A 49,727-nucleotide genomic window follows, 5' to 3' on the forward strand; every position below is an offset into this window, starting at 1 on the left:
TTCGCCGGCGACGCGCCAGGATACGCGCGCGCTGGTCTACGACGCCTCCGATCCCGCTCACCTGAAGCTGGCGCATGAATATGTCGTGCCGCTGCCGGTGTTCAAGGATGCCAAGGACAAGACCAAGGTTGCGGCGCAGAGCGAAATCGTCGCGCTGTCGGACAAGACCTTCCTGATGCTGGCGCGCGACAGCGGCAACGGCCAGGGCTTGAAGGGCGACGCCTCGCTCTATCGCAAGATCGACATCGTCGACCTCTCCGCCGCCACCGACATCGCCGGCGGCGCCTTCGACGCCGCCGACAAGCCGGTGGCGCCCAAGGGCGTGCTCGACCCGTCGGTGACGCCGGCCAAGCTGACGCCGTTCATCGACCTCAACGACAAGGCCGAGCTTGGCCGCTTCGGCCTGCACAATGGCAAGCCGAATGACAAGGATAACCTCTCGGAGAAATGGGAAGCTATGTCGCTGGTCAGCGTGCTCGACCCGAAACTGCCCGACGACTATTTCCTGTTCGTCGCCAACGATAACGACTTCATGACCCAGGACGGTTTCCAGGTCGGCGCGCCCTACAAGGCCGAGGACGGCGCCGATGTCGACACCATGTTCCTGGTCTATCAGGTCACGCTGCCCGGCCTTTCGGGAAACAGCCTCGCCGCGAACTAGCCCATTCGACCGGGTGTCCCTTGGCACCCGGCCCGGAAAGGGGTGCATGGGAATCAGGCCTGCGATATCATCGCGGGCCTGATTCAGTTGAGCCTTTTGCCGAGCTGCCCGCCATGGACGAGAAGATGCCCGCGCGCCGCCGCACCGGCGACCTGACCAGCGGCCCGATCCCACGCACGCTTCTGCTCTTCGCCCTGCCGGTGCTCGGCGCCAACGTGCTGCAATCGCTGAACGGATCGATCAATGCCGTCTGGGTCGGCCGCTTCCTCGGTGAATCGGCGCTGACGGCGACCTCCAACGCCAACCTCGTGCTGTTCCTCATCCTCGGCACGGTGTTCGGCATCGGCATGGCGGCCACCATCCTGGTCGCGCAATCGGTCGGCGCCCGCGACCTGCCGGAGGCCCGGCGCATCGTCGGCACCAGCGCCACCTTCTTCTTCGCCGTCTCGGTGCTGTTCGCGGTCTGCGGCTGGATCTGGGTCGACGTCATTCTCAATGCGCTCGGCACGCCGGCCGACGCGCTGCCGCTCGCCCGCTCCTATCTGCGCATCATCTTCGTCGCGGTGCCGATGATGAACCTGCTCTCCTTCGTCATGACGGTGCTGCGCGGCGCCGGCGATTCACGCACGCCGTTTTTCTTCATGGCGCTGGCCGTCGTGCTCGACATCGTCTTGAACCCGCTGCTCATCCGCGGCATCGGCCCGTTCCCCGAGCTCGGCATCGCCGGATCGGCCACCGCAACGCTGATCGGCCAGACGGTGAGCGTCATTGCCATCCTCGTCGTGCTCTATGCACGCAAGCACCCGCTGCGGCTGGCCGGCGCCAACCTCGCCCTGCTGCGGCCGGACCCGGCGCTGTTGCGCATCGTCGTCTTCAAGGGCGTGCCGATGGGCCTGCAGATGATCGTCATCTCGGTCGCTGCGCTGACGGTGATGGGCATGGTCAACTCCTATGGCTCGCAGGTCGCGGCTGCCTACGGCATCGCGGCCCAGCTCTGGACCTATATCCAGATGCCGGCGCTGGCGATCGGCGCAGCGGTCTCCTCGATGGCGGCGCAGAATGTCGGCGCCGGCCGCTGGGACCGGATCGGCCACATCGCCATGTCAGGCGTCGGCTTCAACCTGGTGCTGACCGGCGCGCTGGTCGCGCTGCTTTTCGTCTTCGACCGCCCAGTGCTCGGCCTGTTCCTCAGCAGCGACAGCGCGGCCATCGATATCGCCGCCCACATCAACAATGTCGCGTCCTGGTCCTTCATCCTGTTCGGCGTCACCATCGTGCTCTTCGCCACCGTGCGCGCCACCGGCGCGGTGATGCCGCCGCTGATCATCCTGGTGATTTCGGTGCTGATCGTGCGCACCGGCTTTGCCTACTTCGTCAGGAGCGTGATCGGCGAGGAAGCGCTGTGGTGGAGCTTTCCCGCCGGTTCGATCGCCTCGCTCCTGCTCGCCGCCGCCTATTATCGCTTCGGCCGCTGGCGCACCATGCACATGATCGAGGACAGGCCGGCGGCCGGCGAGCCGCCTGACACCGGCCTCGGCGTGCCGCGCCAGCGCGCGCATCTGTCGCCGGAAACGCCGAACGGGTGAAGAGGCTGGCTCACCGCGCGTATTTCGCGCCGAACCCCGCGCCACCAGGGAAAAGACCGTGATCATCACGGCAAAGGCCACCTGTCCAGCGGCAGCTAAATCGTGCCACTTCCACGCTCATGCTTGATGCCGCCGCTATTTCGCTCCACATCGGTCTAGATGAAGGACGAGACACGAGTGCGGCGTCGGAATTTATTGTGGGGCTTGCCCGCATCGCTGATCCTGCATGCGCTCATCGCAGCTCTCCTGGTCTATGGCCTGCCGACGCCTCCCCAACAGCCGCAGGAGCAGCAACCGATAAATGTCGCGCTCGTACCTCCGCCCGATCAGCCAAAGCCGAAACCTGCTGCCCCGAAGGCTCCCAAAGTCGAAAAACCGCCCGAGCAGAAGGTTGAAAAGCCGCCTGCGCCGGAAAAGCAGCCGCGCAAGCCGTCGCCAATCGAGATCCTGAAGCCTGTTTTTCAGTTCGGCGAGAAGGATACCGGCCCCAGGAAATCCCTGGATGGGAGCAGCCCTCAAGATAACTCGCCGTCGCCGGCCAAGGATGACGAACCGAAGGAGCAGGTTGATTCAGCCAAGGTCGGCGACAACCCGGCAATCGCAGCGAAGGACGCAGAGCCCGCACAGCAGAAGCAGGCACCATCAGCCCAGGACGTAGACAAACAGGAGGCAGACAGAGAAGATGTGGGAACGCACACCGACAAGCAAACAGCGGCGGCACCAACGCCGTTGGCTGCTGCCGGCAGCGACGGTGAGATCGAGCTTCCCACGTCAGCCGAAGCGCCCCGGCCCAGACCCGCGCCGAAACTCGGCTCGGCAAAGGTCGCGAAGCCCGGAAACGCGAGCCCCGGGAGGCCAAGCTCCACGAAAGCACGCAACTATGCGGGTCTTCCGGGCGTTCGCAGGCTCTACTCGCAAAAAGCTACCGGCGATGTGCTGGCTACGACCTCGATCGCCGGAATGCCTCGCGGCCAGCGAGCTGCCAGACTTTGCGCCAGCGCGTTGCAGCAACAATTACAGGAGGCCTCTTATTTTCCTGACCTGGTGCCACTTGTTCCGCTGAAGGTGGGCAATGTCCTCGATGTCCCGCAGGCTGCTTTCCACGCAGCTGCAACATGGTATCGTCTGAGCTTCCGGTGCGAGGTCGATACCGATGCGACGAGAGTCTTGTCCTTTACCTCCCGTGTCGGACCTACGATCCCGCCCGACGAATGGGCCGGACTTGGACTACCTGTTCGCTAGCCGCGCATCGCCTTCAGCTTCTCCGCCACGGAGGCCGCAAGATCGGCATAGCGCTCCTCCAACCGTTCGGCGGCCTTGATCACGGAGAAATCATGGCCGAATTTCTCCAGCGCCATGCGCAGCTTCTCGACGAATTCCGCTTGTTTTTCGAGTGCCGAAAACAGCGTCTTAACTTGCGCCTCGGTGATATCGGGATTGGCCAGCATCTGCGCCACTTCGCGGCCCATCTGGTCGCCGGTGGCGGTCTGCTCTTTCAGGATCTCGATCCAGTCGGTCAATCGGCAAATCTCCTCTTTCGCCGGCAACATGCGCAGCGCTTGCCGATGTGGTCAACCCGAAGACGCCAAGAGAAGCTTGCCTGAGCCGCATCCCACGCTAAGTTCGGCGCTACCTCGAACAAGGAAAGAGCCATGACCACCGACGCCGAAATCCAGACCGCCTTGCCCGCTCTCGCTTCCGGCAATGTCGCCGTCATCACCGGCGGCGCCAGCGGCATCGGCCTTGCCGCGGCCAGGCGGCTGGCGTCGCTGGGCATGAAGATCGTATTGGCCGATATCGGCGGCGCGCGTCTCGACGAAGCCGGTCGCGCCGTCGCCGCGATCAGTGGCGATGACGCCGTGCTTGCAGTCCCGACCGACGTCTCCAAGGCGGATGACGTCGACCGGCTGGCGCAAAAGGCGTTCGGCGCCTTCGGTGATGTGGCGCTGCTGATGAACAATGCCGGCGTCGGCAACAATCCCGGCAAACCCTGGGAGAACCGCGATGCCTGGAAGCGGTTGCTGGACATCAATTTCTGGGGCGTCGTCCATGGCGTCGAGGCCTTCGCGCCGCGCATGCTGGCGACCGGCAGACCAGGCCTGATCGTCAACACCGGCTCCAAGCAAGGCATCACCACGCCGCCCGGGAACCTTGCCTACAACGTCTCCAAATCGGCCCTGAAGACCTTCACCGAAGGGCTGGCGCATGCGCTGCGCAACGAGCCGGGCGCGCATCTGTCTGCGCATCTGCTCATCCCGGGCTTCACCTACACGGGCCTGACCGAAGGCGCGACGCAAAAGCCGGCCGGCGCCTGGACCGGCGAGCAGGTCATCGACTTCATGCTGGCATCGCTGATGCGTGGCGATTTCTACATACTGTGCCCGGACAATGAGGCGACGCGGCCCATGGACGAAAAGCGCATGGCCTGGGCGATCGGCGACATCATCGAGAACCGCCCTGCTCTGTCGCGCTGGCATCCGGATCACAAGGACGCTTTCGCGGCGTTCATGAAGCGCTGAAATCAGGCAGCCTGCTTTTTCGCGCCGCGCTTTTGCGCCACGGTCTTCTTGGCCATCTCGGCGATCTCCCGATCATGCCGTTTTGCCGCGCGTTCGCATTTGTCGCGAATCTCCTCGACCTCGGTTTCGGTCAAATGCTCAATGCCGATGAAGTGATTGTGACCTTCGCTGACCCGGATCAGCTCGTCGAGCTTCGCCTGAATCGCCGCACCATCGCGGTTCTGGGTGTTCTGGATGAGGAACACCATCAGGAAGGTTATGATCGTGGTGCCGGTGTTGATGATGAGCTGCCAGGTGTCCGAAAAACCGAAAATCGGCCCGGTTACCGCCCAGACCACAACGATCAGGCAGCACATGGCAAATGTCAGCGGCATGCCGGAAAGATGGGCGACCTTGTTGGCGATCCTGGTGAAAAGCTTCTCGAACATCTGAACTCCCTCGATGGCAGGGAGAAACAACCGGCGGCGGGTCAGGGTTCCCAGCGAGAGGAGTATTTTGCGATCGCGACCGGGCACGCGCCTGAACGAGGTCAGGACGCGGCGTCTTCCCAGCGGTCGAGGAAGGTTTCGATCGGCAGCGCCTGCATGTCGGGGATTGCCCTGGCGAGTTTTTCGACTGGCCAGTCCCACCAGCCAAGATTTTCGATACGTGCGGCGATATCGCTGGTGAAACGCTGGCGCAGCGGGCCGGCCGGAACGCCGGCGACGATGGCATAGGGCGGCACGTCGCGCGTCACCACGGCATTGGCGCCGACGATCGCGCCATTGCCGATGGTCACATCAGGCAGGATGACCGCGCCGTGGCCGATCCAGACATCGTGGCCGATGCTGACGGACTTGGCTCGCCGCCGCTCCCGGAAAGTCGCATCGACGCCCAGCCAGCGGAAATATTCGTTCGGCCGGTAGCTGACCTTGTGCTGCGTCAGCCGCTCGATCGGATGCTCCAGCGCGTTGATGCGGCTGTTGGCGGCGATCGAACAGAACTTGCCGATCGTGGTGTAGATCGCCTCGGCATGGCGCTCGAAATAGGAGAAATCGCCGACCGTTACCTCGCGCAGGATAACGCGCTCGCCGATCGAGGCATAGCGCCCGAGCTTGCACGCCTTCAATTCCGCGGTCGGGTGGATGCGCGGCTCGGGATCTTTCGGGACAAGGTTTTCGGGACGATCCATCCGGCGGCTTTACGCCCGCGCAATTGCTCCTGCAAGGCGGGAGCAATTGTCGCGTCGCCTATTGGTCCCGCAAGCGGGACCAATCGTCCGTCAGCTGTTGCCTGAGTCCACTACGGCTTGCCCTTGGTCCACACCACGTTCTGGCCGTAGAGCGGCACCGTGGTGAGCGACATCTTCGCCGACCCGTCCTGCACCTGGCGCGAATGCGATAGATAGATCAGCGTCTCGTTGGCCTTGTCGTAGATGCGGTTCACCACCTGCTTCTTCCAGATCAGGCTGATGCCTTGCTTGAACACCTCCTCGCCGGCCTCGCTCATGTCGATGTCGCCGATGGTGATCGGCCCGGTCTGGCGGCAGGAGATCGAGGAATCGGAAGGATCCTCGAACCAGTTGCCCTTCTGCAGGCGGTCGATGACGCCGCGGTCGAAATACGAGACGTGGCAGGTCACGCCTTCTACCTTCGGATCCTTGATCGCCTCGATGATGATGTCATTGCCGAGCCAGTCGACGCCGACCTTGCCGACCTCCTGGGCGACGGCCGCGCCAGCGCCGATGACCAGACATACGGCCAAAGCGCCGCCAATCAGTTTTCGCCCAATCAATCCTGGCAACGGGAGCCTCCTGCGGTTCGAGTTTTGCCGGTCTCAAGTGGGGCGAAGGACGGCACTTTGCAAGCTGGATCGTGCGTGCGGACCGCCAGTTGCGGCAACGCGACATCTTTGCGTGCGCAGGATCAAACAGTTAAGAGTGTTCGCCAAATGGTGCCGATCCCGTGCGCCCGATGAAAATCACGACGGACATAACAGATGATGCGTTCAATTCTGGTCGGCATTCTCGTCCTGATGGCGGCAGGCATCGGCTGGCTGACCTTCGACTGGTACCGCGGCCACTATGGCGGCGAGCCCTATGGCGCACCCTTCGCGCTGGTCGACCAGAAGGGTGCTCCGATTACCGAGGCCGCGCTTCGCGGCCACCCCAGCGTCGTCTTCTTCGGCTTCACCCACTGCCCGGAGGTTTGCCCGACCACGCTTTTCGAGCTGGCCGGCTGGCTGAAGACGATGGGCGACAGCGGCAAGGATCTGCGTGCCTATTTCGTCTCCGTCGATCCCGAGCGCGATACGCCCGCGATCATGAACACCTATGTCAGCAATTTTTCCGACCGCATCACCGGCATTTCGGGCGATCCGGACAAGGTGCATGCCATGGCCAAGGCCTTCGGCATCTACTGGAAGAAGGTCGACACCGGCGACGGCGACTACACGATGGACCACACCGCCTCGGTGCTGCTGCTCAACGCCAAGGGGGAGTTTGCCGGCACCATCGCCTATGGCGAAAGCGCCGAGACCGCCATCGCCAAGCTCAAGCGCCTGGCTGCGGAAGGCTGAAATTCCTTATGACCCAGACGCGGCTTTACTTCACGGTCGGCAAGATCGAGGCCGATCGTATCTTCGCGGCCCTGGGAGCGGCCTTCGAGGATGACGGCCTGCCGATTGCCGTGCTGGAGGTCGACGAAGACCGTGACATCCACGAAGTGTCGCTCTATGCCGACGGCGATGTCGACGCGGCGGAAGCGCGGGTAAAGGGCATTCTGGCCGACCTTTCGCTATCGAGGCCGATCGTGCGCGAGGCGCTGCCCGATATCGACTGGGTGGCGCGCTCGCTGGAAGGGCTGAAGCCGGTGCGTGCCGGCCGTTTCTTCGTCCATGGCGCGCATGACCGCGAAAAACGCCGCAGCGGTGAACTCGCCATCGAGATCGAGGCGGGGCTGGCCTTCGGCACCGGCCATCACGGCACCACCGCCGGCTGCCTCGAAACGCTGGAACAGGTCGTGCGGCGCGAGCAGCCGCGCAATGCGCTCGACCTCGGCACCGGCAGCGCCGTGCTGGCCATTGCCGTGGCCAGGCTTGCGCATATCCCGGTGCTGGCCACCGACATCGACCCGGTCGCCGTCAAGGTGGCCGCCGCCAATGCCCGTCTCAACCACGTCAAGGCGTTGGTCGAAACGGTCACGGCGCCGGGTTTTCACCATCCGATCTTTGCCGCGCGCGCGCCCTTCGACCTCATCGTCGCCAACATATTGGCGCGGCCCCTGATGCGGCTGGCGCCCGAAATGGCCGGGCATATCGCGCTCGGCGGCTCGATCGTGCTGTCAGGCATCCTCGACCGGCAACGCGACGCGGTGATTGCGGCCTATGTCGGCCAGCAGTTCCGCCATGTCAGGACCGTGCACCGCGAGGGCTGGGTGACGATCCATCTCAAGCGGTGAGCGTCAACCCGCAAAATCGCTCAGACGTAGGGGGAGTTTGCGGCCTTCCTCAGGTCTTCGCGATCATAGCCGTGCGCCTTCAACGTTTCGTCGTCGAGGTAGAGCAGCACACCGCTCACATATCGGTTCGCTTCGCGCTGGCGGGCTTCTATCAGCGCGTTCATGGCGTTTCTGAAAAATCCGCGTCTGGCTGGAATCGTGGGCATGACAGTCTCCTTTGCGGGACAACAGGGACACATTCCTCCACAGTTGAAAGGTAAGCTTTGCTGACCTGTCTGGGAATCGCCTATTCCGCATAGCCTCCATGCGAAAAAGCGACCTCCCCCTGATTCCCGCCAAGCCGGTGGGCGACGCAATAAAGTCGATTCCGATTTTCGGAGCCATGCGCTAGGTTGCGGCAAGCATCCGAGGAGAGGCCACCATGTTCCAGACCTTTGATTCCGCTGGCGATCCCGCCGTCGGCAAGCCGCGTGTGGCTCTGCTGCGCCAATGGCTGGCGGCCAACGGGCTGGACGGTTTCATCGTGCCCCGCGCCGACGAGCATCAGGGCGAATATGTCGCCGACCGTTCGGCGCGGCTGAAATGGCTGACCGGTTTCAGCGGCTCGGCCGGAATCGCCATCGTGCTTGGCGAGCGCGCCTCCATGTTCGTCGATGGGCGCTACACGCTGCAGGTGCGCCAGGAGGTCGATCTCGACATCTTTGCGATCGAGAGCCTGGTCGATAACCCGCCTGCCATCTGGATCAAGGACAATCTCGGCAAGGGCCTGCGGCTCGGCTTCGATCCGTGGCTGCAGACGATCGGCGACGTCAAGGCGCTGAAAGCCTCGGCCGAGAAATCGGGCGTCGTATTGGTGCCGCTGGAGAAGAATCCGATCGACGCCATCTGGAAGGACCAGCCCGAACCGCCGCTGGCGCCGGTCGAAATTCATCCGATCGGCTTTGCCGGCGAACTGGGCCGGGACAAGCTGGTGCAACTGGCGTCGGCCATCGGCAAGGACGGCGCCACCCATGCGGTGCTGACCGACCCGTCGTCCATCGCCTGGGCATTCGACATCCGCGGCGGCGACGTGCCGCATACGCCGCTGGCGCTCGGCTTCGCCGTGCTTGCCGCCGACGGCAAGCATCAGCTGTTCATGGACCAGCGCAAATTCTCCCGGACGGTGGCCGCTTATCTGACCCAACTCGCCGATCTGCACGAACCCGGCGAATTCGAAGCGGCTGTCGCGGCGCTCGCCAAGGGCGGCGCCAGGATAGCGCTCGACCCGGTGCTGGCGGCCGAAAAACTCCGCATGCTGGTCGAAGACAATGGCGGCACCGTCATTGCAGCGCCCGACCCCGCCCGCATTCCACGCGCCACTAAGAACCAGGCCGAGATCAGCGGCGCGCGCGCCGCCCATCGCCGCGATGGCGCCGCCATTGCCAGGCTGCTCTGCTGGCTCGACCGCCAGAAGCCCGGAAAGCTCGACGAGATCGCTGTCGTCACCAAACTCGAGGAGTGGCGCCGCAGCACCGGCGAGGAAACGCAGATGCCGCTGCGCGACCTGTCCTTCGACACCATATCGGGCGCCGGTCCGAACGGCGCCATCATGCACTATCGCGTTTCGCGCGCCACCAACCGCAAACTCAAGTCCGGCGAACTGTTCCTGCTCGATTCCGGCGGGCAGTACCAGGACGGCACCACCGACATCACCCGCACCGTGCCGATCGGCCAGCCGACCGAGGAAATGCGCGAGCGCTTCACCCTGGTGCTCAAGGGCATGATCGGCATTTCCATGTTGCGCTTTCCCCCGGGCACGCGCGGCTCCGAAATCGACGCGGTGGCGCGGATGGCGCTATGGCGGCATGGCTGCGATTTCGCCCACGGCACCGGCCATGGCGTCGGCTCCTATCTGGCCGTGCATGAAGGCCCGCAACGCATCGCCAGGACCGGCACCGAAAAGCTGCTCGCCGGCATGATCCTGTCCAACGAGCCCGGCTATTACAAGGAAGGCGCCTACGGCATCCGCATCGAGAACCTCGTCCTGGTGACCCCGGCCGAGGCGATAGAGGGCGGCGACATCGCCATGCACGGTTTCGAGACGCTGACGCTGGCGCCCATCGACGTCAGGCTGGTGCGGTCAGATCTGTTGACGCGCGACGAGCTGCATTGGCTCGATCAATACCACGCGCGCGTGCTCGCCGAGATCGGACCGATGCTCGACGGCGAAACGCTGGCCTGGCTGGAAAAAGCAACCGCCCCGCTGCCGCATGACGCCAAGATCTGATTTTCGAAGAGGCACAAGGTGTGTTGAGATTCAGGTCAGGCCGAGTCGAAAACGGTGGGTTCCGAGAACCGGAGCGGAGCGTACTTTTGGTACGTGAGCACCGGAAGCGCAGGAACCCGCCGTTTGCAGGCCGGCATCACCTGAATATCAACATACCTTACCCGACGAACTGCCGCGCCAGGATCAGCACGGCGGCGCCGGCCAGGAACATCGCCATCAGCCCGCCGCGCAGCGACACCAGCGCGGTGACGATCAGCGCCGCCCATTCCGCCGGTCCGGCTGTGAGGGCGGCCGGTGCCACCAGCGTCGTCAGCACCGCCGCCGGCACGGCGTTCAGCCCGGCTTCGACCCGCGGATGGATGTTTTCGAAGCGCGAGATGACCAGGTACCCGCCAATGCGGGTGAGATAGGTCGCGACCGCGCCGGCGATGATGATCCACAAGGTCGTGCTCATGGCCGCGCCTCGACGCCGCTATGGTGGGGTGGCAGGATGACGGCAAGCAGCACGCCGGCAATCGCGCCGATGGAGACGTGCCATGGCGATCCGACCGTCTTGTAGGCGATGATGGAGGCGGCAGCACTTGCCATGACCACCGGCAGCCACAGCGGCCGCTTGCGAAAACCCATGACCAGGCCGAGGAAATAGATCGGCAGCAGGAAATCGATGCCCAGCGCATGGGTGTCCGGGATCAGCTTGCCGAACACCGCACCCAACGCGCTTTCGACCACCCAGAACACATAGACCGGCAACCCCAGGCCGAGATACCAGGCGAAGCCGACGGTTTCGCCGGCTTCCGCCTTGCGCTCGGCCACCGCGAACTGCGGATCGGTGAGGATGAAATAGCCGAGCGCCTGCTGGAACAGCGGCCAGTGCGCGATGCGCCGGCCGATGCCCGCGGAATAGAGTACGTGGCGGAAATTCACGGCGAAGATCGACAGCACGATCAGCCATGGCGCGACATGCTGGCCGAACAATTCGATGCCGACCATCTGGCTGGCGCCGCCGAAGACCAGGGCGCTCATCAGGAAGGCTTCAAGCACCGAAAAGCCGTTGTCGACGGCGATCGCACCGAACAGCAGCGCGAACGGCGCCGATGCCACCACGACAGGCATCGAAAGCCGCACGCCCTGCCAGAAATCGCTTCTGGCGCCGTTTTCGGAGATCGCTTGCGCTGACATCCACCGCTCCCTGATCAAAGAGCCTGATGTAGGGAGCGCCGCCGGCCTTGTCACACCAATTCGCTTGAGCCAAACGATCAGCCGAAATGATCGCCGCCGCCGCGCCAGGCACAGAGTGCCGGCAAGTTCGCTCGCTCAGCTGACGAAATAGCGCTGCCATTCGAAGTCGGTGATGTGCGACGCCTGCCAGGCGTCGAAGGCAGCCTGTTCGGCGCGCCGGCTCTCGGCGTAATTGTCGCGAAACACCTCGCCGAAGGCCTCGGCGCAGAAATCGGACGTTGCGAAAGCCTCGATCGAGGCATTGAGCGTGCGCGGCAATTTCGGCTTGTCGAGATTGGCGAGGTTCGATGTCACCGGTGCCTCGAGCGAAAGCTTCTTCTCGATCCCCTCGCAGCCGGCCGCCAGAATCGCCGCGATCGACAGATACGGGTTGATGTCGGCTCCAGGCGCGCGATGCTCCAGCCGGCAGGCATCATCATTGGGCGTGGTGATGGCGCGGATCGGCGCGGTGCGGTTCTCGAAACCCCAGGCAACGTCTTCCGGCGACCAAGCGCCACGATCGAAGCGGCGATAGGAATTGACCGTCGGCCGGAACAGCAGGTGCGTTTCCTGCATCCGGTTGAGCACGCCGGCGAGGAATTTCTCGGCGACCGGCGTCAGCCGACCCGGCCCGGCGGCGAAAGCCGGCTTGCCGTCGCGCCACAGGCTGACATGATGATGCGCGCCGCAGGCGCTTTCCTTGCCGGGCGGTTGGAACCGCGTCATGAAGGTCGCGACAAGCCCGCGTTCGGCGCAGAGTTCGCGCAGATGCAGCTTGGCGCGCATGGCGTCGTCGGCCGCCTGCAGCGCTGTTTTTGGGGTCAGCGCGTATTCATACATGCCAAAACCGTATTCGGTCACCAGCGAGGCCACACCGATGCCGATGCTCTTCATGCGAGTGATGAATTCGGCGGCGAAATCCTGGTACTCGCCGCTGCGCACCAGATCATAGTTGATCAACGAATGGCCCCAGGGCTTCAATTCGCGATAGCGGCCGGCGCGCATCAAATCATGGTCGGCGTGAAAAATGCCGAACTCATATTCGAGCGCGAAGCGCGCTTCGTAGCCAAGCGCATTGGCCCGCTCCTCGACCTTGGCCAGAACGCCGCGCGGATCGAACGGGCAGACCGCGCCGTCGAGCATGTAGGAGCGGGTGATGGCCGAGGCGAATTTCGGCTTCCAGCCATGCTGGACGACGGTCACCGGGTCGATGATGCCCTTGATGTTGGGAAAGCCGTTCTCTTCGTTGGCGCTTGCCGAGGCGAAGGCGACATCACCCATCGGCTGGCCGTCGCCATGGGTAACACAATAGAGGATGGCGTTGATCGACTCGCCATGGCTCGACAATTTGAGCGGCGCGATCTTCGAGCGGAAGGCGCCTGACGTGTCGACCGTATGGATCTCGATGAATTCGACGCCGTCGGCTGCCAGCTTGCTCTGCAACGCCTTAAGCTCGGGCGCATACGCCGCGACCCTGTCCTCAAATTCCACTTTCAAACCTCCACCAAGAAACACCAGGCTTCGCTATTTTGCGCGCCTGAAAAATCGCGACAGCAACTCGTCCAGTTCGTAGCGGCCGCTGATGCCGCTTGGCCGGAAGGCCATGCAAAGCACGATAACCACGCCAAGCGCCACGCCCGACAGGCCGAGCAATTGCGGCAACTGGATGCCGGCGATCGTGACGCCCGATTCGATGCTGCGGATGAATTCGAGCCCGACCGAAAGCACGATGACGCCGGTCACCGCGCCCGTGACCGTCGCCATGCCGCCGAGGATCAGCATCGCCAACGTGTTGAAGATCATCTGGAAGTAGAACAGCTTCGGACTGATCGTGCCGGCGAAATAGGCATAGAGAATGCCAGCCAGGCCGCAGATCAGCGCCGACAGCACCCATGACACGAGACGCAGCCGTCGGGCATCGATGCCGAGCGCGGCGGCGGCTTGCGGGCTCTGGGCGCTCGCCCTCAGCTGCAGGCCCCAGTGGCTGTCCTTGAACAGCCGTGCCAGCACGATCACCACGACCGACATCGCCATCATCCAGGGCAGGCCGACGACCTTCGGGATGCCGAAGAAGGCCTGGTTGCCCTTGAACAGATCGGTCCAATTGAGAAAGACCGAATGGACGATGATCAGCAGCGCCAGGCTGACGATCGTTGCGGCGACGCCCGAGAGGCGGCTGATGACCTTGCCGCTGACCAGGGCCAGAATGCCGACGGCAAGCAGCGCAAGCAGCGCCGACGAGACGGGGTCGAGCTCAAGCGTCGCGAACCCGAACGGGGCATTGGGGATAGAAAGCTTCTTCATTGCCAGCGGCGTCGACAGTATGGCCACGCCATAGGCGCCAAGCCCGACAAAGGCGCTGTGGCCGAGATTGGCGATGTTGCTGTTGCCCATGAACACTTGCAGGCCGACGACGACGATCAGGTTGACGAAGGCGCCGAGCGCCAGGAACGTGTAGTAGGTCGGCGCGAAGTTCAGGATCAGCAGCCCGCCCACCAGCACAGGCAACGACGTCACCAGCCCGCCGACCAGCGAGCGCGCCAGCGCCCCGTTGGGCCTTGTGGTATCTTCGATCGCCTGCGACATCTCTGCTCTCGCGACATCAGTTCTCGCCACCTCAGATCTCCTTGTCGCCGAGTTCCACCCGTTGGCCAAGCAGGCCTTCCGGTCGGTAGACGAGGAGCGCGACGATGATCACGTAGGTAAGCGCGTCCTTGAAGCCCCCATATTCCTGCGGCAAGGCGACGAGCAGGCCGACTTCGATGAAGCCGAGCAGCATGCCGCCGACCGCCGCCCCGGGGAGCGAGCCGAAACCGCCGATGACGCAAGCGACAAAAGCTTTCAGCACCAGGCTGAAGCCGAGATCGGGTGAGACGCTGCCGCGCCGCGCCATGATGAAGACGGCCGCGATGCCGGCCAACGCGCCCGAAATGGCAAAGGCGGTGGCAATCACCCGGTTGGCCCTGATGCCCATCAGACGAACGGTGGCGAAATCACGTGAGGCCGCGCGGATGGCCAGGCCGAGCGTTGAACGGTTGAGGAACAGCACCAGGGCCAGGATGGTCAGGCCGGAGACGATCAATTCCATGACTTGAAGCGACGACACCGCGAACGGCCCGAAGAACCACATCTGGTTCAGGCCATTGAGGATCGAGACCGATTGCGGCTTCGGCGAGATCAGCAGCATGAACAGGTTCTGCACGACGATGCTGACGCCGAAGGCCGTCAGCAATCCCGTCGTCGTCGGCGCATAGCGCACCGGCCGGAACGCCACGCGCTCGAAGGCGACCGCCGCCAGCGCCGCCGCCGCGATGGCAAGCAGAACCGCGACGATTGGCGACGTCAGCCCTAGTGCTGCCGCCAGGAACACGCTGTAGGCCGAAACGCCGATGATCTCGCCATGGGCGAAGTTGACCAGCCCCATGATCGAGAACACCACCGCCAGGCCAAGCGCGACCAGCGAATATTCCGCGCCGAAGGCCAGCGCGTTCAGAAGTTGCTGCAGTGCGTAGTCCATGCCGCGCCTACCCGCCGATATAGAGATTGAGGAGGCCATGTTCGTCGGCAAGCCCGGACGGCGGCCCGTCGAAGCGAAGCGCGCCGGAACTCATGACATAGACCCGGTCGGCAAAGCGCAGCGCCTGCCTGGCGTTCTGCTCGACCACCAGCAGCGTCAGCCCCTCGGCCTTGAGTTGGCCGATGAAATCGAAGATCCGCACGACGATCTTCGGCGCCAGCCCCAGCGAGGGTTCGTCGAGAAGCAGAAGCTTGGGCCGCGACATCAGCGATCGCGCAATGGCCAGCATCTGCTGCTCGCCACCAGAAAGCGTACCGGCTGCTTGCGCGTATCGCTCGGAGAGGACCGGGAACAGAGCCAGGAAGCGCTCCATGTCCTGGCGCACGCCACGGGCGTCGCGCCGCGTCGCCGCGCCCAGCCGCAGGTTCTCGCCGACCGTCAAATTGGCGAAGATGTGCCTGCCTTCCGGCGTCGATGTCAGGCCGGCGCGAATGCGGTCCTCGGTTCGAACACGCGATATGTCCTGACCATCGAGCACGATACGGCCGGCCGACGGTGCGACAAGGCCCGTCAGCGCATTGATGGTCGAGCTCTTGCCGGCGCCGTTCGGGCCAAGCAGCGCGACAAGTTCGCCCTGCCCCACCGACAGCGATAGGTCGCGCACGGCGGCAACCGCGCCATAGCGCACGCTCAGATTCTCGACCTTCAGCACGAACCGGCCCGCACTGGAGTTATCGCCCGATCATTCATCGAAACAGCTTTGCCAATCACTTCAAGGCAGGGACGAAGGTCGGCTGCGCGTCGGTGATGAGCACGCGCTTGCCGCCGGAGAATCCCATCACCGGCACGGCCTTGACCGGATAGCCCTTCTTTTCGGCGAAGGAGATGATCGGCGCTGTCGTGCCGGGATAGCCGCCGGGCGCACGAATCGCTTCGCGCAAGGCCGCAGGCTCGACAGTGCCGGACTTCTTCGCCGCCTCATAGCTGATCTGCACCATATCCGCGCCGAGTGCGTCGAAGATGCCGTTGATCTTGTAGCCATCGGCCTTGCACTGCGCCAGGAAGTGGTCGATCGGGCTGTCGACGCCGGTCGCGCCATGGGTGGCGAACATCACCTTTTCCAGTGACGCCGGATCGCCGACGGTTCCTTCCAGCGACTTATCGTCGAAGGCATCGCAACCGGCAACCCAGCCGTCATAGCCATTGGCGCGCAGCTGGCGAATGAGGATGCCGACATCGGGCAGCACGCCGCAGACATGGATGGCGTCCGGCTTTTCAGGCAGTGCCTTGATGCTGGCGATCTGCGGCGACCAGTCGGTGGTGCCCCAGGAATAGTTGAGCTTGGAGACGACCTTGCCGCCGAGATGCTCGAACACCTCGCCGAACCATTCCGGCAGCTTCTCCGAATAGGATCCGGCATCCGGCGAGACCAGCAGCGCCACGGTACGCGCACCCTTGCCATAGAGCGCATCGGCCGTGGCTGCCGCATTGATCGGATCGGGCACGGCGCCGGCGATGAAATTGTCGAGGCCGGCCTGCTGCATCTCGATCTGGGTGTTCGGCGCCGAAAACACGGTGGCGCCATAGGGCTCCGCGATCTGGGCGGTCGGGATCAGCGCATCCGGGAACGGCACGCCGGTGATGACCTGGGCACCGGCATCGAGGAACTTCTGGCCGAGCGAAACCGAAAGCTGCGGATCGGAACGATTGTCCTCGATCATCAGTTCGATCTTGGGATCGCCGGCGCCAGCCGCCTTGTTCAATTTGTCGGCCATGCAGCGCGCGCCCTCTGCCTCGCTGTAGGGCGCATAGGTACCGGTCATCGCCACGGCGAGCCCGATCTTCAGATCGGCTGCGCCGGCATGCGCCACCTGCAAGAGCCCCGCCGCGGCAATCGCGGCTCCCAAGATCATCCTGTCCATTGAACCCCTCCTTCTTCCTTGTTGTTGTAATTCCCAGGCGCCGTCACGACGTCTCGGACTGCCCGACATAAACCTCGATGACGCGCGGATCGCGCCACACCTCTTCGGTCTGCCCGGATGCGATCACCTGGCCCTGGTCCATGACGCAGAGCCGGTCGCACAGCCGGTTGATGAAACGCAGATCGTGATCGATGACGATGGTCGCGCAGCCGACATCCCTGCGAATACCCTCGATCGCCACCGCCAGCGTCTCGGATTCATCCTCATTGAGCCCGGCCGCGGGCTCGTCGAGCAGAAGCAGCAGCGGACCGAGCGCCAGCGCACGGGCGATTTCGAGCCGGCGCTGGCTGCCATAGGACAATGTCCCGGCCGGAACATCGGCGAAGCCGTCCAGCTGATATTGAGCAAGCAGCCGGTCGACGCCGATGCGGGCCGCCACATCGGGGCGGACCGAGCGGCAGGTGATGTGGGCGACCTCGACATTCTGCCGGACGGTCAAATCCCTGAACAGCCGGATGGTCTGGAAGGTGCGGCCGACCCCGGCCCGCGCGCAATGCTCGGGGCCGTGGCCGGTGATTTCATTGCCTGCCAGCTTCACGCTGCCGGCATCCGGCTTGAGCACACCGGCGATCGCGTTGACCAGGGTGGATTTTCCCGCGCCGTTGGGGCCGATCAAGCCGAGGATTTCGCCGGCCGCGCAAGACAGCGAAGCACTGCGCAAGGCCTGCACGCCGCCAAAAGTCTTGCTGACTGCCTCAACCGACAGCATCGGTCACATCTCCCATCCCGGCCGATGGCTTTTTCTCCTGTCAGCCGGTCATCAGGATGCTAGACCCCTGACTTTTCCATAACAAGTATTTTTTTCCATTTTAGAAAATATTCTTGTGAGAGCCTAATTCCGGCCTGAAATCCAACCGATCGGGATCAGACCCCGGCACCGGCCGGCAGCCCGTCACGCGGAACCGTGTTCGACATCAGCATGACCACGGGCTCGTCGCCGAGCGCGATATAGGCGTGCCGCATTTCGCCGTCGAACAGGATGCTGTCGCCCGGTTGCAGCACCGTCGGGTCGTAGTGGACCGTATGCAGTTCCAGGCTGCCGCTGAGCACATGGATGAACTCCTCGCCCGAATGGCTGCGCCAGCCGCCATTCTCCTCAAAGCTCCTTGCCCGCAGCGTAACCCGCCAGAAAATGTTGGTCTTGTCGCGAAAATCGCTGCACAACACCTCGAATTCCATGGCGTTGCCCTGATGCAGGATGCCGCTGCCGGCGCGTGTGATCGAGCGGCGCGCCTGCATGCCCGGCTTCGGGCTGAACAGGAAGGAAGCCACCGGCACATGCAGCACGCCGGCGATCATCAGCGCCACGTCGACAGTCAGGCGCGCCTTGCCGTTCTCGAGCTTCGACAGTTGCGAGACCGAAAGGCCGGAGCGCTCGCTGAGGTCGCGCAGCGTGATGTTCTGCTCCTTGCGCGCATCCCTGATCTTGCTGCCCACATTGCCCTGCATCGCCCACGCCCTTGGCTGTCGTGTTTCCAATTCGACAAGCTCTAGCGGCGCGGCCGGAAGGCGTCCAGCCTTTAGACGGCTACGGCTGATTTCGGCCATAGTGACATCGCGACAGTGGCAAAGCTTGCCTCCAGGGTCTGGCTGATGAGTTCGAAAGTTTCGGGATCGGAAAGCAGGTCGTTGCGGACCTCGAGATAGAGGCAGGGCCTGCCCTGCTCGAGCCCGTGCCGGTTCAGCGTGTAGCCAACCGCCTGACGCCAGTCATAGGGCGCGTTGTCGCCGATCCTCAAGCCTGCTTCGGCGCCATGCGCGCCGATGGTTTTGAGCACCGAGGTGACGAAGGCCGAGGGCTCGCGCCACAGCACGCCGATGTCGACGTCGCGCCTGACGCCGCCCATCACCGGGGTGAAGGAGTGTATCGAGACGAGCGCCTGCCTGCCTGCCGCGGTCTCGGCGATCGCCTGTTCGACGGGGGCCCAGGCGATGCGCTTGCGCAGCCTGGCGTCAGCGGCTTCGACCGCGAGGTTGCCTGGCACCGGAATGCCGCCGAGATCGGGCCGCATGAAGTCCCACTCGCCCGCCGGTCGGTTGTAGTCGAGGAACAGCCGCGAATAATGCGCGACCACGGCCGGTGCCCGCAACGTCCGCGACAGCCGGCGCGTCAAGGCGTCGATGCCGATGTCGACGGCGAAATGCGTGCCGAGATAGGGCACCGCCAAGCCAAGATCATGCCATGGCGCCGGCACCAGATTGCCGGCATGTTCGGCGATCAGCAGATAGGGGCTCGCCGCATCGGGCAACAGCCGCTCGACACTGGCCGCGGCCAGCACCTCGACGGTCGCATCGTCAAGCCCTGCAAGGCTCGCAGCGTTCACCGCACGACCTCCAGTTCAACCGATGACGGAGCGGACGTGATAGGCCTTCGCCGCCGTCGCTTCTGTCAGGCCGGCGCGGCCATTGGTGCGGCCGAGGCCCGAATTCTTGATGCCGCCCCAGGGCAGATGCAGGTCGGCGTGGTCGCAGCGGTTGAGATAGACGGTGCCGGCTTCGACCTCGTCGAGCAGCGCCACGCCGCGATCGACGTCCTGCGTCCAGATCGAGGCGCTCAGGCCGAAATCGCTGTCGTTCATCAACCGAAGCGCCTCGTCGTCGCTGCTGACCGGCTGGATGCAAGCCACCGGCCCGAACAGCTCGTCGCGCATGATCTGCATGCCGTGGTCGACCCCGACCAGGACTTCCGGTGCGACATAGGCGGCGCCAAGCCCCGCGGCCTTGAGGGCGCCATCCTGCGGCATCAGCCGCCGCGCCCCTGCCCGCACCGCGCTTTCGGTGAGATCGCGGATCGTGTCGGCGGCGCTCGCCCGCACCACCGGGCCGACCATCGGCTTCTCGCCGATCGGATGGCCGATGGTCCATTTCGCCGTCTCGGCGACAAGAGCGTCGACGAAGCGGTCATGGATCGCCTGGTCGACATAGATGCGCTCGACCGAGCAGCAGGACTGGCCGGCATTGGAGTATGTGCCTTCGGCGATCAGCGGTATCGCCGCATCGAGGTCGGCATCGGCGCGGACATAGTTCGGGTCCTTGCCGCCGAGCTCGAGATGCACCTGGGTGAAAGTGCCGGCGGCGGCTGCATGGACGCGCCGGCCGCCATTGACCGAGCCGATGAAGTTCACCGCATTGAAGGTGCCCGATGCAATGAGCCGCTCCGCGTCCGCGTGATCGAGATGCAGGCTCTGGAACACGCCTTCGGGACCGCCGGCGGCGCGGAAAGCCTCCTCGGCCACCTCCGCGATCAGCGGTGTCTGCGGTGAATGCTTGAAGATCACGACATTGCCGGCCGCAAGCGGCGACGTCACCAGATAGCCCAGCATGGCGGTCGGATAATTCCAGGCGCAGATCGACAGATGCAGGCCGCCCGCCACCGGCCGCGCGTAACGGCGGATGGTCTCGTCGGAGGGATAAGGCACGTCTGCCAGCGTTTGCGGAGCTATGTCGGAAAGCAGCTGGCCGATCAGCGCCAGACGCGGCGTCTCATCCGCCTGCCACAGCGGTCGGCCTATCTGCCATGCGACCATCTCGGCGAGCGGAGCGGCTCGGGATTTCATCTCCTCGCCGAAGCGCAGCAGGATCGCCAGGCGCTCGGCCAGCGGCGTCCGCCGCCAGGACGGCAATGCCGCCCGGGCTCGCGCCAGCGCGGCCTCGATTGCCGCTCCATCGGCATAGCCTCGCGTCACATAGGTCGAGCCATCGACGGGAGAGGTCACGGAGAAGGTCCGCGCGTCGGGATGCAAATTCATGGTCGTGAAATCCGTTCGAACTGGGAAGTCATCTGGGCACGATATCGCGATTTTCCATTTTGGCAATTTTTTTTCTAATACCGCTTGATGGAATTTTTATCCGCCCCTATTGTCCGGCGATCGCGTTGGGCGGAGCACATGAGGGAAAGCAGATGATCGTTTATGATTTCACCGGCAGGCACGCGGTTGTCGCTGGCGCCGGTGGCGGCATGGGCGAAGCGATCACGCTTGCGCTGCTCGAAGCGGGAGCCTCCGTGACCGCTATCGACGTGAAGGCTCGTCCGGCGTCCTTCGCATCCTATGACGACAGGCTCAACTTCGCGCAAGGCGATCTCACCGACGCCGCCTTTGTCGAACAGGTCATCGGCACGGCGGGCCGCGAGCGCGGCGGCATCGACTATCTCGCCAATGTCGCCGGCGTGCTGTGGTTCGGCCGCGACAGATCGGCCCTCGACATGGATCTCGACGTCTGGGACCAGGTCTTCAACATCAACCTGAAATCCTTCGTGCACACGGCACGATCGGTCGTTCCCCACATGCGCTCCGGCGGGCGCGGCGGGGCCATGGTCCATTTCTCGACCATTCAGTGGTATCGTGGCGACGCGAACCCACAGGACGCCTACCAGGCATCGAAGGCGGGCGTCTGCGCGCTCTCCAAATCGCTGGCCATGCAGCTTGCCGGCGACCGCATCCGGTCGAACGCTATCTGTCCGGGCATGGCGCTGACACCGCTGCAGGCGCGCTGGGACACCGAGGAAAAGCGCTCGGCGGTCGCCAGTTACGCGCCGCTCGGCCGGATCGGCACCCCGCAGGACATGGCCAACGCAGCACTCTTCCTGCTCTCCGACGCGGCAAGCTACATCACTGGGATAGAACTTCCCGTCGACGGCGGTCTCTTGATGCGGATGTAACACCACATCTGCGACCGGACCGGCAAACCCTAACTCACCGAAACCTTGCCCTGGATCGCCCTGCCCCAGTCGAGCAGTGGCCTGGCGCGCGACGTGAAATCGACGAGCTCGTCGACAAGGGCCGGCGTGTGGATGCCGGCCGGGTCGATCGTGTGGCGGACGGCGAAATGCCGGTTGCGGATAGCCTGGCCGAGATCGGCTTCGCTGACATGCTCGAAGCCGCGTGGCGCGCGCTTCATGCATCCTTCAGTGTCGAGTTCGAGGCCGGCTTTCTTCAGCCTGCCGATCAGGCCGCGGAATTCCGCCGGCTTCGTCGCGATCGCCTTTCGCATGGCCTGGAGCAGCTCCGGGCCAGGCTGCCACCAGGCAACGCCGGCAAAACAACGGTCGAGCCCGATGTAAACGAAGAACACGCCTTGCTCCATCTTGGTGCCGTCCGGCGACAGGATGGCCGACAGATGGCTGTTGTACGGCCGCTTGTCCTTGGCAAAGCGCACGTCGCGGTTGATGCGGAACAGCGATTTCTTGCGATCGCCCCGCAAGCCCAGCCCCGCCGCCGCAAAGCGTCCGGAAAGCGTTTCGACCAGATCTCCGAACGGCTCATAAAGTTCGCGCTCGTAGAGGTCGCGGTTCTCCTGAAACCACTCCCGGCTCTGGTGAAAGTCGAGCGCCCTGAGAAATGGGATTGCCTTCTGGCCAAAACCGTTGAACGTGCCGGTCATCACGCCTTGCCGATCCGCGCGAGCCAGGCGTCCTCGTCGATCACCTCGATGCCGAGTTCGGTAGCGAGCTTGAGCTTGGAGCCGGCGCCCGGTCCGGCAACGACCAGATCGGTCTTGGCCGAAACCGAGCCCGCGACCTTGGCGCCGAGACGTTCCGCCATCGCCTTGGCTTCCGGGCGCGTCATCTTTTCCAGCGTACCGGTGAACACAATCGTCTTGCCGGCGACCTCGCTGTCGGCGGAGATGTCCACGATGTATGGTTTCGGGTGGACCTGAGCGAGCAGCGCATCCAACACATCGTCATTGCGCTCGTTGCCGAAGAAATCGCGCAGCGCGTTGATCACCGTGTCGCCAATGCCGTTGATCGAGGGGAAAACAGTGTGCGGATCGGCCGCCTTTGCCGTCTCCTTGCCGATGCGGATCAGCTCCTCGATGGTCGAGAAGGTCCGGGCAAGCACGGCTGCCGTCGTTTCGCCGATATGGCGGATGCCCAGCGCGAAGATGAAGCGGTCAAGCTCGGGTTCCCTGCGAGAGTCGATGGCGGCGAAGAGCTTGTCGAGGCCTTCGTAATTGCGTTCCTCGACGCTGCGCACATTCTTGCGGGTCTTGCCCGATGCGGCCTCGCGCTGCCTGGCCTGCTCCTCGCGCCGCTCGGCCAGCGCCTTGGTCACCGCAGGGCGCCGATCCCTGAGCGTGAAGATATCGGCGGCCGTCTTGATCAATCCCGCATTGAAGAAAATGTCGATGTTTTCGGCGCCGAGGCCTTCGATATCCAGGGCGCCGCGTGACACGAAGTGGCGCAAGCTTTCCACGGCCTGCGCGGGGCAGATCAGTTCGCCGGTGCAACGGCGGCGGGAATCTTCCTTGCCGGTCTTCTCGTTGATCTCGCGCGTCGCCGGCGAGCCGCAAATCGGACAGATATGCGGAAATTCGTACGGCACGGCGTCGGCCGGCCGCTTGTCGATGACGACGCTGACGATCTGCGGAATGACGTCCCCTGCCCGCTGGATCACCACTGTGTCGCCGATGCGTACATCGATGCCATCGCGGATCGGTTGGCCGGTGCTGTCCAGACCCTTGATGTAGTCTTCATTGTGAAGCGTGACGTTTTCGACCACGACGCCGCCGACCGTGACCGGCGCAAGCCTTGCAACCGGCGCCAGCGTGCCGGTGCGGCCGACCTGGATGTCGATCCTCTGCACGGTCGTCATCGCCTGCTCGGCCGGAAATTTGTGGGCGACGGCCCAGCGTGGTTCGCCGGTGACGAAACCCCATCGGCGCTGCAGTTCCAGCTGGTCGACCTTGTAGACGACGCCATCGATGTCGTAGCCCAGCGACGAGCGCTGCTCCTCGATCAGGTGATAGTGCGCGACCAGTTCCTCGACCGACTTGGCACGCACCATCAGCGGGCTGATCTTGAAGCCCCACTCTTTGAATTTCTGCACCGAATCGTACTGCGTCGGCGCAGGATCCGCCGTCGTGTAGCCCCAGGCATAGGCGAAAAACCTGAGGTTGCGGCTGGCGGTGACGGATGGATCCTTCTGGCGCAGCGACCCGGCCGCCGTGTTTCGCGGATTGACGTAGTCCTGGCCGCCGGCCGCCGCCGACCGCTGCTTCAGCGCCTCGAATTCCGCATAGGTCATGTAGACCTCGCCACGTATCTCGATGACATCGGGCCAGCCCGAGCCTTTCAGGCGCTTGGGAATGTCGGCGATCGTCCTGAGATTGGCGGTGATGTCCTCGCCGACCGTGCCGTCGCCGCGCGTTGCGCCCTGCACGAACACGCCGCCTTCATAGCGCAGCGAAGCCGACAGCCCGTCGATCTTCGGCTCGGCGGTGAAGGCGATGTCGAGATCCTTGTCGCGATCGAAGAACCGCCGGCCGCGTTCGATGAAATCGGCGACGTCCTGGTCGGTATAGGCCTTGGCGAGGCTGAGCATCGGCACCGCATGGCGCACCTTGGCGAAGCCCTCCGCCGGCGGCGAGCCGACCCGGCGCGATGGCGAATCTTCACGGACCAGATCGGGAAAGCGTTGTTCAATGGCGAGGTTGCGCCGCGTCAGCGCGTCATATTCCGCGTCCGAGATAACAGGCGCGTCCTCGGTATGGTAGCGCCGGTCGTGCTCGGCGATCTCCTCCGCCAGCCGCTTCAGCTCGCTGGCTGCCTCGCTTTCGCTGAGCGAATCGACAGGTTTTTCGGACATGCTTTTCTTCCCTGAACGTGGCGCGACACAATAGAACAGGATTCTCCCATAAGGGAGAGACCAGACTTCGGAAAATCATTCCTGAACAGCGGGATGGAGCCATATCCTGACTCTGTCCAAAGGCCGGGCTCATATGCATGTCGCGCAAAAGTGTGCAGCGGTTTTGCGATAACGACATGCATAAAAACAAGAACTTAAAGCGCATCAGATGGCGTGCGTGGCTTAAGCCGCCGCAGTATTCTCGCGCAGCAGCCGCTCGGCCGCGGCACGGGCTTCGTCGGTGATGGTCGCTCCGGCCAGCATGCGCGCGATCTCTTCCTGGCGCGCCGCCCGGTCCATCTCGGCGATGCCGGTTGCAACCCTGTCGGCGCCGCCGGATTTGGAGATCAGGAAATGCGTCGCCGCGCGCGCCGCGACCTGCGGCGCATGCGTCACCGACAGCACCTGCACGCGCTTCGACAGCCGCGCCAGCCGCTGGCCGATGGCATCCGCCACTGCGCCGCCAACCCCGGTGTCGATCTCGTCGAAGACCAGGGTCGGCGCCGAGCCGCGGTCGGCCAGCGCCACTTTCAGCGCCAGCAGGAAGCGCGACAGCTCACCACCGGAAGCGACCTTCATCATCGGCCCTGGCCGGGTGCCGGGATTGGTGCGCACCCAGAACTCGACCTGGTCGATGCCCTCTTCCATCCGGCTCTCGACCGCGCTCGTCATTTCGACGATGAATTCGGCCCGTTCGAGCTTCAGCGCCGGCAGTTCGGCCATGACGGCCTTGGTCACCCCGACAGCCGCGGCATGGCGAAGAGACGACAGCTGCGCCGCCGAAATATCGTAGGCCTCGCGCGCCGCCGCGGCCTGCTTTTCCAGCCCGTGCAGGCGCTCCTCGCCGGCATCGAGGTCGGCAAGATCGGCGGCCATCGTGTCGCGCAACTGCGCCAGGTCGTCGACCGCCACACTGTGCTTGCGCGAGGCGGCGCGCAGCGAAAACAGCCGCTCCTCCGCCTTCTCCAATCGCTGCGGATCGTATTCGGCGGCGCGAAGCGCGGCTTCGACACCGGACTGCGCCGCGTCGAGCGACAGCATCGCCTCGTCGAGCGACTTGACCACGTCGTCGAGCAGGCCCGGCGCTTCGCTCACCTTGCGCTGCAGGCGCCGGAGCAGGCTGGCGAGTTGCGGCAAGGGCGAGGACGGTCCGGAGAGCACATCCTGCGCGTCATGGATTTCCGAGGCGATCTTCTCCGCCCGCATCATCGTGGCGCGCAGTTCCGCCAGCTCGGTCTCCTCGCCGGGTTGGGGATCGAGCTTCGTCAATTCGGCGACCGCGGCTCTGAGATAGTCGGCCTCGCGCGCCGCCGCCTCAACCTTGGCGCGGTGCCTGGCCAAGTCCTGTTCGCAGCTGCGCCAATAGCGCCACGCCTCGCCTGTCGCACGGACAGTGCCGAGATGACCGCCAAAACTGTCCAGCAATTCGCGATGCGCGCCTGGGTCGACCAGGGCGCGCTCGTCGTGCTGGCCATGGATCTCGACCAGGGCGTGGCCGACATCGCGCATCAGCGTCACGCTGGATGGCTGGTCGTTGACGAAGACGCGGGTGCGGCCGTCCGCTGTCTGCACGCGGCGCAGAATGATGTCGCCGTCATCCTCGATGGCGTTGTCGGCAAGCAGCATCCGGGCAGGATGGTTGCGCGGCACATCGAACACGGCAATGACCTGGCCTTGCGCTGTGCCATGGCGCACCAGCGAGGCATCGCCCCTGGCGCCAAGCGCCAGCGACAGCGCGTCGAGCAGGATGGATTTGCCAGCTCCGGTTTCGCCGGTCAGCACCGAAAGGCCGGACGAGAAGTCGATGTCCAGCTTCTCGATCAGAACGATATCGCGGATCGACAATCTGGAAAGCATCGCTACGCCTGCATCAGGCGCCGGTGATCAGCTTCCCGGCATTGGATATCCACGACCCGGCATTCTCGCGCGGCGCAAGCCCATTGCTTTGCAGGAGCTTGTAGGAATCCTTGTACCACTGGCTGTCTGGGTAATTGGTGCCGAGCACGGCCGCCGCGGTCTGCGCTTCCGATGTCAGACCCATCGCATAGTAACTCTCGGTCAGGCGCGCGAGCGCTTCCTCGACATGGCGCGTGTTGGAGTAGTTTTCCACCACAGTGCGGAACCGCTTGACGGCCGCGATATATTCGCGCCGCTCGAGATAGTAGCGGCCGATCTGCATCTCCTTGCCGGCGAGCTGATCGTTAGCAAAGCGGATCTTTTCCTTGGCGTCGTCGACATATTCCGAATCGGGCCAGCGCGTCACCAGATCCTGCATGGTCTGCACGGTCTGACGCGCTTCCTTCTGGTCCTGGGTGACGTCCTTGATCTGCCGGTAGTAGCTGAGCCCGATGATGTATTGGGCATAAGCGGCGTCGTCCGTCGACGGATAGAGGGTGAGATAACGCTTGGCCGAACCGATCGCCTCGTCATAGCTTCCCTTGCGATAGTCGGCGAAGGCGCCCATCACCATCGATTTGCGGGCGAATTCCGAATAGGGGTGCTGGCGGTCGACCGCATCGAACTTCTTGCTCGCCTCGTCCAGACGACCGGCGTTCAGATTGGCGAGGCCTTGGTTGTAAAGAACGTCGGCCGGTTCGGTCTGGTCGACATAGGTCGACAGGTCGACATCCTTCTCGGATGACATGCAGGCCGCAAGGAAGAGCGATGGAACAACCACCGAAAGCGCCAGGAAAACAGCCCGTTGTGGCGTTTTCGATTGACCAACTCGCTTGAAGACCATGATTGGATTGCGCCCTTTCGGCGTTATTTTGATGCACTTTGCATGTCGTTGCCCCCAACCGGCACCCACTTTTGAGCGACATGCACCAGTTGTCGGCAGCAGCCATAAACCATAACCGCCTTGCCCGGCAACGCTATCGCCGGCCAATCGCACATTTTTGTGGCGGTTCGGCGTCGTCTGCACGCCTATGCCTTTTCAGCGGCCTGTGGTGCATTCATGCAACACAGACCGATCCTCATAAGGCCTGGAAAACGTTAAAAATCAGATCATCCAAGGGGCGTAGACGGGCGCGTAGACCGCGCTCATCTCGGCGGCGCGGCCGCGCTCGCGGCGCGTCGTCTCGACGATCTCGAAGGCCGAACGGTCCGACAACAGGCGGCGCAGCGCCGCCGCGTTCAGCCTGTGGCCGCCGCGATACGAACGGAAGCAGCCGATGAACCGGGCGCCGGCCAGCGCCAGATCGCCCATGGCGTCCAGCGTCTTGTGGCGGGCGAACTCGTTAGGATAGCGCAGACCGCCCATATTGATCACGCGGTTGTCGTCGCCGATCACCAGCGAGTTCTCCAGCGACGAGCCGAGCGCATAGCCGGCGGCCCACAGCCGCTCCACATCCTTCATGAAACCAAAGGTGCGGGCCCGCGCGACGTCGCGGCGGAAAATATCGGGGTTGATGTCGGACGCGAAGAGCTGGCGGCCGATCGCCGGGCTTTCGAAATCGATCTCGATTTCGAAGCGCGTGCCGTCATAAGGCCTGAATTCCGCCCAGGACGCGCCGTTCTCGATGCGAACCGGCTTGACCACCCGGATGTACCGGCGCTTGACCGGCAGCGTGTCGATGCCGACCTGGTCCACGGCCTCGACAAACGGCATGGCGCTACCGTCTAGGATCGGAACCTCGCGGCCGTCGATTTCGATGACGATGTTGTCGATGCCAAGACCGAAGACAGTGGCCATCAGATGTTCGACGGTGGCGATGTGCTCGCCTTCGGGATCGCCGAGCATGGTGCAAAGGTCGGTGGCGCCGACCTCGGCGACCAGCGCACGAAACTCGCGGCTCTCGCTTCCATTCGAAAGCTGGAACACCACGCCCGTATCGGCATCCGCCGGCAGAAAATGAACGGTAACCGGTTTGCCGCTGTGAACACCGGTGCCCGTCAGCGTCGCACGCGATTTAAGTGTCGTCTGGTAGTCCTGCAAGACAAACCCCATAGCCCATGCTGCCCAAGTCCGCTTTGTCGGCCCCAAGGGCCCGGCACTTGATTGATCGGCAGGCAGGGCCAACTCCCCGAATCCCGGCAAACCGACGTTTGTCGCGGGAAGATAGTGATCCGGCAGGGAGACTCCAAATCACGGTTTCTTACTCTTTGTAACCGCGGCCAGAAGTAAGCAGAATATCCTAAGATGCTGTTTTGCAAAGGTTTTCTAAGTTAACAGGCAAACAATCTCTTGCTTGCCTGTTAACGATTGTTACAGGCTGTTAACAGGTCAGTTGGCCTGACGGCGCAGGAACGCCGGAATCTCCAACTGATCGTCTTCCTGCATGGTCCTGGCCTGCGGCGTCAGCCGGCCCTGATCGTCCAACTGGCCGCGGCGTGGCGCGTAAAGCTGCGGATCCTGGCTGGCGAGGCGGCGCACCTCGGGGGCCGCCTGGCGCAGTTTCGGTTCCCGCGGCTGTGCCGGCTGCAACCGTGCCGGCTCCTCTTCGCGGCGGGTCAGGCCGCTTGTCAGGCGCTTGATCAGTCCCATCGGCCCGCTGTTCTCATGATGATCGGCCGGACGGCTTTTGGCTTCCACCTCGGCCTTCACCACAGGCGGGAAATCCTCCACGCGCGGCATGCGCTGGGGTGCCGCGGCCACCGGCTGAAGCACTTCACGCTGCGGCATCGCCTGCTGAACCACCGGCTGCAGCATCGGCTGCGGCTGGGGGGGCGGCGCCTGGAAGATCTTGTTCTGCGGGCGGAAGTCGTCCGCTTGGGCAACCGGTGCGGGGCGTGCCATCGCCGCCGCATTCGCCTCGGCAAGCTGGATCGCCTCGGCAACCGGGTCGGCCGCGCGTGGCTCATAGACGGGCTGGACGGGCGCCGGACGGCTTTCCGTAACCGGGACCGCCGGGCGGTTAACCGGCTTTGGCGGCGCCGCGCGGATGGCGATCGGCGCGGCGGCGATTTCAGCCGCCGACTTGTCGATGCCGGTGGCGACCACCGAGACGCGGATGACGCCTTCGAGATCCTCGTCGAACGTCGCACCCAGGATGATGTTGGCGTCCTGGTCGACTTCCTCGCGGATGCGGGTGGCCGCCTCGTCGACTTCGAACAGGGTGAGGTCGCGACCGCCGGTGATCGAGATCAGCAGGCCCTTGGCACCCTTCATCGAGGTCTCGTCGAGCAGCGGGTTGGCGATCGCGGCCTCGGCGGCGGCCATGGCGCGTCCTTCGCCGGAAGCCTCGCCCGTTCCCATCATCGCCTTGCCCATCTCGCGCATCACCGAGCGGACGTCGGCGAAGTCGAGATTGATCAGACCTTCCTTGACCATCAGGTCGGTGATGCAGGCGACACCGGAATAGAGCACCTGGTCGGCCATGGCGAAGGCATCGGCGAAGGTCGTCTTGTCATTGGCCAGCCGGAACAGGTTCTGGTTGGGGATGACGATCAGGGTGTCGACGCATTTCTGCAGCTCCTCGATGCCGAAATCCGCCGTCTTCATGCGGCGCTGGCCTTCGAAATGGAACGGCTTGGTGACGACGCCGACCGTGAGGATGCCCTTTTCACGGGCGGCACGCGCGACAACCGGAGCCGCTCCCGTGCCGGTGCCGCCGCCCATGCCGGCGGTGACGAAGCACATATGGGTGTTCGACAGATGATCGATGATCTCGTCGATGCATTCTTCCGCCGCCGCGCGGCCGACTTCCGGCTGCGATCCCGCGCCCAGACCTTCGGTGACATGCGCGCCGAGCTGGATCAACCGCTCCGCCTTGGACATGGTCAGCGCCTGTGCGTCGGTGTTGGCCACGACGAACTCGACACCGCGCAAGCCCGCGGTGATCATGTTGTTGACGGCATTGCCGCCGCCGCCGCCGACACCGAACACGGTGATCCGCGGCTTGAGCTCGGTGATGTCCGGCTTTTGCAGATTGATGGTCATTGTCTCCGTCCTTTGCCTTTCACGCCGCTTCGCCGCCGCGGCCGCCTATGGGGCTGCCCCCGTCAATTAGAAACTGTCTCTCAACCACTGACTCATTCGATGCAGTTTTCCGCCCGTTCCGGTCATTCTCAGACCGGAAATGCCTTTCGCCGGATGGCTCTCGAAGCTGGCCATCTGCGGGTAGATCAAAAGCCCGACCGACGTCGAGAAAGCCGGTCCCTTGGCCGCCTCCGGCAGGCCCGCCACGCCGAGCGGCCGGCCGATGCGCACATTGCGTCCGAGGATGCGGCGCGCCGCCTCCGGCAGGCCGGAGAGCTGGCTGGCGCCACCGGTCAGCACCACGCGCTTGCCGACGGCATTGCCGTAGCCGGATTTGTTCAGCCGGTCGCGCAACAGTTCGAGCGTCTCGTCGATGCGCGCGCGGATGATGCGCGTCATCACCGACCGCGGTATCTGCAACGGCACCTCGCCTTCCTCGCCGATCGGCTGGATCGACACCAGGTCGCGGTCGTCGGCACTGCCGGGCAGCGCCGAGCCATGCATCACCTTCAGCCGCTCGGCGGCATCGAGCGAGGTCGACAGGCCTTTGGCCATGTCCAGCGTGACATGGTTGCCGCCGACGGCGATGGCGTCGCCATGCACGAACTTGCCTTCCGAAAACACCGAAATCGTCGTGGTGCCGCCGCCCATGTCGATGCAGGCCGCACCCATTTCGAGCTCGTCGTCGACCAGTGCGGCCAACCCGCTGGCATAGGGCGTCGCCACCATGCGCTCGACCGACAGATGCGAGCGGTTGATGCAGAGTTCCAGGTTGCGCAAGGGCGCAGCATCGCCCGTCAGCACATGCATGTCGACGCCGAGCTGATCGCCGACCATGCCGCGCGGATCGCGTACGCCGCGCTCGGCGTCCAGCGAAAAGCCGACGGGAAGCGAATGGATCACCTCGCGCTCGGCCCTGAGCGCCTGCTTGGCGCCGGCGGCAAGCACGCGCTTGATATCGGCCTCGTCGGCCTCATGGCCGCCAAGGTTGATGGTGGCCGAGAAGGTCTCGCTCTTCAGCCGGCCGGCCGTCATGTTGACGATCAGCGAATCCACCGTCAGCCCGGCCATGCGCTCGGCGGCGTCGACGGCGAGGCGAATGGCGTGCTCGGCCCTGTCGAGATCGATGACGACGCCCGATTTCACGCCTTGCGATTTCTGATGGCCGATGCCGATCACCTGGATGCGATGCGAGCGCCCGCGCAAGAGCTTGCCGTCGTCGCGCGGCTTCAGCTTCGCCACCACGCAGCACACCTTGCTCGAGCCGACGTCGAGCACCGTCAAGGTGCCGGACCGGCGCGACGAGGCATCGCTGTTGCCGCCAAGCCAGCTCATATGTTCGTCTCCGGCTTGCGCTTCAGTACTTTGGGCTTTTCATTGAGCGCGGCCTCGCGCTGCGTCGCCGCTTCCGGCGTCAACTGGACGACGAGACGATCGGAAAGGCGCATGTCGACGGCGGCGATGTCGCGCGTCAAAAGCCCGTTCTCATGGTCCATCCTGATCAGATCGGCGATCGCCTGATCCTCGCCATCCTCGGGAAGCTTGACGGTGATGCCGTTTTCCAGCTTCAGGTCCCAGCGCCGTTCGCCGATGCGGATATAGCCTTTGATCCGCGCGGCAAGCTCTGGATATTTCTTGATCCTGGCAAGGAAATCCGGCGCCATGGCCGGCGCGCCGGCGCCGATGATCAGCGGCAGCAATGCCTGCTTGCCGCCGGAGAACGGCGCGATCACATTGCCGGACTTCTCGATGACGGAAAGCTCGCTGCCTTGCTGCCAGAGCGCGAAGGGCACACGCTCCTCGACGCGCACCTCCAGCGTGTGCGGATAGACCTTGCGCACCGCCGCAACCTCGATCCAGGGCAGCGTGGCGATGCGCTCGCGCGCGGCCTCGGCGTCGAAGCCGATCAGCGAGGTCCAGCCGTCGAGCTCCAGCCTGTCCAGTATATCGATCTCGGAGGTTTCACGATTGCCGACCACCTTGATCTGATCGACAGCAAAGCCGGCGCGGGCAGTGACGCCCTGGACGATGCTGTCGACATGTCCGCCGAGATAGGCGCCATAGGCGCCAGCCGACGCCAGCAGCACCGCCGACAGGATTGCGGCGGAGAAAGGCGGCGCCTCGAAATCGCCCTCGCCCAGGCGCGCCAGAACGCGCACCGGCCGGCGAAGCAGGCGCGGCAATACGAAATGGTCGAACGACAACGGCATGCCGAACAGCGTCGGCCCGGCCGCGCCCTTCTCCTTGCCCTGTCCCCACCTCAACGCAAACACGAAGCGTCCTCCACCATCCAACTCAATAAATCGCCGAACGAGTGTCCCGCTTGCGCGGCGATTTCAGGCACCAAGGATGTCGGCGTCATGCCAGGCTGAGTGTTGATCTCGAGCCAGACAATTTCGCCGTTTTCGGAGTGACGATCGTCATAGCGGAAGTCCGATCGGGAAACGCCCCGGCAACCGACGGCTTGGTGAGCCTTGAGCGCCAGTGTCTGTATTTTTTGGTAAATATTCGGTGAAATTTTTGCCGGGCATTCGTGTTTTGATCCGCCCGCGACATATTTTGAATCATAGTCGTAGAAGGAATGGCCGGTCGGGATGATCTCGCAGACGCCGAGCGCCACATCGCCCATCACCGCGCAGGTCAGCTCCCGTCCGTGGATGTAGCGCTCCACCATGACGGTATCGCCATATTTCCAGTCGGACGAGCCGATGACCTGCGGCGGATGTGACTGGCCCTCATGCACGATGACGACGCCGAAGCTCGACCCTTCGCTGACCGGCTTGACCACATAGGGCGGCTTCATCGGATGCTTGTTCTGGATGGCGAAGCGGTTCGTCACCTTCGATTCCGCCACCGGAATCCCGGAGGCCTTGGCGATCTTCTTGGCCTGTTCCTTGTTCATGGCCAGCGCCGAAGCGAGCACGCCCGAATGGGTATAGGCAATCCCCAGATATTCGAGGATGCCTTGGATGGTGCCGTCCTCGCCGAAAGGGCCATGCAGCGCATTGAAGGCGACGTCGGGCTTGAGTTCGGCCAGCACCGATCCGACATCGCGCGTGACGTCGAGGCGAGTGACCCGGTAGCCTTCATTCTCGAGCGTATCGGCACACGCTTTCCCCGAGGACAGAGACACGGGCCGCTCGGACGAGAATCCCCCTAGCAGAACGGCCACATGCTTACTTTTCATTCCCGTCATCCCCTCTCACGGCGGGCCGGCATCTCTCGATCAGAGCAGTCTTTGCTCCCACGATTCCGCAACCTTGAGTCCGAGTCTCCCGGCAGGTTGCCCCCCAGACGGAAAACGCGGGAACGCGTCGAACGACTCAAATCAGGAAACGCTTTCAGGCAGAGAATCAGAGAGTTGATTCACTGGCAAGTGCTTACGATTCCGAGAGATTCACTTTCCGTGAAAACGGCCATAAAAATTGCGTTGTGAGTCTTTGACGCAACGGTCGCGCGGTGATTCACATCGTTTGAAGTTCAAGTATTACATGAACATCAGGCCGCGCTAAAGCAATTGCCCCAGAAACTCTTGTACCGCATGCCCCGGCCGGAACTCGCCGATGCGCTTGATTTCCCATTGCAGCCGGATGCCTGAATTCTCGAGCACGCGCGTGCGCACCGTCTCGCCGAGATATTCAAGGTCGTAGCCGGTCGCGGTTCCGGTGTTGATCATGAAGTTGCAGTGCATCGGCGACATCTGCGCGCCGCCGATCATCAGCCCCCGGCACCCCGCCTTGTCGATCTCCTTCCAGGCCGAGGTGCCTTCCGGATTCTTGAAGGTCGAGCCGCCGGTCTTTTCGCGGATCGGCTGCACGGTCTCGCGATGGTGCTGGACGGCATCCATCGCCGCCTTGATGGTGGCCTTGTCTTCCTGCGTGCCTTCGAACACAGCCGAGGTGAAGATTAGCCCGGAAGGTGCCGCCGAATGGCGATAAGCGTAGCCCATATCGGCGTTGCTCAGCGTGTGCGCATTGCCCTTGCGGTCGAGCGCCCGCACCTCGACGACGCGCTCGCGCGTCTCGACGCCATTGGCGCCGGCGTTCATCCGCAGCGCGCCGCCGATGGCGCCCGGAATGCCATGGTAGAAGTGGAAGCCGCCGATGCCCGCCTCGTAGGCGACGGCGGCAAGGCGCTTGTCGGGCGTGGCGGCGCCCGCCTTGATCGTCGTCGGGCCGATCGCCTCGGCCTCGCCAAAACCCTTGGCCGAAAGCCGGATCACGAAGCCCGCCACGCCGCCGTCGCGCACCAGAAGGTTCGAGCCGACGCCGACGATGGTCAGCGGGATCTCTTCGGGAACCGCTCTCAGGAATGCGGCGAGATCGTCCTCGTCCGCCGGCTGGAACAATGCGTCGGCCAGTCCGCCGGCGCGAAACCAGGTGATCTTGTCCATCTCGGCATTCGGCGTGATGCGGCCGCGCAGGCCGGCAAGCCGGTCGCCAAGCTTGTCGATCAACGCCTGGCCGCGCATCATGACACGCTTCCGCCGAGTTCCCTGGGCAATGCATAGGCCCATTGGGTGATGTTGCCGGCGCCGAGGAAGACGACGAAGTCGCCTGGTTTGGCCAGATCGCGGATAACCGGCGCGATGGCCGCCGGGCCTTCGATGTAGCGCGCGTCGCGATGGCCGCCGGCGCGGATGCGCGACACCAGCGCCTCCGATGTCACCCCGTCGATCGGCTCTTCGCCCGCCGCGTAGACCGGCGCCACCATCACCGTGTCGGCGTCGTTGAAGCAGGTGGAAAACTCGTTGAACAGATCATGCAGCCGGGTGAAGCGATGCGGCTGGGCAATGGCGATGACGCGGCCCTTGGTGGCGCTGCGCGCCGCCTTCAGCACCGCCGAGATCTCGACCGGATGGTGGCCGTAATCGTCGTACACGTCGACGCCGTTCCACGAGCCGGTGTGGGTGAAGCGGCGCTTGACGCCGGCGAAGGACGACAGGCCCTTCTTGATCGCCTCCGCGGAAAGGCCGAGCTCATGCGCCACGGCGATCGCCGCCGTCGCGTTGGCGACGTTGTGGCGGCCAGGCATCGGCAGGCGCAGATCCGATATCGTCGTCTGGCCGCGCGTCTTGCGGTCGCGGATCACCACGTCGAACTCCGAGGTCGCACCCGCCATGCGGTGGTTGGTGAAGCGCACATCGGCCTGCGCATTCTCGCCATAGGTGATAACGCGCCGGTCCTCGATGCGGCCGACCAGCGCCTGCACTTCCGGATGGTCGGTGCACATGACGCCGAAACCGTAGAACGGCACGTTCTCGACGAACTGGCGGAACGCCTCGCGCACATTGTCGAAGGAGCCGTAATGGTCGAGATGCTCGGGATCGATATTGGTGACGACGGCGATGTCGGCCGGCAGCTTGAGAAAGGTGCCGTCGCTCTCGTCGGCCTCGACCACCATCCACTCGCCGTCGCCCATGCGGGCGTTGGTGCCATAGGCATTGATGATGCCGCCATTGATCACGGTCGGGTCGAGCCCGCCGGCTTCGAGCAGCGTCGCCACCATCGAGGTCGTCGTCGTCTTACCATGCGTACCGCCGATCGCCACCGCCTGGCGGAAGCGCATCAATTCGGCCAGCATTTCGGCGCGCCGCACGATGGGCAGCAGCTTTTCGCGCGCGGCCTTCAGTTCCGGGTTGGATTTCTTGATCGCGGTCGAAACGACGACCACCTCGGCGTCACCGAGATTGTCTGCGTGATGGCCGACGAAACACTCGATGCCCTTGTCGCGCAGCCGCTGCACGTTGGCGCTGTCGGCCTGGTCGGATCCTTGCACCTTGTAGCCGAGATTGTGCAGCACCTCGGCGATGCCGCTCATGCCGATACCGCCAATGCCGATGAAATGCACAAGGCCGATCGTCTGCGGCATCTTCATCAATGCGTCTCCTTCCTGAATTCCGAAACGGTTTTCTTCGACGCAATAGCCTCTGTCAGATCGGCGAGCAACCGCGCCGCATCCGGTTTTCCGGCCGATTTCGCCGCCGCCGCCATGGCGGCGAGCCGTTCCGGATCGTCCATCAGGCCGCCGACCAGCTGCGCTATGCACTCGGACGATAGCGAGGATTGCGGATGCACCTCGGCGCCGCCTGCCGCGGCCAGGGCCGCGGCATTGGCCGCCTGGTCGTGGTCGAGCGCATGCGGATAGGGCACCAACAATGCCGGGCGGCCGACCACGGCGATTTCCGAAACGGTCGATGCACCGGATCGCGACATCACCAGATGCGCCGCCGCCAGGCGCGCCGCCATGTCGGTGAAGAAGGGTGACACCTCGGCCTCGATGCCAAGCGCGGCATAGGCAGCCTTCACCTTCTCCACATCCTCGGCGCGTGCCTGCTGGGTAATCACCAGCCGCTTGCGTTGTGCGTCCGAAAGCAGCGCTATCGCCGCCGGCACGGCATCGGAAAAGAACTGTGCGCCCTGGCTGCCGCCGAACACCAGGAACCGGAACGGTTGCTTGCCCGCGGATGTACTGTAGGGCGTCCTTGCCGCCTCCAGCACTTGCGGCCTGACCGGATTGCCTGTCGTCACCGTCTTGGCGCCGGCGGCACTTGCATCCTGCGGCAGGAATCCGCCGGCAATGGCATCGACGCGGCCGGCCAGCGCCCGGTTGGCGCGCCCCATCACCGCGTTCTGCTCGTGGATCAGCGTCGGCACCTTGCGCCGCGTCGCCGCATAGAGCGGCGGCAGCGTCGGATAACCGCCGAAGCCGACGACCACGGCGGGCTTGATCCGTCCGATCACCGAGGAGGCCTGGCGCACCCCGCCCCAGATCTTCCAGAAGGCGGCAAGCACGGCGAAAGGATTTTTTGAACCCATCGTCGCCGACTGGATCGGATGGATGCTGGCTGCCGGGAACTGGCCGGCAAAACGCTCGGCACGATCGTCGGTGGCCAGATGCACCGTCCAGCCGCGCCGGTTCAGTTCGTGCGCCAGCGCCTCGGCCGGGAACAGATGCCCGCCGGTGCCGCCTGCCGCCAGAAGAACGACCCCCTTGGCCATTTCATTCCGCCGGCATGGCGCGCGTCGGCGGCGCAAAACCCATCTGCTTGCGCCGTTCCGGCCGTTTGCGCGTCAGCGCCAGCACCATGCCCATCGAGATGGCGATGGCGATCTGCGAGGAGCCGCCATAGGAGATGAACGGCAAGGTCATGCCCTTGGCCGGCATCAGTTGCAGATTGACGGCCATGTTGATGACCGACTGCAGGCCGAAAACGGTGACCAGGCCGCCAACCGCATAGCGCGTGAAATCATCCTGCTCCTTGAGCGCCGTGTTGAGGCCGCGCAGCACGATGAAGGCGAAGATGGACATAATGAAGAAGCACATGATCAGTCCGAATTCCTCGCCGGCGACCGAGAAGACGAAGTCGGCGTGGCTGTCCGGTATCACCCGCTTGACGGTGCCCTCGCCCGGCCCGACGCCGAACCAGCCGCCATTGATCAGCGCCTCGCGACCCATGTCGACCTGGAACGTATCGCCTTCGCCGGTCATGAAACGGTCGATGCGGCCGGCGACGTGCGGAAACACCGTATAGGCGGCGAACACGCCGCCAATGCCGGCAGCGCCCAGCGCGATGATCCACAGCCACGGCAATCCGGCCATGAAGAACATCACCCCCCAGGTGCCGAGCACCAGCATGGTCTGACCGAAATCCGGCTGCGCCACCAGCAGCGATATGACCAGGGCCAGCAGCAGCATGGCGAACAGATTGCCTGGAATGTCGGGCTGACGCTTGTGCTCGGCAAACAGCCAGGCGCAGATGATGACGAAGGCCGGCTTCAGGAATTCCGACGGCTGGATCGACAGGCCGGCAAACGACACCCAGCGCCGCGCACCCTTCACCTCGACGCCGATATAGAGCACCGCCACCATCAGGACCAGCGTGATGCCGAGCATCACCAGCGCCATGCGTCTGATCTGCCGCGATTCCATGAAGGAAACGGCCAGCATCACGCCAAGTGCGGGAATGGTGAAGATGATCTGCCGTGTGGCGAAGTGGAAGCTGTCGAGGCCGATGCGCTGGGCCACCGCCGGGCTGGCCGCGAAGGAGAGCACGATGCCAAGCCCCATCAGCGACAGGAACGCTGCCAGGAACCAGCGATCGACCGTCCACCACCAGGTGGCGACCGGGCTTTTGTCGAGACGGCTTTGCATTATCGTGTCCCTCCGATGGGCTTGACGCCATCAATGGCGTTCGCGGCTTGCCTGAACGCGTCGCCGCGAACTTCGAAATTCCTGAACTGGTCGAAACTGGCGCAGGCCGGCGAAAGCAGCACCACTGCCTCGCCGCCACTTTCCCTGGCCGCATCCCTTGCGGCATGCTCCACCGCCGCGGCAAGCGTGCCCGATATCTCGTAAGGCACCGCCTCGCCCAGCGTCGCCGAAAAGGCCGGCGCGGCATCGCCGATCAGATAGGCCTTGGCGATGCGCGGGAAGAAGCCGCGCAACGGCTCGATGCCGCCTTCCTTGGCCAGTCCGCCGGCGATCCAGTAGATGCGGTTGAAGCTCGACAGGGCCGGTGCCGCCGCATCGGCATTGGTCGCCTTGGAATCGTTGATGAACAGCACATGGCCCTTGCGGCCGACCTGCTCCATGCGGTGCGCCAGTCCGGGGAAGCTTTCCAGGCCCGACTGGATCTCGCCGAGCGAGAGCCCGACCTTGAGGCAGGCGGCCACGGCGGCCAGCGCGTTCTGCGCATTGTGCTGGCCACGCAGCGAACCGATGCCTTCGAGAAAGGCGACGCGGCTGAAGCGGCCATGCACCGCCTCCATCAGGTCGGTGCCACTGGCGAAATAGCCGTCGGTCAGCGGCAAGCGCTTGGAAATGCGGATGACATGCCGGCCCGCCCGCTCCAGCCGGTCGGCGATCTGGGCGCACCAGGAATCGTCGATGCCGACGATTGCCACCTCGCTACCCGCCACCAGCCGTTCCTTTATCGCGGCGTAGTGCTGCATGGTGCCATGACGGTCGAGATGATCCGGCGTCAGGTTGAGCAGGACGCCCGCGGTTGGATTGATCGAGGGCGCCAGGTCGATCTGATAGGACGAGCATTCCACGACATAATGCCGCGCCGGCTCCGGCGGATCGAGCGTCATCACCGCGCGGCCGATATTGCCGCCCATCTGCGTGTCGCGCGCCGCGGATTTCAGGATATGCGCCGTCAGCGCCGTAGTCGTCGATTTGCCATTGGTGCCGGTGATGGCGATGAAGGGTGCAGCCGGCGCCCGTAAGGTCCGCTCGCGGCAGAAAAGCTCGATGTCGCCGATGATCTCGACACCCGAGCCGCGCGCCAGCTCCACGCTCCAATGCGGCTTCGGATGCGTCAGCGGCACGCCGGGCGACAGCACGAAAGCCGAGAATTTCGTCCAGTCGGCGCCGCGCAGGTCGGCGGTCGCAATGCCGACGGCGCCTGCCTTGGCGACGCTGTCGGGATTGTCGTCCCAGGCCAGCACGTCCGCCCCGCCCTCGATCAGCGCGCGCGCCGTGGCGATCCCCGAGCCGCCGAGCCCGAAGAGCGAAACGCGTTTGCCGGCGAGGGATGCTGCGGGGATCAAGCGGCCTCCTATCTGAGCTTCAGGGTCGATAGGCCGACCAATGCCAGGATGACCGCGATGATCCAGAAGCGGATCACCACCTGGCTCTCGGTCCAGCCGAGCTTTTCGAAATGATGATGGATCGGCGCCATCAGGAACACGCGCTTGCCGGTCATCTTGAAGTAGCCGACCTGGATGATCACCGACAGGATTTCCACCACGAACAACCCGCCGACGATGACCAGCACGATCTCATGCTTGGTGGCGACCGCGACCGTGCCGATCAGCCCGCCCAGCGCCAGCGAGCCGGTATCGCCCATGAAGATCGCCGCCGGCGGTGCGTTGAACCACAGGAAGCCGAGGCCGGCGCCGATCACCGCGCCGAGAACCACCGCCAGTTCGCCGGTGCCGGGCACGAAATGGATCTGCAGATATTCGGCGAACACCGCGTTGCCGGAGAGGTAGGCAATGACGCCGAAGGACGCCGCCGCGATCATGATCGGCACGATCGCCAGCCCGTCGAGGCCGTCTGTCAGGTTCACCGCATTGCCGGCGCCGACAATGACGAAGCAGGAGAACGGGATGAAGAACCAGCCGAGATTGATGAGAAATTCCTTGGCGAAGGGAAAGGTCAGGGACGATGAGAACGGCGCCTGGCCGTTATGCATGATCACCCAGGCGGCAATGCCGGCGATGACGAATTCGAGCCCCAGCCGCGCCTTGCCGGAAAAGCCGAGATGCGATTGCTTGGTCACCTTGAGATAGTCGTCGTAAAAGCCGATCGAGCCGAAACCGAGCGTCACCAGCAGCACGACCCAGACGTAGATGCTGGAAAGGTTGGCCCACAAAAGCGAGGAGCCGACGATGCCGCACAGGATCATCAGCCCGCCCATGGTCGGGGTGCCGGCCTTCTTGAAATGCGTCTGCGGCCCGTCGGCGCGGATCGGCTGGCCCTTGCCTTGCCTGAGCCGCAGCGAGTTGATGATGGCTGGTCCGAAGATGAAGACGATCAGCGCCGAGGTGATCAGCGCCCCGCCGGTACGGAAGGTAATGTAACGGAAGACATTGAAGACCGAGATCTTGTCCGCGAAATCGACGAGCAGTGTTAACATGCGTTTCGGTCCCCCGGGACTGACCCTAGGTCTGTTTACTGGTTGTGGCTTGCGCCGGAAATTTGCCGAGCAATGCCTCGACCAGCTTTGAAAAACCGATGCCTTTCGACGATTTGACCATCACCACGTCGCCAGGCTTCAATGTCGACAACAGCACCGGTTTCAAATCCTCTGCGCCGGCGCGATATTCCGTATTGATCTCGTCTGGCAGGATGTCGGCCAGCGCCCGCATTTCCGGGCCGCCGAGAAAGACTGTGCTTGTGCCGGTGCCGACGATGAGATCGGCCAGCGCGGCATGCAGCTTCGCCGAGTGGTCGCCGAGTTCCAGCATGTCGCCAAGCACGGCAATGCGCCTGCCTTCGCCCGACACAGGCGTCGCATTGAGCAGCGCCATTGCAGCACTCATCGACGCCGGATTGGCGTTGTAGCTCTCGTCGATCAGCGTGATCGATCCCTTGGGGTGGCGCAGCACATGGCGCTTGCCGCGTCCGCGTTCGGCCGAAAGATCGGCCAGCGCCATCGCCACCCGGGCGATATCGGCGCCGACCAGATGCGCGGCGCCGAGCACCGCCAGCACATTCTGCACCATATGGCGGCCGGGCGCGCCGATACGCGCCGTGACCTCCTGCCCGCCGATTTTGGCGGTGATGACCGAATGGTCGGCATGCAGCACGCATTTGACCAGCTTGAAGGTGGCGCGGGCATTTTCCCCAAAACCATAGATATGCTCGACGCCGGCGTCCTTTGCCATCTTGCCAAGCAGCTTGGAACGCGGATCGTCACGGTTGAGCAGTGCCGCGCCGCCCGGCTCCAGACCTTCGAAAATCTCGGCCTTGGCCTTGGCGATCTCGTCGAGGTTGCGGAAGAAGCCGAGATGCGCCGCCGCGATCAAGGTGATGATGGCGACATGCGGCCGGACCATCTTGACCAGCGGCCGGATCTCGTCCGGATGGTTCATGCCGATCTCGAAGACGGCATAGTCGCAGTCGGCCGGCATCCGCGCCAGCGTCAGCGGCACGCCCCAATGGTTGTTGAACGATTGCGCCGAGGCATGCACCTTGCCGACAGCCGACAGCCCATGGCGCAGTGCCTCCTTGGTGGTGGTCTTGCCTGCCGAACCGGTCACCGCGATGATCTTGGCGTTGGAACGGGCACGAGCGGCAACGCCGAGTTTTTCAAGTGCCACCAGCACGTCCGGCACGACGATCATCGGCGCCGTCAGCCGCCCGAGCGCCGGCAATTTGCCCTCGGCGACGACCAGCACGCCGGCGCCGGCCTTAATGGCGGCGGTCGCGAAATCATGGCCGTCCATCGCCTCGCCCCTGATGGCGAAGAAAGCCTCGCCCGCCGCCAGGCTACGGCTGTCGATCGAGATGCCGGTGACACCTTCCGGCATCGGACCAAGCGGCCGTCCGTCCATGGCGGTAACCATATCCGCGGAGGTCCACAGGAAACTCATGCGGCGCGTTCCCGAAGCGCCGAGCGGACTTCCTCATGGTCGGAAAAATGCAGCGTCTCAGTACCTATGGTCTGGCCTTCCTCATGGCCCTTGCCGGCCACGATCAGCGTATCGCCGGCATGAAGCATGGCGACCGCCTCGTGGATCGCCTTGCGCCGGTCGCCGATCTCGATGGCCCCGGGCGCAGCCGCTAGGATGGCGGCGCGGATCGTTTCGGGCACTTCCGAGCGCGGATTGTCGTCGGTGACGATGACGACATCGGCGAGCCGGGTGGCGATCTCGCCCATGATCGGCCGCTTGCCACGGTCGCGGTCGCCGCCACAGCCGAACACGACGATGACGCGGCCCGTGGTGAAGGGCCGCACCGAAGCCAGCACGTTTTCCAGCGCATCCGGCTTGTGCGCGTAGTCGACATAGACCGGCGCGCCATTGGACGTCGTTCCAACGAGGTCCAGCCGGCCCGGTGCGCCCTTCAGTTTTTCCAACGCCATCAAGACCTTGGCGGCAGTTGTTCCGGTGGCGATGGCGAGGCCCGCCGAGACCAGCGCGTTGGCGATCTGGAAATCGCCGGCCAACGGCAGGTCGACTTCGTGAAGTACGCCGTCGACCTCCACCTCGGCGCGCTGGCGGTAGCGCTCGTGCTCGACCCGCTTCAGCCGCAGGAATTCGCCATGGCGACCGACCGTCAGCACGTTCAGCCCCGCCGCCCATGCCGCCTTGATCGTTGGTTCCGACCACGGATCGTCGGCAAAGATGACGGCCGGCGCGCCCTTCGGCAGCAGCGCGTCGAACAGGCGCAGCTTGGCGCGGTGATAGTCCTCGACCGTCGGATGATAGTCCATATGGTCGCGGCCAAGATTGGTGAAGCCGCCGGCGGCCAGCCTCACGCCGTCGAGCCGGCGTTGGTCGAGCCCATGGCTGGAGGCTTCCATCGACGCGTGGGTGACGCCGGCATCGGCCAATTCCTTGAGCAGAAGGTGCAAAGCGACCGGATCCGGCGTGGTCAGTGAGCCATATTCATTGCGGCCCGGCGCCACCACGCCGGTGGTGCCGATCGAAGCGGCGGCAAACCCCGACTGCTCCCAGATCTGCCTGGTGAAGGCGGCGACCGACGTCTTGCCGCTGGTGCCGGTCACCGCGACCATGGTCTGCGGCTGCTTGCCGAAATAACGGGCCGCACTCAGCGCCAGCGCCAGGCGCGGATCGTCGACAGCAAGAACCGGCACCGGCAGTCCGGCAATGGCGCTGCCCTTGCTAGCCACGATCGCTGCAGCACCCCGCCTAGCGGCATCGGCGGCATAGGCCGCGCCGTCCGCCTTGGTGCCGGCGAGCGCGAAAAAGACGACGCCGGTTTTGACCGTGCGGGAATCCGACGAAATCCCGGTAACCTCCGTATCGGGGGAAGCTATCCCCTCGACAGGCAGGACACCGGCTAAATCTTTCAGCTTCATCGAACCCCGTTCATCTCAACAAAATAGCGCGCTGTTGCCGGCGCGCCCTAAGAATCACTGATAGGAAACCAGCGTTGCACCATTTTCATGGCTGAAATCTGGCTTCACGCCAAGCATGGAAGCCGAACGTCGGATGATGTTTGCGGCCATGACGCCCGCATTCGAGGCGGCCGTGGCGCCCATGCCGGGCTTTTCGGGCTTCGGTTCGTCGGCAATCGTGAGCACGATATATTGCGGATCGTCCATCGGGAAAGCCGCGACGAAGGCGTTGAAATTCTTATCCTTGGAGTAGCGGCCGTTGACCACCTTCTCCGCCGTTCCCGTCTTGCCGCCGACGCGGTAGCCCGGGACCCTGGCATTCCTACCCGACCCCTTCTCGGCATTGAGCGCGTAGAGATAGCGCATGCCCTCGACGGTCTTTTCGCTGACCACCTTCTTGGCCACCGACATCGCCTGCTCCTGCGTGCGCGTCAGGAAAGTCGGCTCGATCAGGTAGCCGCCGTTCATCAGCGCGGCGCAACCGACCGCGGTCTGCAGCGGCGTCGTCGACACGCCGTGGCCGAAGGCGACCGTGATCGAAGTGACCTGTTTCCAGACCTTGGGCTCGGTCGGGCGGGCGACCTCCGGCAATTCGGTCTGCATCTTTTCGAGGATGCCCAGGCGATGCAGGAATTCGCGATGCCCGTCGATGCCCACCGCTTCGGCCTCCTTGGCCGAGCCGATGTTGGAGGAATAGATGAACACTTCCGGCACCGACAGCACCCGGCCCTTGCCATGGAAATCATGGATGGTCTGATGGCCAATCCTGATCGGACGGCTGGCGTCAAAACGGCTTTCCATCGTTACCTTGCCAGAATCGAGCGCCATGGCGGTGGTGAAGCTCTTGAAGGTCGAGCCCATCTCGTAAAGGCCGGCCGACATGCGGTTCAGCCGGTCCTTGTCCTGCGCGTTATAGGGATTGTTCGGATCGAAGTCCGGCACCGAGGCCATCGCCACCACTTCGCCGGTCTTGACGTTGAGCACGACGGCGCCGGCCGCGATCGCACGGTACTTCTCCATGCCGGTGGCGATCTCGTCGCGCACGATATGCTGGACGCGCAGGTCGATCGAGAGTTGCACCGGCTTCAGATCCTTGGCAATTGCCAGGCCCGAGGCCTGAAGGTCGCTCAGCCCCTGTTCGTCTATGTACTTCTCCATGCCGGAGATGCCTTGATTGTCGATATTGGTGAGGCCGACAATGTAGGACGAGGTCTCGCCGGCCGGGTAGAAGCGGCGCTTTTCGGTGCGAAAGCCGATGCCGGGGATGCCGAGTTGCATGATGTCGGACTGCTGCTTGGGCGTCAGTTGCCGCTGCAGCCAAACGAAGCCTGCGCCGCTCTTCAGCTTGTGATAGGTCTGCTCGTAGTCGATTTCGGGAAGCACCGTCGACAGTTTTTCGATCGCCTCGTCTGCGTCGACGATGCGGCGCGGCTCGGCAAACAGCGATGCCGTCTTGATGTCCGTCGCCAGAACCTCGCCATTGCGGTCGACGATATCGGGCCGCGACGCCGTCACCCGGCTCTGCGGACCGCCGGACAGATCGGGATTCTGGAAACCGAGATAGACCAGCCGCCCGGCAATGGTCGCATAGATGCCGAAGAACACCGCCATCGTCATCACGACGCGGGTCCTGCCCTTGCCCCCGGTCGCCTTGCGGGCGCCTTCGACGACGATCGAGCCGCCTTCGCCGGACGCGCGGCGCCCCAGCAGCCTCGGCGGAAGTCTGGCGATCGTTGCAAGTCGGGAAATCATTGGAAGTCTGGCGATCATTGCACGATGCCCCCGGTGACGACGGGATCCTTGCCGTCCAATGATCCTTTGCCGGAATTGTCGGCCATGCCGCCGAGGCGCTGGGACGAAAGGTCCTCTATGTTGACCGGCTTGGCCGGCAGGTCGTCCAGGCCGACGATCTGGCGCGCGTTGACCGGCTCCAGGCCAAGCTGCGATTTGTAGATCTCGGTCAGCTTCTGCAGGCGCGCCGGCTGGGTCAGCAGGCTCCAGTCCGCCTTCAAGAGGTCGATCGTGTCCTCCTCGTAGCGGATCTGCGCCTGGACCTTGTGCACCGCCGCCAATTGTTCCTCGGCCTCGCGCTTGGTCTTGTAGGTCAGAGCCGCGGCCGAGACCATGACGGCGATCAGGACTATGTCGCTGGTACGAAACACGTGCTCACCTCTCTCCCGGCCGATTGGCGCCGGGAAGTTCTGTGCTGGGAAGTTTTGGCAGGCCGAAAATCGCAAAGTCGCCGGCGCGCGCCGGCGCCTCGGTGCGGATGGCGGCGCGCAGCCTTGCCGAACGCGCCCGCGGATTGGCCGCTATCTCGGCATCGCCGGGCGTCACCCCGCCGCCCGCCTTGCGGAAGGTGGCCAGGCGCGCCTGCGCCTCGGGCATATGCCGCGACCCGGTCACCTTATCGGCGCGGTCGGCGATGAAGCGCTTGACGATGCGATCTTCCAGCGAATGAAACGTCACCACGGCCAGTCGCCCGCCCGGCTTCAGCACGCGCTCGGCCGCGAACAGCGCCTTGGCCAGTTCGCCGAGTTCGTCATTGACGAAGATGCGCAGCGCCTGGAAGACGCGGGTCGCCGGATGGATCTTGTCCTTGGGGGCGCGGCCGATATGCGTCTCGATGGCATCGGCAAGATCGAGCGTCCGCTCGAACGGGCGTTTTTCGCGGTGGCTCTCGATCATGCGGGCGATGCGGCCGGCATGGCGCTCCTCGCCGAGGAAACCGAAGATGCGGGCAAGATCGCCCGCCTTGAAGGAGTTGACGACATCGGCGGCACTCAGGCCAGCCTGCGCCATGCGCATGTCGAGCGGTCCGTCGGCGCGAAACGAAAAGCCGCGCTCCGCCTGGTCGATCTGCATCGAGGAGACGCCGATATCGAGCACCACGCCGTCGGCGCTTTCGACCTGCTCGTCCAGCATCGAGAATGGCGCGTGGACAAGCCGGAGCTTGCCGTCCGACCGTGCTTCGAGGTCCCGTCCCGCCGCGATCGCATCCGGATCGCGATCGATGGCCACGACCGAGGCGCCGCTCGCCAGAATGGCCCTGGTGTAACCGCCGGCGCCGAATGTGCCATCGACGATCACCTCGCCGGCCTTGGGCGAAAGCGCCTCCAGCACCTCGGCAAGGAGGACCGGAATGTGGCGGGCCGGTCCGCCAACGGCGTTGATATCATCGCCGTGACCCGCCATCATTCCGGTCGCTCCCCGGGCTTCGTCCCCTGCCGAAGCTGCAAAAGCCGCGCGCGCGCTTCCGCCCCGTAGGTTGCAAGCCGCCCAGGCTCCCAGATCTGAAAGAAATTGCCGCGACCGACAAAGGCCACTTCCGCCGATATGCCTGTGTGCTCGCGGATGAAATCGCTCATTGTGATGCGTCCGTCCTGATCGAGTTTCAGGAACGTCCCGTCGCCATGGCAGAAGAACGACATGTCGTCCGCCGTCTGCAGGAAGGGGTCTTCCTGGGCGATGCGCTGCTCGTAGCGGTCGAGCAGGTCGAGCCCGCCGACATCCATCGCCGGACGGTCCAGGCAACGCAGCGCATAGAGCTCCGAATAGCCACGCTTCTGCACGACCGCGCGGAAATGCGCCGGAACGGACACTCGTCCCTTCGCATCGATCCTGTTCACCGCGTTCGACAGAAACCGGTCCATTACGCGTTACAGCTGCTTGCGCCGCCGCACCCCTCTGCATTTTGCCGTCCGCGCCGCCGCAGCGCGGTCCCCGCCCGAAATCCATGCCGCTCCGAGGGGTGAAAGCGGGCAAACGCGCAGCCGCCGCGGCTGCCCGATTGGCGTACGCTTCACCCTGACGCGGAACGAAGGCTTGAATATCGATATGGGATATCATGGGGCATTATGGGCGTCAACGGGAACAGGCTTCATAAACGCGCGCGCCACAACCGGTGAGAGCGACTTTGACGGCACTCCCGTGTTTATCCTCCATTAAGCCTAACGAAGCGTTTAGAGCCGCTTGGCCCAACCGGACGCCGCTTGCTGCAGGCCGTGACCTGACGGTAGGGTCCGCTGCAGAAACAAGGTTTGAATCGATGTCTGAAACAGCCAGGTCACGCGCTGCGGCACTTCCTCACCTGCGTCGCGGTGGGCTTGCCAAGGGCGATCCAATTCCCTTGCCCTTGACCATGGCCGCCATTTTTCACACACCGGGCGATGCTGCGGGCCTTGATGAATACGGCCGATACGACAATCCTACCTGGAGGGCCGTCGAGCACATGCTGGCGCATCTGGAAGACGCGCCATGCGTCGGCTTTCCCTCGGGAATGGCCGCGATCTCGGCGGTGTTTTTCGGATTGCTCAAGGCAGGCGATCGCATTTTGCTGCCCGCGGACGGCTATCACACCACAAGGGCGCTGGCCGATCGCTTCCTGAGGTCTTTCGACATTGCCTACGATGTCCGCCCGACATCGAGCTTCCTCGACGGCGGCTTCGACGGCTATCGCCTTGCTTTCGTCGAGACCCCGGCCAATCCGGGACTGGACATCTGTGACATTACCGCTGTCGCCGAAGCCGTGCACAAAGCGGGCGCAATCCTCGCCGTCGACAACACGACGATGACGCCTTTCGGCCAGCGTCCCCTCGATTTCGGCGCCGATATCGTCATTGCCGCCGACACCAAGGCGCCCAACGGCCATTCCGATGTGCTGTTCGGCCATGTCGCCAGCCGCAATGCGGACATCATCGCCGCGGTTTCCGGTTGGCGCGAGGTGTCGGGCGCCATTCCCGGCCCATTCGAGGCGTGGCTGGTGCATCGCGGCTTGGAAACGCTCGACGTGCGCTTCGACCGCATGTGCTCTTCGGCGGAAGTGCTGGCGCGGCGGCTGCAAGGTCACAAAGCGGTCAGCGGCCTGCGCTATCCCGGACTTGAAGGCGACCCGTCCCACAATCTTGCCCGCGCCCAGATGGAGCGCTTCGGCTTCCTCGTTTCCTTCGTGCTGGATTCAGAGGACAAGGCCGAGGATTTCATCAACAATTGCGCGCTGATGCAGGCGGCAACGTCCTTCGGCGGCGTCCACACCTCCGCCGAGCGGCGGGCGAAGAGAAGCGACGTCGTACCGCCAGGCTTCGTCCGTCTGTCGGTCGGCTGCGAGCCGGTCGAAGAGCTTTGGCAGGCAATCGAGGCTTCGCTGGATAGGCTTGGCACCTGAACGGACCGGTCACGAATTGAGGTCGTCGGCCGCGATATTGGGTAGTGTCTCAGTTTGAAATAAGCGGAATGATCAGCACGGCGACGACTTCGAGGAGGGGGATTACCACGTAGGTGGCAAGAAAGCCGGCAATCCACATCCCGATTTTGACCAGTCAGGACGGATGAGGGGTCGCCTTCCAAGCGAAAAATGCGCTTGCGACGCCCAGACCCAATGCGACAATGCCAATGATCGGAGA

General features: G+C 64.1%; 46 protein-coding genes (1 of these 46 running past the window's edge). 9 read left to right on the forward strand and 37 right to left on the reverse strand.

What is annotated here, in order from left to right:
- From C9427_RS17945 to C9427_RS17955, 3 genes are all read left to right on the forward strand, one after another.
- On the forward strand, positions 1–661 hold the 3' end of the coding sequence (locus C9427_RS17945) for an esterase-like activity of phytase family protein (protein WP_107650471.1). Its footprint begins 836 nt before the window's first position; 661 of the gene's 1,497 nt are visible here — the last part of the coding sequence; the start codon falls outside the window, past its left edge; it ends in the stop codon at positions 659–661.
- Positions 662–774: 113 nt separating this feature from the next.
- On the forward strand, positions 775–2,247 hold the full coding sequence (locus tag C9427_RS17950) for an MATE family efflux transporter (RefSeq protein ID WP_107650472.1): 1,473 nt from the start codon (positions 775–777) through the stop codon (positions 2,245–2,247).
- Positions 2,248–2,406: 159 nt separating this feature from the next.
- Positions 2,407–3,489: a DUF930 domain-containing protein gene (locus C9427_RS17955; RefSeq protein ID WP_167434393.1), complete on the forward strand. Its 1,083-nt coding sequence runs from the start codon at positions 2,407–2,409 to the stop codon at positions 3,487–3,489.
- On the opposite strand, the gene C9427_RS17960 is transcribed toward C9427_RS17955, so the two are convergent.
- Complete coding sequence (locus C9427_RS17960; RefSeq protein WP_107650473.1) at positions 3,486–3,767, reverse strand: hypothetical protein; 282 nt, start codon at positions 3,765–3,767, stop codon at positions 3,486–3,488. The genes C9427_RS17955 and C9427_RS17960 overlap by 4 nt on opposite strands.
- 132 nt (positions 3,768–3,899) lie before the next feature.
- Between C9427_RS17960 and C9427_RS17965 the strand changes: the two genes are divergently transcribed.
- Positions 3,900–4,766: an SDR family NAD(P)-dependent oxidoreductase gene (locus C9427_RS17965; RefSeq protein WP_107650474.1), complete on the forward strand. Its 867-nt coding sequence runs from the start codon at positions 3,900–3,902 to the stop codon at positions 4,764–4,766.
- Between the two features lie 2 nt (positions 4,767–4,768).
- Here C9427_RS17965 and C9427_RS17970 read toward each other — a convergent pair whose 3' ends face one another.
- From C9427_RS17970 to C9427_RS17980, 3 genes are all read right to left on the reverse strand, one after another.
- Positions 4,769–5,194, reverse strand: coding sequence for a low affinity iron permease family protein (locus C9427_RS17970; protein ID WP_107650475.1), 426 nt, complete (start codon positions 5,192–5,194; stop codon positions 4,769–4,771).
- Positions 5,195–5,295: 101 nt separating this feature from the next.
- Entirely contained in the window at positions 5,296–5,937 is a 642-nt protein-coding gene (locus C9427_RS17975) for a DapH/DapD/GlmU-related protein (RefSeq protein WP_107650476.1), read from the reverse strand.
- A gap of 110 nt (positions 5,938–6,047) precedes the next feature.
- Positions 6,048–6,539: a CreA family protein gene (locus C9427_RS17980; protein WP_425351660.1), complete on the reverse strand. Its 492-nt coding sequence runs from the start codon at positions 6,537–6,539 to the stop codon at positions 6,048–6,050.
- Between the two features lie 204 nt (positions 6,540–6,743).
- Here C9427_RS17980 and C9427_RS17985 point away from each other — a divergent pair, with 204 nt between their 5' ends.
- Both C9427_RS17985 and C9427_RS17990 read left to right on the forward strand, forming a co-directional pair.
- The gene (locus C9427_RS17985; protein ID WP_107650478.1) at positions 6,744–7,322 is read left to right on the forward strand and encodes an SCO family protein; all 579 of its coding nucleotides are present in this window, start codon (positions 6,744–6,746) and stop codon (positions 7,320–7,322) included.
- Positions 7,323–7,330: 8 nt separating this feature from the next.
- Positions 7,331–8,203 carry a 50S ribosomal protein L11 methyltransferase gene (locus C9427_RS17990; protein WP_107650479.1) on the forward strand — a complete coding sequence of 291 codons (873 nt, stop codon included), beginning with the start codon at positions 7,331–7,333 and terminating at the stop codon, positions 8,201–8,203.
- 20 nt (positions 8,204–8,223) lie between these two features.
- Here the strand turns inward: C9427_RS17990 and C9427_RS17995 are convergent, their stop codons facing one another.
- Entirely contained in the window at positions 8,224–8,409 is a 186-nt protein-coding gene (locus C9427_RS17995) for a hypothetical protein (protein ID WP_097575421.1), read from the reverse strand.
- A 215-nt stretch (positions 8,410–8,624) separates the two neighbouring features.
- On the opposite strand from C9427_RS17995, the gene C9427_RS18000 reads away from it, so the two are divergent.
- Positions 8,625–10,469 carry an aminopeptidase P family protein gene (locus tag C9427_RS18000; RefSeq protein ID WP_107650480.1) on the forward strand — a complete coding sequence of 615 codons (1,845 nt, stop codon included), beginning with the start codon at positions 8,625–8,627 and terminating at the stop codon, positions 10,467–10,469.
- 157 nt (positions 10,470–10,626) lie between these two features.
- On the opposite strand, the gene C9427_RS18005 is transcribed toward C9427_RS18000, so the two are convergent.
- The 11 genes from C9427_RS18005 to C9427_RS18055 form a co-directional block, all read right to left on the reverse strand.
- On the reverse strand, positions 10,627–10,923 hold the full coding sequence (locus C9427_RS18005) for an AzlD family protein (protein ID WP_107650481.1): 297 nt from the start codon (positions 10,921–10,923) through the stop codon (positions 10,627–10,629).
- Entirely contained in the window at positions 10,920–11,648 is a 729-nt protein-coding gene (locus C9427_RS18010) for an AzlC family ABC transporter permease (protein WP_107650482.1), read from the reverse strand. Before C9427_RS18010 ends, C9427_RS18005 begins: the two co-directional genes overlap by 4 nt.
- 135 nt (positions 11,649–11,783) lie before the next feature.
- Positions 11,784–13,178, reverse strand: coding sequence for a glutamine synthetase family protein (locus C9427_RS18015; RefSeq protein ID WP_107650483.1), 1,395 nt, complete (start codon positions 13,176–13,178; stop codon positions 11,784–11,786).
- 33 nt (positions 13,179–13,211) lie between these two features.
- Entirely contained in the window at positions 13,212–14,303 is a 1,092-nt protein-coding gene (locus tag C9427_RS18020) for a branched-chain amino acid ABC transporter permease (RefSeq protein ID WP_245437097.1), read from the reverse strand.
- A 1-nt stretch (position 14,304) separates the two neighbouring features.
- The gene (locus tag C9427_RS18025) at positions 14,305–15,204 is read right to left on the reverse strand and encodes a branched-chain amino acid ABC transporter permease (protein WP_107650485.1); all 900 of its coding nucleotides are present in this window, start codon (positions 15,202–15,204) and stop codon (positions 14,305–14,307) included.
- A gap of 7 nt (positions 15,205–15,211) precedes the next feature.
- Positions 15,212–15,916, reverse strand: coding sequence for an ABC transporter ATP-binding protein (locus C9427_RS18030; protein ID WP_107650486.1), 705 nt, complete (start codon positions 15,914–15,916; stop codon positions 15,212–15,214).
- Between the two features lie 55 nt (positions 15,917–15,971).
- Positions 15,972–17,126: an ABC transporter substrate-binding protein gene (locus tag C9427_RS18035; protein ID WP_167434394.1), complete on the reverse strand. Its 1,155-nt coding sequence runs from the start codon at positions 17,124–17,126 to the stop codon at positions 15,972–15,974.
- 43 nt (positions 17,127–17,169) lie between these two features.
- Positions 17,170–17,895, reverse strand: coding sequence for an ABC transporter ATP-binding protein (locus C9427_RS18040; protein WP_107650488.1), 726 nt, complete (start codon positions 17,893–17,895; stop codon positions 17,170–17,172).
- A 155-nt stretch (positions 17,896–18,050) separates the two neighbouring features.
- Entirely contained in the window at positions 18,051–18,635 is a 585-nt protein-coding gene (locus C9427_RS18045) for a helix-turn-helix domain-containing protein (protein ID WP_097575411.1), read from the reverse strand.
- A gap of 71 nt (positions 18,636–18,706) precedes the next feature.
- Positions 18,707–19,510, reverse strand: coding sequence for an N-formylglutamate amidohydrolase (locus C9427_RS18050; protein WP_107650489.1), 804 nt, complete (start codon positions 19,508–19,510; stop codon positions 18,707–18,709).
- A gap of 15 nt (positions 19,511–19,525) precedes the next feature.
- The gene (locus C9427_RS18055) at positions 19,526–20,935 is read right to left on the reverse strand and encodes an aldehyde dehydrogenase family protein (protein WP_107650490.1); all 1,410 of its coding nucleotides are present in this window, start codon (positions 20,933–20,935) and stop codon (positions 19,526–19,528) included.
- 152 nt (positions 20,936–21,087) lie between these two features.
- On the opposite strand from C9427_RS18055, the gene C9427_RS18060 reads away from it, so the two are divergent.
- A complete protein-coding gene (locus tag C9427_RS18060) occupies positions 21,088–21,846 on the forward strand; it encodes an SDR family NAD(P)-dependent oxidoreductase (protein WP_107650491.1) in 759 nt (252 codons plus the stop codon).
- A gap of 29 nt (positions 21,847–21,875) precedes the next feature.
- Here C9427_RS18060 and C9427_RS18065 read toward each other — a convergent pair whose 3' ends face one another.
- The 21 genes from C9427_RS18065 to mraZ form a co-directional block, all read right to left on the reverse strand.
- On the reverse strand, positions 21,876–22,568 hold the full coding sequence (locus tag C9427_RS18065) for a DUF2461 domain-containing protein (protein WP_107650492.1): 693 nt from the start codon (positions 22,566–22,568) through the stop codon (positions 21,876–21,878).
- The gene (gene ligA, locus C9427_RS18070) at positions 22,568–24,772 is read right to left on the reverse strand and encodes an NAD-dependent DNA ligase LigA (RefSeq protein WP_107650493.1); all 2,205 of its coding nucleotides are present in this window, start codon (positions 24,770–24,772) and stop codon (positions 22,568–22,570) included. The genes C9427_RS18065 and ligA overlap by 1 nt, the downstream gene beginning before the upstream one ends.
- Positions 24,773–24,994: 222 nt before the next feature.
- Positions 24,995–26,668 carry a DNA repair protein RecN gene (gene recN, locus C9427_RS18075; RefSeq protein WP_107650494.1) on the reverse strand — a complete coding sequence of 558 codons (1,674 nt, stop codon included), beginning with the start codon at positions 26,666–26,668 and terminating at the stop codon, positions 24,995–24,997.
- Positions 26,669–26,681: 13 nt separating this feature from the next.
- A complete protein-coding gene (locus tag C9427_RS18080) occupies positions 26,682–27,551 on the reverse strand; it encodes an outer membrane protein assembly factor BamD (protein WP_107650495.1) in 870 nt (289 codons plus the stop codon).
- Positions 27,552–27,812: 261 nt separating this feature from the next.
- Positions 27,813–28,760 carry a UDP-3-O-acyl-N-acetylglucosamine deacetylase gene (gene lpxC, locus C9427_RS18085; RefSeq protein ID WP_107650496.1) on the reverse strand — a complete coding sequence of 316 codons (948 nt, stop codon included), beginning with the start codon at positions 28,758–28,760 and terminating at the stop codon, positions 27,813–27,815.
- 276 nt (positions 28,761–29,036) lie between these two features.
- Positions 29,037–30,692, reverse strand: coding sequence for a cell division protein FtsZ (ftsZ, locus tag C9427_RS18090; protein WP_107650497.1), 1,656 nt, complete (start codon positions 30,690–30,692; stop codon positions 29,037–29,039).
- Positions 30,693–30,758: 66 nt separating this feature from the next.
- Complete coding sequence (gene ftsA / locus C9427_RS18095) at positions 30,759–32,066, reverse strand: cell division protein FtsA (protein ID WP_107650498.1); 1,308 nt, start codon at positions 32,064–32,066, stop codon at positions 30,759–30,761.
- Positions 32,063–33,004 carry a cell division protein FtsQ/DivIB gene (locus C9427_RS18100; protein ID WP_107650499.1) on the reverse strand — a complete coding sequence of 314 codons (942 nt, stop codon included), beginning with the start codon at positions 33,002–33,004 and terminating at the stop codon, positions 32,063–32,065. Before C9427_RS18100 ends, ftsA begins: the two co-directional genes overlap by 4 nt.
- Positions 32,992–33,918 carry a D-alanine--D-alanine ligase gene (locus C9427_RS18105; protein WP_097575399.1) on the reverse strand — a complete coding sequence of 309 codons (927 nt, stop codon included), beginning with the start codon at positions 33,916–33,918 and terminating at the stop codon, positions 32,992–32,994. Before C9427_RS18105 ends, C9427_RS18100 begins: the two co-directional genes overlap by 13 nt.
- A 321-nt stretch (positions 33,919–34,239) precedes the next feature.
- The gene (gene murB / locus C9427_RS18110) at positions 34,240–35,205 is read right to left on the reverse strand and encodes a UDP-N-acetylmuramate dehydrogenase (RefSeq protein WP_107650500.1); all 966 of its coding nucleotides are present in this window, start codon (positions 35,203–35,205) and stop codon (positions 34,240–34,242) included.
- Positions 35,202–36,608, reverse strand: a complete 1,407-nt coding sequence (gene murC, locus C9427_RS18115) for a UDP-N-acetylmuramate--L-alanine ligase (protein ID WP_107650501.1) — start codon at positions 36,606–36,608, stop codon at positions 35,202–35,204. The genes murB and murC overlap by 4 nt, the downstream gene beginning before the upstream one ends.
- Positions 36,608–37,732, reverse strand: coding sequence for an undecaprenyldiphospho-muramoylpentapeptide beta-N-acetylglucosaminyltransferase (gene murG, locus C9427_RS18120; RefSeq protein ID WP_107650502.1), 1,125 nt, complete (start codon positions 37,730–37,732; stop codon positions 36,608–36,610). The genes murC and murG overlap by 1 nt, the downstream gene beginning before the upstream one ends.
- A gap of 1 nt (position 37,733) precedes the next feature.
- Positions 37,734–38,885 (reverse strand): putative lipid II flippase FtsW, encoded by a 1,152-nt coding sequence (gene ftsW, locus C9427_RS18125; RefSeq protein WP_107650503.1) that lies wholly within the window; start codon positions 38,883–38,885, stop codon positions 37,734–37,736.
- Positions 38,885–40,285 carry a UDP-N-acetylmuramoyl-L-alanine--D-glutamate ligase gene (gene murD / locus C9427_RS18130; RefSeq protein WP_107650504.1) on the reverse strand — a complete coding sequence of 467 codons (1,401 nt, stop codon included), beginning with the start codon at positions 40,283–40,285 and terminating at the stop codon, positions 38,885–38,887. The genes ftsW and murD overlap by 1 nt, the downstream gene beginning before the upstream one ends.
- An 8-nt stretch (positions 40,286–40,293) precedes the next feature.
- A complete protein-coding gene (mraY, locus tag C9427_RS18135) occupies positions 40,294–41,376 on the reverse strand; it encodes a phospho-N-acetylmuramoyl-pentapeptide-transferase (protein ID WP_097575393.1) in 1,083 nt (360 codons plus the stop codon).
- Between the two features lie 25 nt (positions 41,377–41,401).
- Positions 41,402–42,835 (reverse strand): UDP-N-acetylmuramoylalanyl-D-glutamyl-2,6-diaminopimelate--D-alanyl-D-alanine ligase, encoded by a 1,434-nt coding sequence (locus C9427_RS18140; RefSeq protein ID WP_107650505.1) that lies wholly within the window; start codon positions 42,833–42,835, stop codon positions 41,402–41,404.
- On the reverse strand, positions 42,832–44,286 hold the full coding sequence (locus C9427_RS18145; protein WP_107650506.1) for a UDP-N-acetylmuramoyl-L-alanyl-D-glutamate--2,6-diaminopimelate ligase: 1,455 nt from the start codon (positions 44,284–44,286) through the stop codon (positions 42,832–42,834). Before C9427_RS18145 ends, C9427_RS18140 begins: the two co-directional genes overlap by 4 nt.
- A gap of 54 nt (positions 44,287–44,340) precedes the next feature.
- Positions 44,341–46,095: a peptidoglycan D,D-transpeptidase FtsI family protein gene (locus C9427_RS18150; protein ID WP_208636377.1), complete on the reverse strand. Its 1,755-nt coding sequence runs from the start codon at positions 46,093–46,095 to the stop codon at positions 44,341–44,343.
- Positions 46,092–46,487: a cell division protein FtsL gene (ftsL, locus tag C9427_RS18155; protein ID WP_107650507.1), complete on the reverse strand. Its 396-nt coding sequence runs from the start codon at positions 46,485–46,487 to the stop codon at positions 46,092–46,094. The genes C9427_RS18150 and ftsL overlap by 4 nt, the downstream gene beginning before the upstream one ends.
- Before the next feature lie 4 nt (positions 46,488–46,491).
- A complete protein-coding gene (rsmH, locus tag C9427_RS18160) occupies positions 46,492–47,523 on the reverse strand; it encodes a 16S rRNA (cytosine(1402)-N(4))-methyltransferase RsmH (RefSeq protein WP_107650508.1) in 1,032 nt (343 codons plus the stop codon).
- Positions 47,520–47,978: a division/cell wall cluster transcriptional repressor MraZ gene (gene mraZ / locus C9427_RS18165; RefSeq protein WP_107650509.1), complete on the reverse strand. Its 459-nt coding sequence runs from the start codon at positions 47,976–47,978 to the stop codon at positions 47,520–47,522. Before mraZ ends, rsmH begins: the two co-directional genes overlap by 4 nt.
- Before the next feature lie 395 nt (positions 47,979–48,373).
- Here mraZ and C9427_RS18170 point away from each other — a divergent pair, with 395 nt between their 5' ends.
- Positions 48,374–49,489, forward strand: coding sequence for a cystathionine gamma-lyase (locus tag C9427_RS18170; RefSeq protein ID WP_107650510.1), 1,116 nt, complete (start codon positions 48,374–48,376; stop codon positions 49,487–49,489).
- The last annotated feature ends 238 nt before the right edge of the window (positions 49,490–49,727 follow it).

The organism is Mesorhizobium helmanticense (assembly GCF_003034915.1).
Classification (GTDB): Bacteria; Pseudomonadota; Alphaproteobacteria; order Rhizobiales; family Rhizobiaceae; genus Mesorhizobium; species Mesorhizobium helmanticense.

Coding starts and splice junctions, on each gene's coding strand:
- C9427_RS17950 (WP_107650472.1), top strand. CDS start 775: ATGGACGAGAAGATGCCCGCGCGCCGCCGCACCGGCGACCTGACCAGC.
- C9427_RS17955 (WP_167434393.1), top strand. CDS start 2,407: ATGAAGGACGAGACACGAGTGCGGCGTCGGAATTTATTGTGGGGCTTG.
- C9427_RS17965 (WP_107650474.1), top strand. CDS start 3,900: ATGACCACCGACGCCGAAATCCAGACCGCCTTGCCCGCTCTCGCTTCC.
- C9427_RS17970 (WP_107650475.1), bottom strand. CDS start 5,194: ATGTTCGAGAAGCTTTTCACCAGGATCGCCAACAAGGTCGCCCATCTT.
- C9427_RS17975 (WP_107650476.1), bottom strand. CDS start 5,937: ATGGATCGTCCCGAAAACCTTGTCCCGAAAGATCCCGAGCCGCGCATC.
- C9427_RS17985 (WP_107650478.1), top strand. CDS start 6,744: ATGATGCGTTCAATTCTGGTCGGCATTCTCGTCCTGATGGCGGCAGGC.
- C9427_RS17990 (WP_107650479.1), top strand. CDS start 7,331: ATGACCCAGACGCGGCTTTACTTCACGGTCGGCAAGATCGAGGCCGAT.
- C9427_RS17995 (WP_097575421.1), bottom strand. CDS start 8,409: ATGCCCACGATTCCAGCCAGACGCGGATTTTTCAGAAACGCCATGAAC.
- C9427_RS18000 (WP_107650480.1), top strand. CDS start 8,625: ATGTTCCAGACCTTTGATTCCGCTGGCGATCCCGCCGTCGGCAAGCCG.
- C9427_RS18005 (WP_107650481.1), bottom strand. CDS start 10,923: ATGAGCACGACCTTGTGGATCATCATCGCCGGCGCGGTCGCGACCTAT.
- C9427_RS18010 (WP_107650482.1), bottom strand. CDS start 11,648: ATGTCAGCGCAAGCGATCTCCGAAAACGGCGCCAGAAGCGATTTCTGG.
- C9427_RS18025 (WP_107650485.1), bottom strand. CDS start 15,204: ATGGACTACGCACTGCAGCAACTTCTGAACGCGCTGGCCTTCGGCGCG.
- C9427_RS18035 (WP_167434394.1), bottom strand. CDS start 17,126: ATGGACAGGATGATCTTGGGAGCCGCGATTGCCGCGGCGGGGCTCTTG.
- C9427_RS18040 (WP_107650488.1), bottom strand. CDS start 17,895: ATGCTGTCGGTTGAGGCAGTCAGCAAGACTTTTGGCGGCGTGCAGGCC.
- C9427_RS18045 (WP_097575411.1), bottom strand. CDS start 18,635: ATGCAGGGCAATGTGGGCAGCAAGATCAGGGATGCGCGCAAGGAGCAG.
- C9427_RS18055 (WP_107650490.1), bottom strand. CDS start 20,935: ATGAATTTGCATCCCGACGCGCGGACCTTCTCCGTGACCTCTCCCGTC.
- C9427_RS18060 (WP_107650491.1), top strand. CDS start 21,088: ATGATCGTTTATGATTTCACCGGCAGGCACGCGGTTGTCGCTGGCGCC.
- C9427_RS18065 (WP_107650492.1), bottom strand. CDS start 22,568: ATGACCGGCACGTTCAACGGTTTTGGCCAGAAGGCAATCCCATTTCTC.
- ligA (WP_107650493.1), bottom strand. CDS start 24,772: ATGTCCGAAAAACCTGTCGATTCGCTCAGCGAAAGCGAGGCAGCCAGC.
- recN (WP_107650494.1), bottom strand. CDS start 26,668: ATGCTTTCCAGATTGTCGATCCGCGATATCGTTCTGATCGAGAAGCTG.
- C9427_RS18080 (WP_107650495.1), bottom strand. CDS start 27,551: ATGGTCTTCAAGCGAGTTGGTCAATCGAAAACGCCACAACGGGCTGTT.
- lpxC (WP_107650496.1), bottom strand. CDS start 28,760: ATGGGGTTTGTCTTGCAGGACTACCAGACGACACTTAAATCGCGTGCG.
- ftsZ (WP_107650497.1), bottom strand. CDS start 30,692: ATGACCATCAATCTGCAAAAGCCGGACATCACCGAGCTCAAGCCGCGG.
- ftsA (WP_107650498.1), bottom strand. CDS start 32,066: ATGAGCTGGCTTGGCGGCAACAGCGATGCCTCGTCGCGCCGGTCCGGC.
- C9427_RS18105 (WP_097575399.1), bottom strand. CDS start 33,918: ATGAAAAGTAAGCATGTGGCCGTTCTGCTAGGGGGATTCTCGTCCGAG.
- murB (WP_107650500.1), bottom strand. CDS start 35,205: ATGATGCGCGGCCAGGCGTTGATCGACAAGCTTGGCGACCGGCTTGCC.
- murC (WP_107650501.1), bottom strand. CDS start 36,608: ATGAAGATGCCGCAGACGATCGGCCTTGTGCATTTCATCGGCATTGGC.
- murG (WP_107650502.1), bottom strand. CDS start 37,732: ATGGCCAAGGGGGTCGTTCTTCTGGCGGCAGGCGGCACCGGCGGGCAT.
- ftsW (WP_107650503.1), bottom strand. CDS start 38,885: ATGCAAAGCCGTCTCGACAAAAGCCCGGTCGCCACCTGGTGGTGGACG.
- mraY (WP_097575393.1), bottom strand. CDS start 41,376: ATGTTAACACTGCTCGTCGATTTCGCGGACAAGATCTCGGTCTTCAAT.
- C9427_RS18140 (WP_107650505.1), bottom strand. CDS start 42,835: ATGAGTTTCCTGTGGACCTCCGCGGATATGGTTACCGCCATGGACGGA.
- C9427_RS18145 (WP_107650506.1), bottom strand. CDS start 44,286: ATGAAGCTGAAAGATTTAGCCGGTGTCCTGCCTGTCGAGGGGATAGCT.
- C9427_RS18150 (WP_208636377.1), bottom strand. CDS start 46,095: ATGATCGCCAGACTTCCAATGATTTCCCGACTTGCAACGATCGCCAGA.
- rsmH (WP_107650508.1), bottom strand. CDS start 47,523: ATGATGGCGGGTCACGGCGATGATATCAACGCCGTTGGCGGACCGGCC.
- mraZ (WP_107650509.1), bottom strand. CDS start 47,978: ATGGACCGGTTTCTGTCGAACGCGGTGAACAGGATCGATGCGAAGGGA.
- C9427_RS18170 (WP_107650510.1), top strand. CDS start 48,374: ATGTCTGAAACAGCCAGGTCACGCGCTGCGGCACTTCCTCACCTGCGT.